This is a genomic window from Aequitasia blattaphilus, assembly GCF_024721305.1.
GTDB classification, from domain to species: Bacteria; Bacillota; Clostridia; order Lachnospirales; family Lachnospiraceae; genus Aequitasia; species Aequitasia blattaphila.
The window spans coordinates 1-57,671 of the sequence record NZ_JAMXOD010000010.1; the positions used below are offsets into that span (position 1 = coordinate 1).

The following is a 57,671-nucleotide window of genomic DNA, read 5'->3' on the forward strand; positions in this document are numbered from 1 at the left end:
ACAAACCGTAGGGCATACGGGGATAGCCTGCAGATACTTATTCCATTGGGAATATTGAACAGGAAGCCCCCACTTCAGAATGATAGCATTCAAGTGGTGGGAGCATGTCACGAACGACAAAGATTTGGTTCGTTTCACTTGGAATCGCCAGAGGTATACCTAATTTTTCCAGACCGTTGGTAAGATGAGAGGCCATTTGAAGAGCATTTTCTCCTAATTTATAATAAAGGTTATTGGTAAAAAGAGTTAAGAACTGAATTCCGAGGAGGCGTCCCTTTGCAAGGAGGCCTCCTTTTTGTTTGAGGATATGACGGAAATCTTCCTGAAGGAGAGGATTTCGAATCACTAATGCTTCTCCAAATAAGGCGCCAATCTTGGTGCCGCCAATATAAAAGCATCACAAATTTGGGCAAGGAAGGGAAGATCAAAGTCGCAAGATGGAGATGCCAAACCATAGCCCAGCCTTGCTCCGTCAATATAGAAAAGCAAGTGGTATTTTTTGCAGACTGCGGACAAGTCTAAAAGCTCCTTGCGGGAATACAGGGAACCCAGCTCAGTAGGCTCAGATAAATAAAGCATTTTTGGCTGTACAATATGTTCAATCTCCTTTCTATTTGGAGAGTATTATCTCATATATTGGTTAGCCTGTCTAAAAAATCCTGGTTTTTTTGTTTAGCCGTTCCATTGTGAAGAAAAAGGAAGTATTTTATACTAAAACAAGAAAACAAATGAGTGAGCGAAATAAAGGAGAATTGAAATGGCAAATTTATCACTAAAAGGAATTGATAAGAAATACCCAAATGGATTTCACGCAGTAAAGGATTTTAACCTTGAGATTGAAGACAAAGAATTTATTATCTTTGTTGGACCTTCCGGTTGTGGAAAATCAACAACCCTTCGTATGATTGCAGGTTTGGAAGATATTTCTGGAGGAACATTAGAGATTGACGGAAAAGTAGTAAATGATGTTGAACCAAAGGATAGAGATATTGCGATGGTATTCCAGAACTATGCGCTTTATCCTCATATGACCGTATATGATAACATGGCATTTGGTTTAAAGCTTCGTAAAGTGCCAAAAGCAGAAATTGACCAAAAGGTAAAAGAAGCAGCAAGAATCTTAGATTTGGAATCTTTGTTAGATCGTAAGCCGAAAGCGTTATCAGGTGGACAAAGACAGAGAGTTGCAATGGGTAGAGCAATTGTAAGAAATCCAAAAGTTTTCCTAATGGATGAGCCTCTATCAAATCTTGATGCAAAGCTTCGTGTACAGATGAGAATTGAGATTTCCAAGCTACATGAGAATTTGGGAGCTACTATGATTTATGTAACCCATGACCAGACAGAGGCAATGACATTAGGAACCAGAATTGTTGTTATGAAAGATGGTGTGGTACAGCAAGTGGATACACCTCAGAACCTATACAATCACCCACAGAACTTGTTTGTTGCAGGATTTATCGGATCTCCTCACATGAACTTCCAAGATGCGGTAGTAAGTGTAAAAGGTACCGACGTATTCTTGAAGATTGGAGAGAGTGAGCTTAAGCTTCCAGTTGCAAAGGCAAAGAAATTAATCGATGGAAACTACGATGGAAAAACTGTTGTATTGGGTATCCGTCCTGAAGATGTACATGATGAAGAAAGCTTTATCAACAGTTTCCCAGAGAGCGTTATTAAATCAGAAATTAAGGTTTACGAATTACTAGGTGCAGAGGTTTATCTATACTTTGATGTTGAAGGTGAGCAAATGACAGCAAGAGTGAATCCTCGTACGACTCTTCGCACAGGAGACACAGGTGTATTTGCACTTGATATGGAAAAAGTTCATGTTTTTGACAAGGAAAGTGAGTTGACTATCACAAACTAATCCTCTACAATTTAAGTTAGAAGTTCAGGTTGTTACAAAAGCCAGCTTTTGTAACAACCTTTTCCATTCTTGTTTATAAGGAGGATGATTATGGGTGATAAGGAAAAGCTGAAACGTTCCCTTCGAAATCTTGAAAAGATTACAGGTCTTTCCATGGAAATAGATTGGAATCAAGAATTAGATGTTGATTTCGCTGTTGCACAAATAGATGGAATGATAGGTGCTTATAAGGAAAAGTATAACACTTCTTATTTTCTGCAAAATCTTATAACAGGAAATCTTGAACAGGGAAATATTGTGGAAGGAGCCGCGAAGCTTCATATTTCATTAGAGGAAAAGCGGACTTTATTTTTAATTGAGATTGCAAGCAAAAACTATTCCATGACAGAAACTTTGCTAAAGCAGTTGTTTCATGATAAGAGGAATACATATCTGGTAAAAATTTCAAAGAATAGACTTGCGGTTCTTTATCCCATAAAGGAACAAGAAGATTTATTTGATCTTGGAAATACGATTGTGGATACCATTAATATGGAGCTCTATGTAAACGCAAAGCTTTCTTTTAGTCAGACATTTGATAGTTTGCTGGATTTAGAAGGAGCCTATAAGAAAGCACATATGACAATGGAAATCGGTAAGATATTCCAGTTCGGTAAGAACGTATTTCCTTACAATGATTTGGGAATTGGACAGATGATTCGGGAAGTTCCATATGATGTGTGCAGAAACTTTTTGTTGGAGGTATTTAAGGGTGAGATACCGGATTTCTTAGACGAAGAGTATTTGATTATGGTACATACCTTTTTTACCAACAACTTAAATATTGCAGAAACAGCAAGAGGACTTCATATGCATCGAAACACGTTGATTTATCGGATTGAGCAGCTGGAAAAAAAGACGGGAATGGATATCCGAAAGTTTGAAGATGCATTGGTATTTAAGGTGGCGCTGATGGTGGTTAATTATTTGAAGATAGAGAGGGTTTTAATATGAATGATGCATATTATGAACAACTGGTTCCTGCAAAGGCAAGGAACAAAGACAGACTGATATTTGTAGGATTATGGATAGTGGCAGCAGTGTGCTTACTGGGATCGATGTTCTCATCTATATTTTTACTGCTATTTCTGGCAGCAGTCATTGTAAACGTAATTCTATTTATGCCAAGAATGCAGCTAGAGTATGAGTATGTACTGGTAAATTCAGAACTGGAGATTGATGCTATCTATAAAAAATCGAATCGTAAGAAGCTGTTCTCGATGGACATCAAGGACGCAGAGATGATTCGGCCAGCGAAATCCTCAGCTGTAAATACCAGCCAGCTTACAAAGCTGGAAGACTTTTCTTCCAGAGAAGAGAATTTGAAAAAATTTATTGTTTTATCAAAGGATCAGACAGGAAGCAAGGGAATTATTCTTTCCCCTGATGAAAAATTATTGAAGCAGTTGAAGTCTTATGCAGGAGTAAGGTTTCAAGAGTTCTAGAGCATAATAGCGTTGCTGACTTTTGTTTATATGATAAGTCATTAGACGCAGAAAAACCACCCGATAAATGTCCTGACCGACAGGGTGGTTTTTCATAACTCGTTTAAAGGTCAATCGCAAACACGGTTGCTCTTTTTTTTTCTATTATACACGAAATTAGCATTGTGTGCAAATTCTATTTTCACATGGCATGTACCCGATAGAATACATCTTCACCTTCCGTATATTTTTCAAAGGTACCACTTACCTCAACAGGGGTTCCGTCCTGGGGATAAGAAGTATCGTCATTGTAGATAAATTCTAAGCCTTGCTGACAACAGGAAGTGGCATCCTGAATTACAACAAAATGATAAGTTGTATTCGTTTCATCAATATGGTTCGTATAATGAAGTCCTTCCATAACAATCGTTTTTCCCAGATAATCATCAGGATTTGAAACGATATTAAAGACCTCAGCATAAACCATAGTGCTATTCAAAACTGTTAAATCTATGACCTCGTTTTCAGAGGAATCTGTTGAGATTTCTTTTTCGATATCTGTAGGTTCTTCTGCCTTCTTACATCCGATTAAAGAAAAAAGGAAGAGAAAACAGAGAATTATTAGCGTCTTTTTCATCTTGCCACCTTCAAAAGCTTTCCAATAAATGAAAACAGAATAAAACCAGTAATATCAACGGCAACAATTGTAGAGCCAACAGGGGTGCCTCCAATAATAGAAATAAGAATACCGATGGTTGTGCACACGACGGAAAACAAGGCAGAGCATATGATTACCTGTTGAAAACTTTTAAAAATACGCATTGCAGAAAGTGCCGGGAAGATAATCAGTGCGGAAATTAACAGAGATCCCACTAAATTCATAGCCAGTACAATAATCATAGCAACAACAGTTGCAATAAGCATATTATAGGCACTGGTCTGTACTCCAGTAGCTTTTGCAAAATTTTCGTCGAAGGTGATACTAAAAAGCTTATTGTAGAAGAAGATAAACATCAAAATGACAATAATCGACATGATAATACAAACCCACACATCAGTAATAGTTAAAGTTAATATTGAAGTGGAACCGAAAAGAGTGGCACACACATCTCCGCCTAAATTGGATGAGGTATTAAAAATATTCATCAAGAGATAACCAAGTCCAAGAGAACCAACGGAGAGCATGGCAATCATAGCATCTCCCTTTATCTTTCGCTTTTCTCCAACGCCCATTAATAAAATAGCAAACAGAATGGTAATGGGGGCTACTAAAATCATATCGTTGGATACCTTCATAACCGTTGCAAGAGCAATGGCTCCGAATGCAACGTGAGATAGCCCATCTCCGATGAAAGAGAGTCTCTTTAATACTAAGGTGACACCTAAAAGAGAGGAGCATAGTGCAATCAATATTCCTACAACCAGTGCGTAACGCACAAAAGGATAAGAAAAATATTCTATTAAGGTCATGATACACCTCCTTGCATATGCACATAGAGCTTGCCAATATCACTTTCCAAATAATCCTTTGTTTCACCGAAAAATAGTGGTTGGCTGTTTCCGATATGGAGAATGTGGGAAGCGTATTGGGTAGCAGCAGTGATATCATGAGAAATCATAATAATAGTAAGACCCTCATTATTGAGTTTTTCGATTAAGGAGTACATATCCAAAGTGGCCTTTGGGTCGAGACCGGCAACAGGCTCGTCTAATATCAACAGCTTTCGTGTTGCACAAAGAGCTCTTGCAAGAAGAACTCGTTGTTGCTGGCCGCCAGATAAATCACGGTAAGAATGTTTTGCCAGATCGGGAATGTCCATTCGTTCCATACTTTTAAGAGCTAGTTTTTTTTCTTCTTTACGATAAAAAGGACGAAGTCCTAGACGGTTGACACAGCCAGATAATACGACCTCCCATACCGATGCAGGGAAATCTTTTTGTACAATGGTCTGTTGAGGCAGATAGCCAACTTCGTTTTGCTGGACACCGTCACCAAAATGAATCCTTCCGCTAATGGGTGGAATCAGGTGAAGCATGGTTTTCAGTAAGGTACTTTTACCAGAACCATTTTCACCTACAATACACAAATAATTACCGGACTTAACTTCAAAAGTTAAGTCCGATACAATTGTATCTCCATCATAGCCTAAAGCGATATTTTCGCAGCTAAGTAATGCCATTGTAATGCCTCCTTATTTCTGGTTAAGTGTCTCATTTAAAATATTTAAATTGTCTTCCATTATACCATAATAAGTAACACCTGATTCGGCGTCAGAGGAAGTAACCTTTTGCATGGAATCCAGAACCCTGACTTCCTGATTCTTTTCCTCCGTGTTTTCAATTATGGTTTTGGCAATGGACTGATCGGATGTTTCGATTACAAGCACCGTATGCAGTTTTAACTCATCAATCTTATTGGCTAAAAAAACAACGGTTTCGAAGCTGGCTTCGGTTTCGGCAGAGCAGCCTGAAAATGCTGCAAAGTAATCTAATCCATAGTCATCTACCAGATAACGGAAGGGGAAGCGGTCTCCAAATAGAAGGGTTTTGACTGTTCCATTATCCACAGTTTTTTGGTAGTTATTATTTAAGGAAGAAAGCTTTTCAACATAGGTTTCTGTATTTTGCTGATAAGCAGCTGCATTTTTTTGATCCAGCTTCTGTAAGGCTTCTGATATAGAATCACAAATTACTTTGGCATTCTTTAGAGAAAGCCAAACGTGTTCGTCCATTTCTGGCTCATGTTCTTCGCCCTCATGGATTTCCATCCCTTCTTTTGCCTCCTCTTCTTTTATGCTGTCACCCAGCACATCCATCATATTTATAACAACCATGTCTTTATTCTTGGCTGTAGCAAGAGCGTCCTCTACCCATTCATCGGATTCGCCTCCGACATAGATAAAGAGATCACAAGTGGATATTTTTACAATATCTTCCGTTGTAGGCTGGAAACTGTGAAGGTCTACTCCCTTATCTAATAAAAAGCTTAAATCTACATTGTCAGTGCAGTCGCCTAGAATCTCTTTGGCCCAGTCATACTGGGGAAATATAGTGGTAACAATTTTTAGTTTTTTTTCTTCTGTCTTTTCAGTTGTTTTTGTGCAGCCAATCAGTAGCATTCCTATTAATGAAACTACTATTAAGTAAGTAATTGATTTTTTCATGTTCTCCTCCATTTGAAATTAAATCGTTATCAAGAATTCATGAAAGCTTCAATTTGAAAGCTTGACTTTTAAGGAGACCAGAGTCATAAAAGGTAAGAACTCACGTAAGTTCCTCTTTGAAATGGAATTGAGTGAGAGCAGGAATAGAGCGGTACCAACGAATACCAAAGCTAAAAAGCTGGTTAATAGTGTGGAACAAAGAGCAATTTCCTGACACACTTCACAATGACTGGTATGACACTGAATTTCATGAGAGGTTTCACTACTAATATAAGAAGAAGATAGAATTAAGAATACAAATAGAAATACAACAGATGCCAAAGATGTAATTTTGTTTCTTTTCATAACAATTCTCCCTTCAATTTTATAAAATTGGTCGAATGATAGTATAGCATTCTTAAAGGGAAGTGTCAAAATAAGAGAGAGGCGCAAATGCACCTCTCTCTCTTGCAAAATCAATATTATTTTAACTAGCGTCGGCGTCAATAAGAGCTGCTTTTCCTGTTTCACCGGTACGTACTTTTACAACGTTTTGAACATCATATACGAAGATTTTACCATCTCCATACTCTCCAGTTTGAAGAACGGATTCAGCAGTTTCAATTACTAAAGAGGCAGGAACATTCCCAACTACAATTTCCAGTTTTACTTTTGGAAGAAGACGCATTTCCATTTCTGCACCTCGATAATAGTTTTTCTGGCCTTTTTGCTGACCACATCCCATTACTTTGGTAATGGTTACTCCGGTAATATTAATTGAGTTCAATGCAACCAGGAGCTCGTCTAATAGATTTGGACGAGTAACGATGGATATTTTAGTAATCTCATCCTCATTTTGGAGAGTCCTCTCAGACATAGCAACTACCTTTTTCTCAGGAGACGGTGTTACAGAACCACCGGCACCATCCTCTGTGATAAAGTCAGCATATGAGCTTACAAGATTATGCTCGTGATAATCCAAACCTTCTAGTTCTACTTCTTTCTCTACACGGAGTCCAATTGTTTTCTTGATTGCAACAAAGGCAATTGTCATTGTCACAGCTACCCAACCAATGACACATACAACTCCCAGTGCCTGAATACCAAGGAGAGAAGCACCACCACCGAGAAGAAGACCAGGAGTTGCAGTTCCGGTTCCATCAGAGAAAAGACCGACACAAATCGTACCAAAAGCACCACATGCTCCATGTACTGCAACAGCACCGACAGGATCATCGATTTTCAGGACACGGTCAATGAATTCAACAACCAGAACAACTAAGATACCGGAAAGGCCACCGATAATAGCGGCAGACAAAGGAGAAACGGTATCGCATCCAGCAGTGATTGCTACAAGACCGGCCAATGCTCCGTTTAAAGACATCGATACATCAGGCTTCTTATAACGCAACCAAGTAAAGAACATTGTGGTAAGAGCAGCAACTGCAGCACTTAAATTCGTGGTTACAAAAATTTTGCCGGCAAGAGAGATTGCCTCTCCTTCCATTGAAACGGTAGAACAGCCATTAAATCCAAACCAACAGAACCAAAGGATAAAGCATCCGAGGGCTGCAAGGGTTAGATTGTGACCAGGAATTGCTCGTGGAGTTCCATTTTTCCGATACTTTCCAATACGGGGTCCTAATATTTTGGCTCCTACCAAGGCGGCTACACCACCTACCATATGAACAGCTGTGGAACCAGCAAAATCATGAAATCCTAGCTGGGCAAGGAAACCACCACCCCAAATCCAGTGCCCTGAAATAGGATAGACAACAAGGCTGATAATAAAGCTGTAAATGCAATAAGAAGAAAACTTTGTTCTCTCTGCCATTGCACCTGATACAATGGTTGCAGCTGTTGCACAAAATACTGTTTGGAAAATAAAAAATGCATAAAAAGGAACACCTTCTGGCAGCATGCCAGTTCCATAAGTGGCCTCTGAGGCCATACCCTTTATACTACCAATAATTGGGTTGTCTGAACCAAACATCAGGCCGAAACCAACCAGCCAAAACACGGGGGTACCGAGACAAAAATCAATTAGATTTTTCATGATAATATTTCCGGCATTTTTTGCTCTTGTAAGCCCGGATTCAACCATAGCAAAGCCTGCCTGCATAAAGAAAACCATTGCGGCTCCAAGTAAAACCCATAACGTATTTACTGAACTAAAATCCATAAAAATTCCTCCTTTTACTCATTCGCTTTTAAGAATACAAAAAGCGCCAAACGAGATGTTCTCGTCGGCGCCTTTGCTTGTCTGCATTGTACGCTCAATTGCAAAAAGAAGTCAACAGAAAAATAGAAAATACAGAAAAATTTGGGAAATTAGTCATAAAAGAATGAAAAATAAAAAAAATATTGTTAAAAATTTATTTTCATAGCCTTAACTTTAGTAGGAGTCATTGTTATTTTAAAAATTTCTTGCTATAATTCGATTATGTGCTTTATTTAAAGAAGAAATGATTATGAGGTATAAAGATGATTCAGAGTGAATTGAGACAATTTTATGGAAATATAAATAAATCTGTTGTTGTAATACAGGATTATTCCAACCCTGTTATAGTATACGAGAATAAGAAAGCCTTGTTTTGGCTTAATCCATTTTGGAATATGGAGCAGGATTCCATAGATTTCTTTGAGTTCTTAGAAATGCCCCAAGATGAATATGATACATTTATAGAAATTCTCCAGAAAAGTGGAATGGTAGAAGATTTTCTTTCTAAAGTTACTGTGCAAGGGGAAAAGCAGGTACCAGTCGTAATTTCCGCTTCAGAAATTGAGCTGTCAGGCCAAAAGTATGGGGCACTTTTTTTTGATACGGTTCATGATAAGAAAAGCGAGGAAGAGAGTAATGCCAAAGCGTTGCTTACAATCTCCAGTCTTTCTTATAAGTCGGAAAATATTGAAGAAGCCATTGATAATGTTTTGGCTTTTTCCGGAAATTATGTGGATGTGGACCGGGCATACATATTTGAATCTGTCTCGGAAATATCAACATCAAATACGTATGAATGGTGTTCGGTGGGAACAAAGCCATCTATTTCCGAATTGAAAAATCTTCCAAAAGACGAATACAGTTATGAACAGATTGTTTGGGGAGGAATGGCAATTACCGATGATATCCGTACCATGTCTGAAGAGGACCGTGCAATTTTAGAACCTCAAGGGATTAAGGCGTTGGCTATTATTCCAATGTTCTCAGCAGGAAAACCATTGGGCTACGTAGGCTTTGATGATTGCCATAAGTACCGGAAATGGACACAGAGTGAAATTGACTTTCTAAATGAATTATCAAGTATGCTTGCCTCTATGCTGGTACAAAGAGACCTGCAAAAAAGCTTGATATTTAGCAGGGATATATTTGAAACTGTTACGGATAGCACAGATACCTTGATATATGTTTCCGATATTGATACCCATGAGCTTTTATTTGTTAACAGCAATATGGCATCTTCTGTAGGAATAGAAAAAGATAAGTTGATTGGAATGAAATGCTGGGAAGTTCTTCAAGCAGGAAGTAAGGGACCTTGCAGTTTTTGCCCTCTTAAGAAAATGTATGACGAAGAGGGAAATCAAATTAAAGACTATTACCGTTGGGAATTTAGAAATACGATTAACGGGAAATGGTATTTAATCCGAGATCAAATTATAAAGTGGACAGATGGAAGAGATGTGCATATTGAGACGGCTACAGAGATTACGAACCGTAAAGAGTATGAAAGCCATCTGGAATACATTGCATCTACGGATATTATGACGGGTGCTTATACAAGAGAATGGGGAAGAAAAATCCTGGAAAACATCTTGAGTGTGAAAGACAGAGCCCAGGAAAATTCTCTTATTTTCATTGACCTTGATGGATTAAAGACAATCAATGACCGCTATGGACATACAGACGGTGATTTTATGATTATTAAAACCTTGGAGATTATAAAAAGCAACATCAGAAAAAGCGATTTAATATGCAGATGGGGCGGAGACGAATTCATAATGATTATTCGTGGCGGAATTCAAGAATGTGAAATTGTTATGCAGAAGATTAAAGAGTCTCTAAAAGAATATAATGAAAAGCGTGAAATTCCATTTCATTTAGATTTTAGCTATGGAATTGAAGAAATTAACTCTGCTACCAATGTTACGATTGATGAGTTAATAAAAAATGCGGATCAAAAAATGTACGAGCAAAAAAACAAAAAACAGAAATAAAAAATGCTTTATCGGGGGATAGAATGAAAGATAGAATTAACGTTCTGGCAAAGGCAATAAAAGTGGAGAATATCCAGAAGCTACAAGATACATTTATTACACTTTTTCAGGTACCCATTACTCTTTTGGATGTAAAGGGCACCTCAATCACAGAGAATACCATCGAGGAAATTGTACCGAAAAAAGAAGTGCTTGAGCTGGTGAACCGTAATCAGAAAACTCTTTTAGAGGCGAGAAAAGAATTGCCGGAAAGAGGCATTGTAACGGAGACATTACCGCTTATTTTAAAAAATCATCTTTTAGGGAGCTGGGCCTTCGTATATCCTATGCATGATAATAAAAGAGAAGATTTTATACAGTATTTAAGGTCGGCAAATCAAGTATTGGAAGTGACCTTGGAAAACAATAAAAATATTTATGATATTTTCGATGATTTCATTAATCTAACCAACGCAAACATGGTTTTAACGGACTATGAAAGCGGTAAGATTATTATGTGCAATGATCAGTACAGAGAAAGTTTGCAAAACTATGAAAAGATATCCGTATCGGAGAACACTTCAATCTATGATTTTGAGATTGAGTTTATACCGAAAGAAATACGGGAGGCATTACGTGGGGAAGAGGAGCAGAACAAACAATCATATACATGGGAAATCTATGTAGAGAGATTGAGTAAATGGTTTGAGTTTGTCAGCAGGTCAATTAACTGGATGGACGGACGTCTTGCAATTCTCACGACCTTTGCTGACATTACAGAAAAGAAAAATGAAGAAGAGCGGATACACTACTTAGCATATAATGATAAAAGACTTGGAATACCAAATGGTATTAAGCTTTTTGAAGACATTCAAAATTTAGGAATCAATTCTCACTATATGATATGCTTTAACGTACAAGGCCTTCGTAAAGTAAATAACCTGTACGGCAGGGAGTCAGGGGATAAGCTGCTGAAAAACATTGTAACATGGATTTCTAAGGTTCTAAACTTCAGATATCCGATTTACCGTATTGAGAAGGACGACTTTGTTGTTTTTGCCGACAATTCATCAGAGCTTGAGACGATGAATGTAGCAAGATTTTTACATAACCGTTTTGAACAGCCCTGGGACATTGACTTAGACGAGGTTTTTCAGGAAATATTTGTAGGTGTTCATATGGGTGTAATCGAAGTGGATAATTCCATGGAAAGCTATGAACGTATGCAAAATGTAATTGATAAGGTGATGACTTATGCAAGAAAAGAAAATCGCCTGATTCTTTTTGATGAAAGAATTAATGAAGAGCTGAAAGAGCTTTTGAAATTTGAAGAAGATTTGAAATTTTGTGTCTTAAACAACATGAATGGATTTTCCTTGAACTTTCAACCGATTGTAGAGGCAGCGACAGGTCGTTGGATAGGATGTGAAGCCTTATGTCGTTGGAATCGCCCCGAATTTGGGCCGGTACGCCCAGACTTATTCATTCTTGAAGCGGAAAAGCTAGGTTTGATTAATATTCTGACAAAATGGGTGTTAACAGAAGCGATTCGAAATGTAAAAGAGTGGGAGTTGGATAAGTGTGAACGTTTTATGCTTGACGTAAACCTTTCACCGATTCAGCTTAGAGACAGGGAGCTGGTAGGCTTAATTCGGGAAGTATTGAATTACTATAATTATCCGGCAGAAAAGCTGAGTCTTGAAATTACGGAAAGTGCAGAGGTTCATTTTGATGAGAAGACGTTAAAACAACTGGATTATATACGGGAAACGGGAATTTCTCTTTCTCTGGATGATTTTGGAATTGGATATGCAACATTTTCAAATTTACGGGTTCTTCCAGTTGATGTGTTGAAAACAGACCGGTCTTTCATGATGGGAATTGAGGAAGATGAATATCTGCAATACATGATGAAGGTTATGGTCGAGTTTGCACATGCAGCGGATATAGAAGTCATTGCAGAAGGTGTAGAGACGGAGGAGCAGCTAAATATTCTAAAAGAAAATGGGGTTGGTATGATTCAGGGATATTATTTTTCCAGACCATTGCCTACGGATCTCATGGAAGAGAATTTACATAAGTTTCAATAAAAAAAGTGGTTGTCGCATTAGCTAAAATAAATTTAGTTAGGCGACAGCCTCTTTTATAGTTTTCGTGAAATCATATCTGGGTTTGTAGAATACTTTATTGCATTTTCTTTTGTAATAATGCCTGACTGATAAAGCTTTAGCAGGCTATTATCCATAGATATTAAATCACCACTTGTGGAAGAATAAATCAACCCATCGATTTGTGGAATCTTATTTTCCCGAATCATATTTCGAATAGCAGGTGTTACGGTCATTACTTCAAAGGCAGGAATCATACGGTTATCAACAGTAGGAACCAATTGCTGGGTAATGACACCTTGAAGTACCATGGAAAGTTGAACTGCAATTTGCCTTTGCTGACTGGATGGAAATACATCGATGATACGATCGATTGTATTTGCACTCCCAAGAGTATGTAAGGTGGAGAAAATCAGATGACCTGTTTCGGCAGCAGTCATAGCCACTTGTATGGTTTCATAATCTCGCATTTCTCCAAGAAGAATAACATCAGGACTTTGACGAAGAGAAGCACGAAGAGCGGTTACATAGCTCTCTGTATCATCATGGATTTCCCTTTGACTTACAATACTTTTATTGTGACGATGCAGATATTCCAAAGGATCTTCAAGGGTAATGATGTGTTTCTCTTTTGTCTTATTGATATCATCAATCATACATGCTAATGTGGTGGATTTCCCACTTCCAGCAGGTCCAGTCACAAGAACAAGCCCTTTGGAAAACTGATCCATTTTCATAACAAAATCCGGTATTGCAAGGTCAGATGGACTGGGCAGTGAAAAGGAAATTGCCCGAATGACAGCAGATACGGCACCTCTTTGTTTATAAGTGTTTACGCGAAAACGAGACAGACCGCGAATTGCAAAGGAGAAGTCATCATCTCCTTTGCCGTAGAGTCTTGAGCTGTCGCGATTACCTGCGGCATCATAAATCTGGTGAATCAATTCCTTTGTATCCTCAGAGGATAAGAAGTCCTCTCCTAATTTGCGTAGGGTATTATTTACTCGAATCGAAGGAGGAAGTCCTGCGACAATAAATAAATCACTGGCCTCCTGACGAATCATTTCTTCAAATAATGTCTGTACATTCATTGTGTTGTTATCCTCCTATAGCAGGTCATAAGTATCATCCCCGGCCCATTCTTCTGTTGGGGTCTCTTCCCAGCTGGTTATTTTGCAGATTTGATTTTTAATCGTAATGGAAACAGATAAATCATTTTCAGGGTTTATTTTTTGGGTGAAGCTTACATAAATAGTTTCGGAATCTGTTTCAAGTAATAAGTCCTCTATTGAAGAAAGTTGAGTCACCGTTTCTTTGAAAGAGTTATTTTTTGCAATATTATTAATGTTTTTTAATTGTTCGTTCACCTTCATGCTAGCCGTATAATAGGCTTGATTGTGTTGGGCTACTTTTTTACTTAAGGTATGATCCCTGGAAGCGGTAGCCAGAGAAAGAGTCGAAAGTATGACGAGACACAATACAATAAAAATCATGAGCAAAGATACGGTTCCAATATTGGTGATAGGTCCATTTTTCTTTCGCATAGGTCATTTCCTTTCACATGGTAAGAGGGTTTGTGGAGACTGTCACTTCATAGAGCGGTGATACGGAGTCTTCCCTCGTAAATACAATTGTGAATAAGCCTTCCTGTTTTTGGTCTTCACGGATGAGCACTCGGTAGTAATAATCCTCTTTATCACAGAGGTTGTGCTCTTCATCAAAGTATATCATATAGTTCTCTTTTTCTTGGACAAGAGTCTCATAATAAGGAGAAAGAGCCTCTGAAACATTGGAATTTTCAGAGAGCAAATCTGCAATAGAGGAGACTTGTGTGACTGCATAATCCAAAGCCTGACTTGTTTGACTAATGGTATAGGCCTTTACAAAGAGCTGTATACAAATAGCAGATGAAAGAGCAAAAAAAGTAAAGGATATTATAATCTCCATCAAAAGAATCAGGGATCGAGAGGTATAGGTTTTTTTCATCGCTCGCTCCTTTCTGATACAATCAGAGAGGATTTTACACCTCTTTTATCCGTTGCAGTAAATTGAAATAAAGAGGAGCTGAGTTTTTTGATTTCAAAATTCTCCATCTGAATAATATTTGTTCCATCATCTAAACTAAAATCAGTACCATCTACAAGGAATAATTCTTTCATATAGTCTTCGTGATAGTAGATATAGGTTACTGTTTGAGGTGTCGTGTCCTTGTGCTCAATGGTGAGACAGGAGATTCCGTCGATTTCTTGTACGGATACAGCACCAGAAGAATCATTGTGACGGATTTTTGTTTGTATGTAAGACAATGAAGTTCTGCTGGTATCCCGGGATTGAATTTTTGTGTTTGTTCTTTGGTAAAAATCAGATGAAATCAAAAGAATTACGACACAAGAAGCTACAAAACCAAAAAGTAAAGCCAAAGGAAATATAAAATCAATAACGTGACGATTAAATTTTCTGCTCATATTACTCTACCTCCTTGGTCAATACTGTGATTTTAGGTAGAATATTTTGAGCCATCACCTGATAGTGGACAACAAAACGGCTCTCATCATAGGTGATGTTATATTGATCTTTCAGGTATTGGAGATCCTGTGGATAAGAACCCTCAATCGCGTAACACTGTGTGGTGGCACGAGAAATAGCCTGATAAAGTGTATCCAGTTCTTCTGTTGAACTACGAGAAGAAGCAGAGCTAATCAGGTAAATAAATCCTCCTGTAATCATTATAAATAGAAGGAGAGAGATTATGAGATTGCGATACGAATTTGTGGTCTTTTCTGAAACAAATCTCTGGGTCATTTTAAGCCTTTCCTTATCTTAAATACTGGATAGAATCCCTAAAAGCGGTAACATAACAGAAAGTAAAATCACGCCTACAATTAGAGAGAGAACAATAACAAGGCTTGGTTCAATTGCAGCGATTAAGCCGGTAAGCTTTACATCGACTTCGTCATTGTACTTTTCTGCCACATCATTCATGGTGTCATCTAAAGAACCGGTTTTTGATGCGATGGATGTCATTTTTGCATACAGGCCGGTGAATATATGGGAGCTGAGAAGGGCTTTTGAGAGCTCTTCTCCGTTTTTTACACGTTGGATACAGTCTGCTATTTTCTTTGAAAAATCAGGATTTTCCATCAGTTTTTCTGTCATCTCAAGAGATTCCTCCGGGCTTAATCCACTGCTTAAAGTTAAATACATACCACTTGCAAAACGTCCTGCAGCAATTTGATTTGAGATGTTTTTGAAAAAGGGAAGCTTGCGGGTGAGAGTACGAATCGACTGTTGTCCTTTTTGGGTTTTTGCAAAATAAAGAATCACTAAAACGAGGAGGATAACAATGCCAATTAGTACAAAGCCGTAACGATTAATCCCAAGGCCTAAATCTAGAAAAGCCTTGGATATACCGGTTAGTTCACTGCCCAACTGTTTGAAAACCTGATTGAATATGGGCATTACTTTTGTAATTAACAATAGAATTACTACAGTGAGCATCACGACCATAATCAAGGGATAAGTAATTGCGTGGCGAATCGATAATGTGAGAGAGGCTTCACGCTCATAATGCTTGCCAAGTGCTCCAAATACACTGTCAAGGGTACCGGTCATTTCACCGATTTCAACCATTTGCAACATATAATGAGGAAAAGCTTTCGTACTCTTTAGAGCTGTATAAAGGCTGCCGCTTTCTTCTAAATTTTTTTGAATGTGTAAGAGAAGAGGCTTCTCAGAGGGATGGGCACTTTCTTCTAATAAAAGAGATATTCCCTCAATGCTGGAAATTCCAGCACCTAAGATCATACTCATCTGAGAACAAAATGCGGATAACTCCATATTTGATAATGGGACAAGCTGTTGCTTCATAATAGCTCCTTTCGCTAGTAGATATATTCCGTATTGTAATTACTACTGTCACCGATATATTTTTTTAAGCTTTCGTTCTTACTGTTGGCGGCAAAGGTAGGATCCATCATGGTCCAAGACTGACCATCAAATTCAATGATTTTATCGATCCATCCTACATCTGTTATATAGGTGCTAATCCATGCATGGTAAACGGTACTGGCATATCCTGTTTCTAATTTTGTGGGAATACCTTGTGTACGTAGCATTGCTGCCATAAGGGCGGCATAGTCAAAACAGATCCCTTTTTTTGTTGTTAATGTATCATCAAGATTTGGTAAGTATCCATAGACTACAGATTCAGCCTTCTGTTTATCATAGTCAATATTTTTAATGATGTAATGGTAAACGGCAGCAACTGCATCCAAATCATTTTTTGCACTGGAAACTTCCTTTTTTGCAACCTCGACTGCTTGTGTTTCCGCGGTGAAGTTTACATACTGGCTTGGATAGAGAAAGGGGAGAAACTCGTCTGCAAGGGTAACTTCAATGTCTTGTACGAAAGATATTGCATAGGTTTTCCCTTCAATGTTTTCCAAGAGCTTTAATTTATAGGCACCATTTCCGTCAGGTAAGGGAAAGGCTTCATATACGTTTTTATTTTGTATTGCATAAGTATAGACAAGACCAGAGGGGGTTTCAACCTGCATTCTTACCGTATCATTGTCACCTCTGTACTCTAACATAAAGTAGCCCTGATCGGTGTGAGAGACATCAAAGGTGAGAATGTCGTTGCCGTAAACAACTTCTCCGCTGGCGCTGGTTTGTAGTACCTTTGGTGTGGAATCACGTAAGGCTGCATTTTCATCAGGTGCTTTTTCTTTTGTTGCTTTTGTTTCCTTTGCAACACTTTCTTCTTCGCCACAACCAGAAAAAAAGGCACAACAAAACACAATCAATAGAACGGATATTATTGATTTTATATGCATCACTGTACCTCCTTATTAGTTCCCCATTTTGCTTATCTTGTATAATTCAAGTAAATCAATTATAATATCTCATGTTATATGAAGTCAAGGTTTACTAAAAGGAGATACAATGTTTCGAACTATAAAAAAAGTAGGAATTTTTCTTTTGGCTGCGTCTTTCTTTGTGATGCCCGTAAATGCTCAGGTATTAGATGGAGAAACGGAAGAAGGAACTTTAGAAGAATTGATGGAGAAGGGAAAAAAGATTCCCATAGAAACAAACGAGCTGAAAGAGTGGCCTAAGGCTCCAGAGACAAATGGACGAGCAGCAATTGTAATGGAAGCGGGAACAGGGGCGATTCTATATGCCAAAAATATCAATGAACAACTTTATCCAGCTAGTATTACAAAGGTATTGACGGCACTGGTGGCCTTTGAAAACAGTTCTTTAACGGATGAGGTTGAAGTTTCAGCGGATAGTGTGTCTTGTGTAGAAGCAGGCTATGCCCACATTGGATTAAAAGAAGGCAATAAGATTACGGTAGAACAAGCTCTTTATGCAACTCTTCTGGCATCGGCAAACGAGGCGGCTTATAGTGTTGCAGAGTCCATAGGAAAAGAAAAGGGCTATGATTATGAATGGTTTATTGAGCAGATGAATGGAAAGTGCAAGGAAATTGGAGCCAATGACAGTAACTTTGTTAATCCTAACGGCATCCAGGATCCAGAGCATTACACAACGGCAAAAGATATGGCGTTAATAGGAAGAGAGCTATTTGCCTACCCAGAGTTTTTTAAAATCTGCCAGACCTTGAATTATAAGATTCCGGCGTCTGATACTGTAGAGGAGCATGTTTTTCAACAAATGGATGCCATGCTAATCCCGGAGGCAGAACAGTATTATGATAAAGTGATTGCTGGAAAAACAGGCTATACGGATAGCTCCAGAAGTACTCTTGTGACGATGGCAACAGACGGAGAAATGGATTTGGTATGTGTGGTTCTTCATACCTACGGAGTAAATAGTCAGAGTGATACGAAAAATATATTGGAGTATGTGTTTTCAAACTTTGAGAAAGTGGAGACTTCAGAATTTGACCAAAGTAAGGACTATGATGCACTTCTAGAGGAAGACAAAGGCTATGTGGTAGTTCCGAAGAATTTTGATGTCTCGAAGTTGAACAGCACAATCATTCAGGACAAAGAGAACCCGGGGCAAGCAAGTGTAAGCTACACCTACAAAGATAATCCAGTAGGTTCAGTAGGCGTTTCTCTCAGCAAGGAGTATACGAAGCGTCAGAGACATTTGGAAGAGAGTGGACAAGAGAAAAGTGATATTGTAACACTTCTCAAGGAGAAGAAAAAAGCATTGCCAATTCCTTATATGATTGCAGGAGGAGTAATCGTTCTTGGTCTTATTTTGTATTTTGGGATTTTAAATAAAAGGAAGAGGCAAAGGAAAAGGCTGAGACGCAGAAGGCGTAGGTAAAACTTGACGAAACGGGATTTTGTTACTATAATTGGAGTAATATGAAAAGACGATGACGAAGACAGTAGATTGGTATGGAAAGTTTAAGCGAGTCAGGGGTGGTGGAAGCCTGATATCAGTAAATACCAATTGAAAATCACTTCTGAAGTTGCAGTGGATGAAATAATAGTAAGCACTGACGGAGCTTCACCGTTATAAGAAGGACATATGATAGTGTGTTAGGTGGTAATAATCGGAAGTTTGCTTTCGTCCTAAATGGACGGAAGCTTTTTTTACATTATAGGAGGAAGTTTAGATGTATAAGAAAGTATCAACAGACTTGAATTTTGTTGAAAGAGAAAAAGAAGTTGAAAAGTTCTGGAAAGACAATGAGATTTTTGAAAAAAGTGTGGAAGAGCGAAAGGGAAATAAGACATATATGTTTTATGACGGTCCTCCTACTGCCAATGGAAAACCTCATATTGGGCATGTGCTGACAAGAGTTATTAAAGATATGATTCCAAGATACCGCACGATGAAGGGATATGAAGTTCCACGAAAGGCAGGATGGGATACGCATGGATTACCAGTTGAGTTAGAAGTGGAAAAAGAACTTGGCTTAGACGGTAAGGAACAGATTGAGGAATTTGGACTGGAACCTTTTATCAAGAAATGTAAAGAAAGCGTTTGGCGTTATAAAGGTATGTGGGAAGACTTCTCAGCTACCGTAGGATTCTGGGCGGATATGGAAAACCCATACGTTACTTATGACAATAATTTTATTGAATCAGAGTGGTGGGCGCTCAAGAAAATATGGGAAAAAGAACTCCTTTATAAAGGTTTTAAGATTGTGCCATACTGTCCAAGATGTGGGACACCTCTTTCTACCCAGGAAGTGGCTCAGGGATATAAAGATGTGAAAGAAAAATCAGCGATTGTCCGCTTTAAGTTAAAAGAGGAAGATGCTTATGTGTTAGTTTGGACTACAACACCATGGACGCTGCCATCGAATCTGGGACTTTGCGTGAATCCGGAAGAAAACTATGTGAAGGTAAAGGCAATAGATGGATATACTTATTACGTAGCAGAGGCACTTTGTGACAGTGTGCTATCCATCCTTGTAAAGAAGGATGAATGTCAGAAACCTTATGAAGTTTTAGAAACTTATGTTGGAAAAGACTTGGAGCACAAAGAGTATGAGCCACTTTACATGGCTGCAAAAGAGGAAGCAGATAAACAGAAGAAAAAAGCTTTCTTTATTACCTGTGATACGTATGTTACTTTGACGGATGGTACGGGTATCGTACATATTGCACCTGCATTTGGTGAAGATGATGCCAAGGTAGGAAAGAAATATGATCTTCCATTTGTTCAGTTGGTAAATGGAAAGGGAGAAATGAGTGAGAATGCACCTTTTGCAGGAATGTTTGTAAAAAAGGCAGATCCTCATATTTTAGAAGACTTAAAAAATAGAGGTCTTCTATTCGATGCACCGAAGTTTGAGCATAGTTATCCTCACTGTTGGAGATGTGATACACCTTTGATTTATTACGCAAGAGAATCATGGTTTATTAAAATGACAGCAGTAAAGGAGGATTTAATCGCAAACAATAACACGATTAATTGGATACCGGAAAGCATAGGAAAGGGCAGATTTGGTGACTGGATTGAAAATGTTCAAGACTGGGGAATCAGTCGTGACCGTTATTGGGGAACACCTTTAAATATATGGGAATGTTCTTGCGGACACAGACATGCGGTAGGGAGCATTGAAGAACTAAAGGCTATGTCGGACAATTGTCCGGAAGACATTGAACTTCACAGACCTTATATTGACGATGTGAAAATCAAGTGTCCCGAATGTGCAGGTGAAATGACAAGAGTAAAAGAGGTAATTGACTGTTGGTTTGATAGTGGAGCTATGCCGTTTGCACAGTATCACTATCCATTTGAAAATCAGGAGTTGTTTAAATCTCAGTTTCCAGCAGATTTTATTTCGGAAGCAGTGGATCAGACAAGAGGATGGTTTTACTCACTTCTTGCAATTTCAACACTTTTGTTTAATGAAGCACCTTATAAAAATGTAATTGTTCTTGGTCATGTTCAGGATGAAAAAGGACAAAAAATGAGTAAGTCAAAAGGGAATGCAGTGGATCCTTTTGAGGCTCTTGAAACTTATGGGGCAGATGCAATTCGTTGGTATTTCTACGTAAACAGTGCACCATGGCTTCCAAACAAATTCCATGGCAAGGCAGTAATGGAAGGACAGCGGAAATTTATGGGTACTCTTTGGAACACCTATGCGTTCTTTGTACTATATGCTAATATTGATGAATTTAATGCCAAGGATCATACCATGGATTTAGACAGCTTAACGGTTATGGACAAATGGCTGTTGTCAAAGCTTAATTCTCTTGTAAAAGATGTAGATGATGATCTTGCAAACTATAAAATACCAGAGGCAGCAAGAGCTTTACAGTCTTTTGTAGATGATATGAGTAACTGGTATGTAAGAAGAAGCAGAGAAAGATTTTGGGCAAAGGGAATGGAGCAGGACAAGATCAATGCTTATATGACTCTTTACACAGCTTTGGTTACGGTTTCAAAAGTGGCAGCTCCGATGATTCCTTTTATGACAGAAGAAATTTACCAAAACTTAGTAAGAAGCCTGGATCAGGATGCGCCGGAAAGTATACATTTGGTTGAATATCCAAAATATGATGCATCTCTCGTAGATCAGGATTTGGAAAGCAATATGGACGAGGTATTAAAACTGGTTGTAATGGGACGTGCTTGCCGAAACACTGCGAACATCAAGAATCGCCAGCCAATCAGCCTTCTATACTATAAGACAAAAGAAGTACTTCCTTCTTTTTATGAGGACATTATTAAGGAAGAGCTGAATGTAAAAAAGGTTGAATTTGCTGAAAACGTTGGGGAATTTACTTCTTATAGCTTTAAACCACAGCTTAAAACAGTGGGTCCAAAGTATGGAAAGCTATTAAATGGAATTCGCGAAGCATTGAATACAATTGATGGAAGTCAGGCGATGAAGGATTTAGAAGAGTCTGAAGCAATCCGCTTTGAGGTTAATGGACAAGAGGTAGTACTGACAAAAGAGGATCTTCTAATTGAGAATGCACAGGCAGAAGGATACGTATCGGAAACAGATAATAATATGGCGGTTGTACTAAATACAACTTTAACAGAAGAACTTTTGGAAGAAGGTTTTGTAAGGGAGATTATCAGTAAAATACAAACCATGAGGAAAGAAGCCGGTTTTGAGGTTATGGATAAGATTTCATTAACTTACGAAGCAGAGGAGAAGGTCATAAAGATATTTGAAAGAAATATTGAAGAAATCAAGTCGGAAACCTTGTCTGTAAATGCAAACCAAGAGCCTGGAACAGGTTATACTAAGAAATGGAAAATAAATGGGGAAGAAGTGGAACTGGGAGTAGAAAGGCAATAATTAATAGGAGGACACTGAAATGTTTGATACGAGATTTGACAAAAAGAAGTTCCAAACTGAAATTCAAGAGAACCTTAAGAATTTATTCCGTAAGTCGGTAGAAGATGCTTCTTCACAGGAATTGTTCCAAGCTGTTTCATTTGCTGTAAAAGAAGTGATTATGGATGACTGGATGAAAACCAAAAAGACGGAGAAAAAAGAAGAGTCGAAGGTTGTTGTTTACTTGTCAATGGAGTTTTTGGTAGGACGCGCTCTTGGTAATAATCTGATTAATATGAAGAACTACAAAATGGTGGAAGAAGCATTGGATGAACTGGGGGTAGACTTAAACGCTCTTGAGGATGAAGAAAGAGATCCTGCTTTGGGGAATGGTGGTTTGGGAAGACTTGCAGCCTGTTTTCTAGATTCTCTTGCCACTTTAGGATATCCGGCATATGGATGTGGAATTCGTTATCGATATGGGATGTTTCGACAGAAGATAGAAGAGGGCTATCAAAAGGAAATTCCAGATGATTGGTTAATGAATGGTTATCCTTTCGAGCTTCGAAGACCAGAGTATACACAAGAGGTTCGTTTTGGAGGAAATATACGTGTTGAGCATGATGAGTTCAATAATGCTAAGTTTATACAGGAAAACTACCAGTCAGTAAATGCAGTGCTTTATGAAATTCCGATTATTGGATACAATAATCATATGGTAAATTCTCTGTGTGTATGGGATGCAGAGCCGATTGTTAATTTCCGTTTGGATTCTTTTGACAGCGGAGATTATTACAAGGCAGTTGAGCAAGAAAATGTAGCGAGAAATATTGTCGATGTACTTTATCCAAATGATAACCACTATGCAGGAAAGGAATTGCGGCTCAAGCAGCAATACTTCTTTATTTCTGCCAGTTTACAGTCTGCATTGAAAGCTTTAAAGGAAAGAGGATATGCTGTAAAAGAGATGGATAAAAAGATTATCTTCCAGATGAATGACACCCATCCTACGGTTGCGGTTGCAGAGCTGATGCGGCTGTTGGTAGATGAAGAAGGGTTAAGCTGGGAAGAGGCTTGGGGTATTACAAGCAAATGCTGTGCCTATACGAACCACACCATCATGTCAGAAGCTTTAGAAAAATGGCCAATTGATCTTTTCTCCAGATTGCTTCCAAGAATCTATCAAATCATTCAGGAAATAGATAGGAGATTTGTAGAACAGATTCATCAAAGATATCCAGGGAATGAAGAAAAAGTTCGTAGAATGAGTATTCTTTGTGATGGACAGGTGCGGATGGCTCATTTAGCGATTGCTGCGGCGTTTTCTGTCAATGGAGTGGCACGACTCCACACAGAGATATTAAAGCATCAGGAGCTGAAGGATTTTTACGAAATGATGCCGGAGAAGTTTAATAATAAAACCAATGGTGTCACTCAAAGAAGATTTTTGCTTCATGCTAATCCAGAGCTTTCAAATTGGATTACAGATAAGCTTGGAACAGAAGATTTTGCAACAAATCTGGAGCTTTTAGAGAACTTAAAGCCTTTGGCGGATAATGATAATGCCCTAAGTGAATTCATGGGAATTAAAAGGAAAAACAAGGAACGTCTTGCAGCTTATATTAAAAAGCATAATAATATAGAGGTAGATGTAGATTCTATTTTCGATGTTCAGGTAAAGCGGCTCCATGAATATAAGAGACAACTTCTCAACATTTTACATGTTATGTATGTATATAATCAGATGAAGGAACATCCAGAGAAGAGCTATTACAAAAGAACGTATATATTTGGAGCAAAGGCATCAGCAGGATATACGAGAGCAAAAGAGATTATTAAGCTAATTAATTCTGTGGCGGAGGTTGTAAATAATGACCGTAGTATCAACGGAAAGCTTAAAGTAGTATTTATTGAAGACTACAGGGTGTCTAATGCTGAGATTATTTTTGCAGCAGCAGATGTAAGTGAGCAGATTTCAACAGCATCAAAGGAAGCATCTGGAACAGGAAATATGAAGTTTATGATGAATGGTGCAGTTACATTAGGTACCATGGATGGTGCAAATGTTGAAATTGTAGAAGAGGTCGGAAGAGAAAATGCTTTTATTTTCGGTCTTAGCTCAGAGGAAGTTATTCACTTTGAGAAAAATGGTGGATACAATCCTTGGGATATCTACAATCAGGATCAAGACATTCGAAAGGTATTAGATCAGTTAGTTGATGGAACGTATGGCAACGGAGATAAGGAACTTTATCGAAATATATATGATTCACTTTTATCTCCAAAAGATGGAAGCATGGCAGATATGTATTTTATATTAAAAGATTTTGCATCTTACCGCGATGCCCAGGAACAGGTGGACGCAGCATATCGTGATCAGAAGAGATGGGCTAAAATGGCACTTCTTAATACGGCAAGCTGTGGGAAGTTTTCATCCGATAGAACAATTGAAGAATATGTAGCAGACATATGGCATTCTAAAAAGATAAAGGTAGGTGAAGAGTAATGTATCAAACAGAAACGGATCAAGTTCTCATAACAGTTTTATTGATTTACTTAGGAGTTATTTTCTTTGCTTTAATTATAGGATTGGCATCCTATCTTTTCAAATCCATCGGGATGTATACGATGGGAAAAAGAAAAGGAATACAAAATGCCTGGCTTGCATTTATTCCCTATGGAAGAACGTATTTCTTAGGTGAGTTATCAGGGCCAATTCATCTGAAGAGAAAGACGATTACAAATCCAGGTATTTGGCTGATATTAGTACCTATTATTTCTTCGGTGATTTCCAGCATTTTTATGGGGCTGTTCTATGCATCCTTTTTTGCAAAGATGATTGGAATGACATCTGCGCTGTCCAACCATGCAAGTGAGGAGGCGGTTCTTCGCAGCTTATTTGGAGGTCCGGGAGGATTCTTTATGATTATGGCATTGATACTTTTTGTTTTAGCCAGTATCTTTTTGACGGCAGTACAAAATGTACTTATTGTACTGATAAATAAGCAGATTTATGCCCAGTATACGGAAGATAATATGGCCATTGTTCATACGATTTTGGGATTATTTATTCCGCTATACACATCCATATATTTCTTCGTTATCAGAAATAATGAACCGATTTTTATACAAAAGGGTGGAGAAGGATATTAATGAATTATATCTATGTACTAGAGTGTAAGGATGGTTCCTACTACACTGGATGGACGACAGATGTGCAGAAACGTCTAAAGGCTCATCAAGAGGGTTCAGGTGCGAAATATACGAGAGGACGGGGACCTTTAAAACTGGTTTATCAAGAATCCTTTGAAACAAAAGAGGAAGCGATGAAGCGGGAATATGAGATTAAGCAAATGAGTCGAAGAGACAAAGAGAAATTAATAAATGGGTAAAGTAAAAAAAGAACTACGCAAGCATAAGACAGCCTGCGTAGTTCTTTTTTTAGATTAAAGGAGAAAGCTCTCCAGTATCTATGTCCATCAGGTAGCCTTGGATACAGATATCCTTTGGCATGAGGGGGTGGTTTTTAAGCAGTTTTACAGTTTGAATTACTTCTTCTTCCACATTAGAAAAGCCGGAAAACCAGTGCTCAAATGCGGGACATTGACCGGCGAATTCTTGACATGAGCTTGGAGAAATACCACGAGAATAGAGTTTGTCAATTAAGGAAGCAGAACTTATTTTACTGACACCGCAATCCGTATGACCAATAACATCCAGATAGGATATGTCAAACTCAAGAATGGCAACCAAGAGGCTTCGAATGGTAGTATCATACTCGTCTAAAAGGGTCCCACCAGCGTTGCGGATAATTTTAGCATCGCCATCTTTAATACCTAAAGCAGCAGTTAAAAGATGAGTTAATCGTGTATCCATACAAGTGAGAATCGCTGTTCTTCTAGCAGGTTTACTGGAAGCGAAATAAGAAGTATGTAGTTGATTTTTCACGAAATAACGGTTGTATTCCAACATGTTTTTTTGCATTTTAATCCTCCTTTTTTCTTGTGGACTTATTGTAACAAGGGAAAATTAATGGAGAATGGAACTTTCATTAACAATTATTAAGGTAAGAAAATGCCCTATGTAAGGTTTGTCAAATACAATAATGGAAAGATGAAGGAGGAGGTAATCATTATGAAGATACAAAAACCGGCTATGGCAGGAACTTTGGAATCCAGTGACTGTCAGGTAACAGTCGAAAAAGGGCAAGGAACAGTCGAGCTGGAGCTAAGTAGTAGTGTAATCAATCAGTATGGAGAGCAAATAAGGAGAGTTATACAAGAAACTCTTACAAAGCTTGAAGTAGAGGATGTCAAAATAGTAGTAGTTGATAAGGGGGCATTGGACTGCACCATCAGAGCGAGAGTAGAGTGTGCAGTCTACCGGGCAAATGAGGAAACAGGACCATGGAGGGAATTGGCATGAATCAAAATAAAAAGAGATTAAGAAGAACAATGATGTTTTTAAATGCTCAAAAGCCGGGTCTTATAAAAGATGCTTATATTTATCAACCAGATTCCATTATGTTTGATCTTGAGGATGCAGTAGCAGAGAATCAAAAGGATGCTGCAAGATACTCACTCTATCATGGACTTAAGACCATCGACTATCGAGGATGTGAGAAGATTGTTCGAATTAATGGACTAGATACGCCTTATTGGCGAGAAGATGTAAGATGTGCTGTGGCCGGTGGATGTGATGGGATTAGAGTACCAAAGACAGAGAGTGCAAGTCAGATCAAGCTGGTAGAAGGAGAAATTGTGAAAGCTGAAAGGGCTTATGAAGTAGAGGCGGGCAAGGTTCTGATTATGGCAGCAGTAGAGTCTGCAAGAGGAGTTATGAAGGCCATGGATGTATGCGAGGCTTCAGAAAGAATGTTTGGAATTGCTCTTTCAGGAGGTGATTATACGAGAGACTTGCAAACACATATCACCGGAACAGGCGTGGAGCTGATGGGAGCTAGACAGCAATTGATTATTGCGGCTCGAGCAGCAAAAGTGCAGTGCTTTGACACCGTTTATACGGATTTAGATAATATGGAGGGGTTCCGTAAAGAGGTGGAGACCATTCATCTTATGGGATTTGATGGAAAATCGATTGTGAATCCACGGCAGATAAGAGTGGTTCATGATATTTTTACTCCATCTCCCAAGGATATTTCTTTCTCAGAAAAAGTGGTACGGGAAATCGATGAAAAGAAAGAGAAAGGCATTGGAGTTTTCACAGTAGACGGAAAGATGATAGACATTGCTTTCTATGACGGAGCAAAGAGAATTTTGGATATGGCGAAAGCCTCAGGAGTTTACTAGGAGGGATGAAAATGTTGAATGCAGTTGGAAGAGACATACCGGAAGAAGTGGTGAAAAATACCAATAAGGAAATTTTTAAGGGGGTACATTATTATGATGGGTACACATATGAAAAAAAAGGACCGAAAACGAAGTGTGTTAACCGCTCCGGTGGAGATAAGCTGGTTGATAGTATTCGTGACGTATTGTTTAAATGTGGGATCAAAGATGGTATGACACTCAGTTTTCATCATCATTTTCGAGATGGTGACTATATCGTAAATATGGTGATGAAGGAAGTTCATACACTAGGGATTAAGGATATCACAATTTGTGCAAGTTCTTTGGGAAAGGCTCATGATCTATTGTGTGACTATATTGAAGATGGAACAATTACGGATATTCAATCCTCAGGAGTAAGAGGAAGGGTCGGACAGGCAATTTCAAGAGGGAAATTAAAGGGATATGCTATTATGCGTTCCCACGGAGGCCGAGTTCGGGCGATAGAATCTGGAGAAGTAAAAATTGATATTGCATTTATCGGAGCACCGACTTGTGATGATTATGGAAACTGCCGGGGGATTGGAGGCGTATCAAACTGTGGAGTTCTTTCTTATTCTATGGTAGATGCAGATTATGCAGATAAAGTTGTGGCAATTACAGATTGTTTGGTGCCTTTTCCGAATTTTCCGGCACATATATCTATGACGAAAGTGGATTATGTTGTGGAAGTGGATGAAATCGGTAATCCAGAAAAAATAGCAACCGGTGCAGCAAAACCAACGACGGACATGCGAAAGCTGATGATGGCTGATTACTGTACTCAATTTGTAATTAATACGCCTTATTTTAAAGACGGATTTTCCTACCAGACTGGTGTAGGAGGGGCGTCTATTGCTTCTACCATATCCTTAGCTAAGGTGATGAAAGAAAGAGATATCCGTATGGGATTTGGTGTTGGAGGTCTGACGAAACCAATGTGTGATTTGTTGATTAATGGTCAAGTGGACTGCCTGCTAGATACTCAGGATTTTGATTTGGATGCGGTAAAATCCGTTGAAAATATGAAGCATTTTCGTATTTCTGCATCAGAATATGCAAATCCTTTTAATAAAGGTGCAATTGTCAATAAATTAGATTTTGTGATTTTAGCGACTTTGGAAGTGGATGTCAACTTTAATTGTAATGTTGTTGTTGGATCGGATGGTGTAATTACTGGAGCACAAGGAGGTCATCCGGATACTGCAGCAGGTGCGAAGTGTACCGTGGTTTTGACTCCATTATTACAGGGAAGAACTCCGGCAGTATGCAATGAGGTTACTACAGTAACGACTCCAGGGGAATCGATTGATGTGGTCATTACAGAATATGGAATTGCTATTAATCCTGCAAGGCAAGACTTGATAGATTGTATGAAGGATGTAAAGCTTCCCTTTATGACGATAGAGGAATTGCGGGATATTGCTTATTCTATTGCTGGGGAGCCACAAAAGGTTGCCTTTGATGAACGAGTAGTAGGAATTATAGAAGGTCGAGATGGAACAATTATGGATGTGGTTCGTCAGGTGAAAATATGATAGAGACAATTCGAGAAGTAACAATGACAGAGGTAATGGCTTTTCGTGAAGAAAAGGCAGCAATTTGGAAGTTATTATCTAAAGAATATGAGAAGGAAACAATTATTAGTTTTGGACTTAATATTCCAGGGTCAATAAAGGTGACGGAGCAAATAATACAGGCCTTTGTTTATGGGATGAAATATATCGAAGCTGTCTTTCATGATATGGAAGTGGTGATTTATCGTAAAAAAGAGCAAAGGAGCTTTGCTGGATATAGTGTATCTTATGCATTGGCAGGAAGTAATGCCAGAGAATTAAAGAAGAAAATGGTGGAAATTGAGGAGAATCATCCTTTGGGAAGAATTTTTGACATTGATGTAATGGGAAAAGAAGGAAGCATTTCACGAAGAGAGGTGGGCGGGCTTCCCAGAAAATGTTTGCTCTGTGAGGAGGAAGCGAAGATCTGTAGTCGAAGCGTAGCTCATTCTCAGGAGGCGGTGCGTCAGAAAATGGAGAAGATGATTCATCAATATATAAGAAAAGGAGTGTGACAAAATGAAGGCACTTAGTTCTCAAACTATTCATGGAGCATGTAACAGAGTTGGAATACTTGCGTGGAAGTCTTTGTTAGAAGAGGTGTATACAACACTAAAACCAGGATTGGTTGACTGCTATTCGAACGGAGCCCATAAGGATATGAATGTGGCATTGTTTGAGCTAAGTGCACGAGTGATTTATCCTTACTTTTCAAGAATGACTTATGTGGGAAGGGTTATGGAAGGTAGTTATGAAGAAGTTTTCAAAGTAGTTAGAGAATGGGGAGTAGCGGCAGAAAGGGCAATGTTTAAAGGAACAAAAGGTGTCAATACTCATAAAGGTTTGATTTTTTCTATGGGCATTTTTTGTGCTGCATATGGTTTGTGCCGAAAGCATCATCATCAGATAAATTTGGACAACTTAATACAAGAGCAAACAGAGCTGGTAAGGACTACTCTTATGAAGGAGATTGGCGATATTGTAAAACTTAAGAGAGGACTTGGAGCCCGAGGAGAGGCTCTGAGCGGATACGCTTCTCTGCAAAAACTTGGCCTGCCCAAGCTGCAGCAAGGAATTCGAGAAGGTAGAAATTTTAATCAAGTCAAGATAGAAACACTTTTTTCTCTCATGACCCAAGTGGAAGATGCTAATGTTTTATCTCGTACAAATCCTGAGACTTTAAAAGAAATGCAGGAAATAGCGATTCACTTTATAGAGAATGGTGGGATGGGACAAGACAACGCATTTTTGAAATTGAAAAGATTGGATTCTTATTTTATTGGAAAAAATATTAGTCCGGGTGGATGTGCTGATTTGTTGGCACTAACAATCTTTATCAATAGTTTGTTAGGAGATGACGGACATGGAATACAATAAGATTACAGGAGAACCCTTCACAGAGGATAGGCGAGAAATGCTGATTTCATTTCTTAAAGAAAATCAAATTGATTATGACAGTGGTATTCAGTATAGTGTATTGCTCCTAAATGAGGATGACCAGGTGCTTGGTACGGGATCAATAGAGGACAACGTTCTCAAATGCTTTGCAATCAGCCAGGAAGCAAGAGGGATGGGTCTTATGGGAGTGCTTATCTCGGAGCTGACCCAATATGCTTATGAAAGAGGGCGCACCAATTTATTTGTTTATACCAAACCGGAAAATAGTGAGCTGTTTGAACAGTTGGGATTCTATTCTATTTTGGAAACAAAAGAGGTGCTTTTGATGGAAAATAGCCGAAGTAATTTCCAGGAGTTTAAGGGAAAGCTTGGAGGCTATAGTCAAAGGCCTTTCGCAGGTGCAGTGGTTATGAACTGTGATCCATTTACCTGGGGGCATAGATATTTGGTGGAGGAGGGGCTTAAGCACTGTGAGTTTCTTCACATTTTTGTCTTGGGAGATCATCGAAGCTTTTTTACGCCTAAACAACGATACGAAATGGTGCAAAAGGGAGTTAAGAATTTTGAACCAGTTAAGGTGCACATGGGTAATAATTACATGGTCTCTGCAGCAACTTTCCCAACATATTTTCGTAAAAATAAAGATCAAGCGTTACGAGCTAATTGCCGGCTTGATCTTCATCTGTTTGGTCAGGAAATAGCACCGGTGTTAGGCATAAAAAAGCGTCTAATAGGTACTGAGCCAAACTGTAAAATTACGAATCAGTACAATGCTGAAATGAAAAAAATATTGCCCCAATATGGTATTGAAGTAGTCGAAATACCGAGGAAACAGTGGAAAGATGAGGTGATTAGTGCTTCTCGGGTACGCACCTATTACCAAGAAGGGCAATGGGATAAAATAAAAAGCCTAGTGCCAAAGTCGACACTAGACCATCTTTTAAGCCTTAGGGAATAAAGCGATATCCTATACCACGAACGGTAACAATGTGGGTGGGTTTTTTGCTGTCATCTTCAATTTTACCTCGTAGGCGATTGATATAGACCATGATAGCATTATCATCTACGGCTACATCCGTTCCCCAAATTTGTTCGTAAATCATATCTTTTGTGAATATTTGATTTGGATGGTGGAGAAACATTGAGAATAAAGCACTTTCCTTATAGGAAAGGATAATTTCTTCACCATTCTTATAAAAACGCATCGTCGTGGTATCAAGAGTAAATTCACCTCTTTCAATCACCGTCTTTTGTTCTTCCTCCAGCTGCTTATTTCGTCGTAAGATTGCTTTTACCTTTGCACCGACAACTACGGGACGAAAAGGTTTTGTAATATAATCATCTGCACCCAATGAAAGCCCATACAAGGAGTCAAAATCTTCATTTCTTCCACTAATTACCATGACAGGGGTGGTTATTCCCTGAGCACGCATATGCTGGATTATCTCAAAGCCTTCCATATCACCCAGAGAAATATCAAGGAGTACAATATCGAAGGTGTGGTTTTTAAGCATGGTGAGAGCGGTAGCTCCATTTTCAGCAAGGGTACAGCTTAAATCATTGCTTTGCATTACTTTTTCTAATAACTTTCGGATCGCTGGATCATCGTCAACGATTAATACTCTATTTGCCATGTTCTTCTCCACAAGTTCTGTTAGTTGTTATATAATTATTATTATAAGGGGAGCTACGTATCAAGTCAATAAAGGGCAGGGTGTAATATGAAAAAAAAGAAAAGCCGTCGTGCGTTCATAAAAGTAGGAATTCTTTCCGGTGCAGCTTTGATTTTTGCGATTTTTATCTATATGGGTTATAGTATCTGGACGGATTATAAGAATCAAATTATTCAAGGACAAAAAGATCAGATGCTTTTGACTGCAAAATCCATTGCTGATGGAATGGAGGCAAATCTCACATCTTATGAGTATGATTTGGATTATTTATGTGAAATACAGAAGAATGATTTTTCCACTAAAGAAGCGTGGGAAGGTATAGCTTCGTATGTTAAGGTGCATAAGATGTTTGTTTATGATGTTCTTTTAGAAGATATTAAAGAAAACCAAATGCGAAGTGTTTCCGGCTTTACTATTAAGGAGGTCTTTTCAGATTCTCCTATTAATCATGAGACATCCATTCAATTTGTTGCCCTAACAAATGAGGAGAAATACATTGCAATCCGGCGTAAATTATCGGAAGTAGAATATTTGTCCATTCTTTTAGATGGAAAGAAGTACTACCAATCTATAATGGCTAATGTTCAAATGGGAAGCAATGGTTATGTGGTGATTAAGGACAGTGATGGGGTTATTCTTATGTATCCTACGGATGACCAGTTGGGGATTAATGTAATTGAAGGGAGAATGGAATTATATCCCCAGGCAGATTACACAAGCTTAAAAAGCATGATTGAGAAGCAAAAGGAGGGAAAGCAAGGTGTCAGCGAGTATTATTCCTACTGGTGGGAAAAATTAAAGAATCAGGATGAAAAGTCTGCACGGGTGAAGAAAATTAGTGCTTATGTACCAGCGTACTTAGGGGAATCTTTTTTGATTGTTAGTACGGTTATTGATTATGATGATATTTATGTGCCTATTGCTGAGGGATATATGAAGCTTTTTTTACTCTTTATTGCTGTATTGGTAATTATTCTATTTGTATTAATCTATAGTGGGCGGTTACTCATTCAGAGACAGAAGGATACCGAAAAGATAGAATATTTAACGGATTTAAATCATATTCTGGAAGAGATGCAAAAGAGTGAGGAAAATATTTCCCATAGCCAGCGTCTGCAGATTATGGGAACGATGACGGGAGGGATTGCCCATGAGTTTAACAACTTATTGACTCCTATTCTGGGCTATGCGGATTTGCTTCTATTAGAGTTGGAACATCAGCCAGAAGAGCATGAACAGGTGCAAGAAATTCAAGAGGCAGCATTAAAAGCGAAGGATATTATTCAACAACTTTCTTCCATGAGCCGTAAAAATATAGAAACTGTATTCAACAAGCTATCGGTTCTTGAGGTAATGCAGCGTTCACTGAAAATGGTACAGTCAATTTGTCCGGATAATATTAAGGTTGTTACGAAGATTTCAGATGAGGAGGTCTATGTTTTAGGAAACAGAACACAAATCAGTCAAGTACTTTTAAATATTACATTAAATGCAGTTCAAGCAATGGGGGCAGAGCCAGGAACCATCTGTATACACTGTGATAAGATTAAATGGATAGAATCTGATGAGTTGCCATCTTCTGAATTAGAGTTTGAGAAAGAGTATGTAAAAATAGAGATAGAAGATACTGGGCCGGGGATGAGTGAGGATATTATAAAACAAATTTTCACGCCCTTTTTTACCACGAAAAAAGGAGGAGCTGGAACGGGTCTTGGGCTTGCTTTGGTGGATCAGATTATTCGTTCTCATAAAGGTAGTGTGGTAGTCAATAGTGAAATTGGTTGTGGCAGTACTTTTACCATCTATTTACCAGTGGTGTCAGAAATGTATATAGAAGAATCTCGTATTCAGCGGCGTAACAGTGGGGAATATGTTTTAGTTGTAGATGACAATCAAAAAGTGCTATCAATGTTAACGAAAAATCTTGCCAAGGTGGGAATTACTGTATTAGGGGCAGATACATATCAGAAAGCCAGCGAAATGCTTACGGATCAAATTGGAATTGTTATTTTGGATCAAAGTATTTCTGGACAAAGTGCCATTCCAGTTGCAATGTCATTAAAGGCTCGGTTTCCGAACTTGATTCGATTAGTTGCGGTAGATGTAGTAGATCGAGAGATTCTCGAAGCAAAAAAACGAGAAATCATAGATGATTACCTTGAAAAACCTTTATCTGATATTGAGATTCTTAGAAAGGCCAGAACGGCGGCACAAAAACGCTAGTGATACAGTAAATCTTAACAGGTGTTAATCCAATTCTTAATATGAAATAAGAGTAGGAGTTCAATACTGTAAGGTTGAGCATTTATACTTCTATTATAAAATCAATTATTATAGGAGGAAAGATTATGAGTGAAGTAATGCTTGCAGTGTTAGGGTTTGCTGCCATAATAATGGTGATTACCTTGTTGCTGAGAAATGTAACGATTCCATCGATTGCTTTTATCGGTGTAGGTTTGCTGACTTCGGTGGTTTTAGTGGTTACAAGAACCTTTAGCATCAATGAAATGGGAGAATTTGTAAAAGAGGGAGTAGCAGATGTTCATGGTACGGCAGCACTATTTATTTTTTCAGTATTATTCTTTGGAATTATGAATGATGTAGGAATGTTTGATCGTATTATCAATGCGCTGGTTAAAAAAGTAGGAGATAATGTTATTGGCGTAACCTTGATGACTTGCTTGATTGCAATGATAGGACATTTAGATGGAGGTGGAGCTTCCACATTTTTAATTACGATTCCAGCAATGCTGCCAATTTATAAGAAGCTGAAAATGCGTCCCACAACACTTCTATTGATTTGTGTAACTGCTATGGGTGTAATGAATTTACTTCCTTGGGGTGGACCAACAATGCGTGCCGCTACTGTCTTAGGAATCGAGGCAAATGCTTTGTGGATGAAACTTATTCCTATGCAGATTGCAGGTATAGTTATTGCAATTGGAACAGCATTATTCTGGGGATATGTAGAGAAGAAGCGTGGAGCAGGTATTAATAGTACATTAGAAATTGAAGATTACTCCGAGCTTGAAGAAACTTCAAAAGAGGAAAGTGAAGAATTGGCAAGGCCTAAGTTATTTGTTTTTAATGTAATTCTTACTCTCTGTGTAATTGTTTCTTTGATTGCACTTTCAGATTTGCCAGCGTATTTCATTTTTATGGTCGGTTGTGCCATAGCGTTATTGGTTAATTATTCTGGTTCTAAATTACAGAACAAACGAATTAAGGCTCATGCAAGTTCAGCTCTGATGATGGCTTCAACGATTTTAGCAGCAGGAGTATTTTTAGGAGTATTAGAAAGTTCTGGTATTATGAACAACATGGCAACTGCAATTGCAGGCTTAATGCCGGCAGCAATGGGAAGATTTTTACCAATCATCATAGGTGTTCTATCGGTTCCGCTGTCGATGATGTTTTGTACGGATGCATATTTCTTTGGTTTATTGCCAGTGTTGATTACGGTGGGTAATGCTTTCGGTGTAAATCCAGTACACACAGCAATTGCAATGGTTGTTTGTCGCAACTGTGCAACCTTTATCAGTCCTGTTGTACCAGCAACATATTTAGGAATTGGATTGGCTGGAGTGGATATTAAGGCTCATATTAAAAGATGTTTCGGCTGGATGTGGAACGTTAGTGTCGCATGTCTGATTGTAGGAATTTTTACAGGTGTGATAAAATTTTAGATATAAAAGGGAACTGCCTGCTCGGCAGTTCCTTTTTATAGGATGTAAGAGTAGATAAAGATAAAATGGCAGATACTTCCCCCCATTACAAACAGGTGGAAGATTTCATGACTCCCGAAGTATTTATGCCTTCCATTGAAAATAGGAAGCTTTAAAGCGTAAATGATACCTCCTATTGTATAAATAATACCTCCGATTAATAACCACATAAAAGCGGCAGTACTTAAAGTATTCAATAATTTTGTGAAAGCCAGAACACAGGTCCAGCCCATGGCAATATAAAGAACACTGGATATCCATTTTGGACAGTAAATCCAAAGTGCCTTCAGGACAATACCAAAGATGGCAATTCCCCATACGATACTTAGTAAGATAATTCCGGTTCGGCCTTTTAATACCAGAAGACATACAGGGGTATAGGTTCCAGCAATTAGAATGCTGATCATCATGTGATCAAATTTTTTTAAAATACGGTTTATACGTTCAGAGCGGTTGAAAGTATGATAAGTTGTACTTGCGAAATAAAGCAAGATTAAGCTGATAGCGTATATTGTAACAGCAACAAGTGATATTGGATCCGGATTATGGTATGCTTTTATAATAAGGGGGATTGCCGCAAATATTGCCATAAGCATTCCGATAAAATGTGTAATTGCACTACCTGGATCTTTGATTTTTTCTTTGATTATTTTTGACATAAGCACCTCCATCACGACATGTAGTTTTGAAAACTACATGAAGCATATACAAATACTACAACTCTTGTGTGGAAATGTCAATAGGGGAATCACATAAATGTGATTCCCCTAAAAAATATCTGCAGCTAAGGCAAATTTTGATTTTAGTAGTTTACAACAGCTCTTTCGAAGTAGGCTTGTGGATGTGCACATACAGGACAGACATCTGGAGCATCTTCTGCATTATGAATGTATCCGCAGTTTCCACATTTCCATCCCAAAGGAGCATCTCCCTTAAAGGTAGTACCATTGTTATAAGCTTCTAGCAATTTACGATAGCGTTTTTCATGTGTTGCTTCAACAGCAGCAACTCCATCAAATTTCTTTGCTAAGTCTTCAAAGCCTTCTTCTCTGGCTTCTTCTGCCATTCTCTTATACATGTCAGTCCATTCATAGTTCTCACCAGCAGCAGCATCTTCCAGGTTTGCTGCAACATCACCGATACCGTGATATTCTTTAAACCACATTTTCGCATGTTCTTTTTCATTGATTGCAGTTTCCATAAAGATATTCTGCATTTGTACAAACCCTGCTTTTTTTGCAGCAGATGCGTAATAGTCATACTTATTACGAGCCATTGATTCCCCTGCAAATGCTTCCATTAAGTTTTTCTCGGTTTTTGTTCCATCATATTTTGACATTGATATTACCTCCTTATCGTAATTGTTAATGTTGTTACCTTGTTTAGCTGAAATATCTTTTTAATAGACCTTCAAAAGCTTTACCGTGTCTTGCTTCGTCTTTAGCCATTTCGTGAACCGTATCATGAATTGCATCCAGATTTTGTTCTTTTGCTCTTTTTGCAAGATCAAATTTACCAGCAGTTGCTCCATTTTCAGCATCTACACGCATTTCCAGATTTTTCTTAGTACTGTCTGTTACAACTTCTCCTAAGAGCTCTGCGAATTTTGCTGCATGTTCTGCTTCCTCATAAGCAGCCTTTTCCCAATAAAGACCAATTTCAGGATAGCCTTCTCTATGTGCGACTCTTGACATTGCCAGATACATACCAACCTCTGTGCATTCCCCTTCAAAATTAGCTCTTAGATCCATTAAAATATCTTCACTGACCCCTTTTGCAATTCCAACGATGTGCTCAGCAGCCCATTCTTTTTCCCCAGATTGTTCCTTGAATTTTTCGGCAGGAGCTTTACATTGTGGACACTGCTCTGGTGGTGTTTCACCTTCATATACATAACCACAAACTCCACATACCCATTTTTTCATTTTATAGTACCTCCTCAATATATTTTATAAAATAGTAATAGTTACTATTATTATAATCAAGATTATCATGGATTTTCAGATTTGTCAACTCTCAAACAATCTTCACAAACTCCATAAAAGACAACTGCATGTGTATTTATTTCACCACTATAGGATTTAGAAGCTTTTTTATCTAATTCATCAAAATCCTTTTGTGTCAACATCAAGTCATCTACTTTTCCACATTTTGTACAGATAACGTGATAATGGGGAACGCTGACCTTGTCAAAACGTACGCCTCCGTTTTCTGTAGTGATTTTTATGATTTCTCCCATGTCAGCAAGTAGATTTAAATTCCTATAGACAGTTCCTAAACTAATATTGGGAAATTGTTTTCTCATATGTAAATACACAGTATCTGCGGTGGGATGTTCTTCGGTTTGCATTAGGTACTCTTTTATATATGCACGTTGTTTACTATATTTTAACTTCTGCATGCAAAAACCACCTTTCAAAATAGTAATAATTATCGTTAAAATCATCATAGTACAGGAGCTATTTAAAGTCAATTCAACTGATTGAAGTTTTCGTTATTGTTTATGAATCTTTATTTTTATTTTACAAAGGATTGAATTATACAAAGTGACAAAAAAAAAATAGTACTTGCCAAGTTTTGAGAAAGTAGTTATCCAAGTTATCCACATTAAAAAATGCGAAAAACGTGGAAAAAAGAGGATTTATGACTTTTTATCCACATTATCCACACAAAAAAGGATGATTTTGGGGGATTACTTACCTCAAAAAAAGAACGAACGTTTTGTTGAGTTTTGATAAAAACACGCCTTTTTATAAAAAAATATGAATCGGCATTGACATTTAAAGTGTCACACATAAAGAAAAAATGAGAGGAATAGTGTGAAAATAAATAGTCGTATTTACTTTAGCAGTTTTTAGTTCTATAATAAGAGGACAAGTAAAAAGGAGGCATAGTTATGGCGAATATTACAAAAGATATGACGATTGGTGAGCTATTAAGTATAAATGCAGGTGTTGCGCCAATTTTGATGGAAGTGGGAATGCATTGTTTGGGATGCCCTTCAGCACAGGGAGAAACCTTGGAAGAGGCGGCAATGGTTCACGGAATGGATGCAGACTTATTAGTCGCTAAAATTAATGCATTTGTTGATGCAAAATAATGGTTACAAATTAAAAGATACCAGAGGGTTCATTCTCTGGTATCTTTATTTCTAGTATTCAATTATAATGATGCAAGTTTTTGTATTGCATCTGCTGAAATAATAATTTCACAGTGTTCTTCCAAATATGCAAGAGTAGCACTGGAGGCCTTTTCATTAGAACCGTATTCTGAAAGCATATTGCATATGCGGTTAAAAGCATTTGTTGTCATTTCAGACTGGGTAATTGCAAGGATATACATATCCTCTTTCCCATCCTTATATAAGGTATTGGATCCACTATACATACTATTTAAGAGGTTAGCCACCTCAATGACTTGATCCATTGTAGTGAAAGAAAATAAGTGCAAACCTGCATTAACCGCTGTACCTGTTTTGGCGGGGACTGGGTTTTGTGCAGTTTTATCCTTAACCTTTCCAATATAATCCATATAATTATCAGCTCCCTCGAGTTTATCTACTGTGTCTAGGTCTGATTCAACTTCGACTTTTGGTTGTGGTGAAAATCGTGAAAATCTAGCGTCTAGTTCTTCGGGATTTTCTACTTTTGTAATAATCAATACGATGGAGTCTGCTGCAGGGATTGCCTCTATCATAAGAGGAATATCTTCTGCTTCAAAGCCAAACTCGAATGCTGCTTGTTGCATCATATCTTGGAAAAGTGATTTTGCTTTTTCGGTTCCATAGGCCAGTTCGCTAAGTTGTAGTTGCCTAGAGGCCAAATCGGCTCTGGTCAATGTGCAGCGAATCTGATGGTCATTAATTTTTTCAATCTTCATAATATCACTTCCTTTTCCATATTATAGCATACAGATGTTCCCATATTCAATTAAATATGTATAAAGATAATAATAGAGGGATAAAATGTGCTTGCTATATCTTCATTTGTTTATTATAATGAGACAAAGAGACTGAACTGAATTGCAAATTGTCTAATAAAGAAATCATAAGGTTTGTTCAAGCCAATTTCCCGGAAATTAATCAGAAGAAAGTAAATAAGTTTAGTGTGTTGCACTTGTATCACAAAAATAAGTATTACATACGCGTTTGCTATTCAAGTTTTGGTCGGAAAGGAGGATCTATTGAGAAGTGATGCCAACGATCTGGATGAGTTTCTTAAAGAGCTTATAGGATATGAAAGGCAGGGGGTATACATTTATATGGAGGATACACCAACAAGTGCCTTTGATGTTGTTGAAGCACATATGGTCAAAGAAAAAGGCAGCTATATGAGAGAGTACATCTTAGATGAAAGTGGCAAAATTTTGGAATTGTATTTTCATTATGTAGGAAAATGCGAACACGAAGTATAGGAAGCTGTAAGTACCCTCTAAATACCTATAAAATGTCGAAAACTGTGTAAATAATTAATGACGGGGTTTTAATTTATTGCTATAATGGGTAAGGTAGGAGGTGGCAAATGGAAGAAAGACGAAAAAGGCCGGTACAATCCAGTAGAAGAAAAAGAACAAGGAAGCCACAGAACAAGAGAAGAAGAGAGCGTAGTCTTGCATTTAAGGCGATTTTTTCGGGTCTTGGAATTATTGGAATTTTTATTGCGGCATTCTTATGGAATCGATACAGTCCTTCAGAAGATGAAGTGAATTTAAATGAATATTATGGGATTGAAAATGAAGGACAAGTAGCATTGGTAATCAATAATGAAGTGGTGGAGTCCAAAGGGAAGATTGAAGAAGGAAAAACCTATATTCAATATGAGACTTTAAGGGATAAAATTAATAGTAGATTTTACTGGGATCCAAATGAGAATTTACTTCTCTATACCTTACCCAATGATATTGTAACAGTGCCTGTTGGCAGTAAAGATTATACGGTCTCTAAGGAGAAAAATTCAGAAGATTATACGATATTGAAAACAGAAGGAAGTACGGCATATATTGCTCTTGATTTTATCAAGAAATACACCAATATGGCGTATGAGATTTATAAGGATCCAGACCGGGCAGTGATTGAAACAGACTGGTCAAATCAAATGGCAAAGGCTAAAAAGGATACGCAGATTCGTTATCAGGCAGGAATAAAAAGTCCTGTACTTTCTCAGGTAAAAAAATCATCTAAAGTAGTTCTGATTGAGGAGGAAGGTGATTGGGAGAAGGTAAAGACTGAAGATGGGTTTATCGGGTATATCAAACAAAGCCAGCTTTCCAAGGGAGAGGATCAGGCAGCTCCGGAGGGTTACCTGGAACCGGAATATACAAGTATCAGTAAGGATTATACCATCAACATGGCATGGCACAATGTAACCAATGAGGTTGCAAATGGAAATGTACTGGAAACAATTGCCAGCACAAAGGGACTTAATACCATATCCCCAACATGGTTTCATGTAGGAGATGTATCAGGAACACTGCAGTCCATAGCATCCAGCCAGTATGTGAACTATTGCCATCAATCCGGTATAGAAGTGTGGGCTGCTATTCGAGATTTTGATGGAGGAATCAACTCTTATGAAGAAAGCTTTGAGCTTTTACGCTACACATCTAGAAGAGAGAACTTGATTAGTCAATTAATCGGTGCGGCACTTCAAAGTGGAATTGATGGAATCAATCTGGATTTCGAAAAGATTAGTGAAGAATGCGGAGAGCATTATATCCAATTTGTTCGGGAACTTTCTGTAAGATGCCGACAAAATGGACTGGTTTTTTCAATCGATAATTATGTGCCGAAGGGATTTAATGCTCATTATAATAGAAAAGAGCAGGGAGTTTTTGCGGACTATGTTGTGATTATGGGGTATGATGAACATTGGGGAGGCTCTCCAGAAGCTGGAAGTGTGGCCTCGTACTCTTTTGTAAAAGATGGAATTGAAGAAACAATGAAAGAGGTACCCGCAGAAAAAATCATCAGTGGTATGCCCTTCTTTACAAGGCTTTGGTCGGAGACACCAAAAACAGCAGAGGAAATATCGGCTGGAAAGGGAACAGATGGGGAGAACTATTCTGTGAATGTAACCAGTGAAGCATTAGGTATGGTTGCTGCGCAAAGTGTTCTGACACAAAATGGAATTGAAGCAGCCTGGGATGATGAGATGAAGCAATACTATGCTAGCTGGACAATCGAAAATACAACGTATAGAATCTGGATGGAAAACGAAGCTTCATTAGAAGAAAAGCTTAAGCTAATGAAGGAAAATAATTTGGCAGGTTGTGCTTTTTGGGCGCTTGGCCAAGAGGATTCTAATATATGGAATCTCGTAGTTAAATATGTAAATTAATAAAGAGAAGCATCTCCAATGATTGCGGTAAAATCAAAGGAGATGTTTTCTATTGTGCAAGAATAGAAGGGGTAGTATAATAGAATTTATGAAAACAAAAGTCTTGCAAATAAATGAAAATGAGATCGGCCAGGAGGCTGAGATAAAGAAAATAGAAGAAGCCGGAGAAATATTAAGATCCGGCGGTCTTGTTGCGTTTCCCACCGAAACGGTTTATGGATTGGGGGGAGATGCGCTTCACAAAGAAGGGGCAAAGAAAATTTATAAAGCGAAGGGGCGACCTTCGGATAACCCCTTGATTATTCATATTATCAGGCTTGAGGATTTGAGTCGGATTGTAACGGGAGTGACTCCGATTATTGAAAAGCTATTAGACAGGTTCTGGCCGGGACCCTTGACAATTATTCTGAAGAAAACAGAAGAGGTGCCCTATGAGACTAGTGGGGGATTAGATACAGTAGCGATTCGTATGCCTGATCATAAGATTGCAAGAGCAATTATAGATTCTGGTGGAGGGTTTATTGCGGCACCCAGTGCAAATACGTCGGGGAAGCCAAGTCCTACGAGTGCAGCTCATGTAGTGGATGATTTATCAGGAAGAATTGATATGGTGGTAGATGGTGGAGAGGTAGAGATTGGTGTAGAGTCTACTATATTGGATTTGACAGTGGAGCCACCGATGATTCTTAGACCTGGTGCAATAACAAAAGAAATGCTTGAAGAAATTCTTCCAAAAGTAGTAGATGATCCAGGATTTCAAAAGGAGAATGAAAGACAATCTCCGAAAGCACCAGGAATGAAGTATCGTCATTATGCCCCAAAGGCAACTCTTTATATTGTGAGTGGAAAAAGTGATGAGGCGGTTGATAAAATCAATCAACTTGCAGCGGCAGACACAAAAAGGGGATTGAAGGTTGGAATCATTGGGACCAAAGAGAATATGGAGCAGTATTCGGAAGGTGTTATAAAGTGTATTGGCAGTCGTAAAAGTGGTATTGACATTGCCAGACATTTATATAAAGTATTAAGAGAGTTTGATACAGAAGAAGTAGATGTGATTTACAGTGAGTCATTTGAGGAGTCGGGGATAGGGAAAGCAATTATGAACCGTCTTTTAAAAGCAGCGAGTCATCAAATTATTAATTCATAAGAGGAGGAAGACAGTAATGTCAAAGGTACATGTTATGGATCATCCATTGATTCAGCACAAAATTACTTATATTAGAAGAAAGGAAACCGGATCAAAGGATTTTCGAAATATGGTGGGAGAAATTGCGGCGCTGATGTGCTACGAAGCAACGAGGGACCTGAAGCTAAAGGATGTGGAAATAGAAACACCGATGGGCAAGATGGTTGGAAAAGAGTTAAGTGGTAAGAAGCTGGCAATTGTTCCGATTTTAAGAGCGGGGCTTGGAATGGTGGATGGAATGCTGAATATGATTCCAGCGGCAAAGGTTGGTCATATTGGGTTATACCGTGATCCGGAAACCCTAAAGCCAGTTGAATATTACTGTAAGCTTCCGGCAGACAGCAGCGAAAGAGAAGTATTTGTTGTGGATCCAATGCTTGCAACTGGGGGATCCAGTGTGGCAGCGATTCAGATGCTAAAAGATAAGGGAGTGACAAACATTCGTTTTATGTGTGTTATCGCAGCACCAGAAGGGGTGGCACTTATGCAAAAGGAACATCCAGATGTAGATATTTATATTGGGGCATTAGATGAAAAGCTTAATGATCATGCATATATTGTTCCAGGACTTGGAGATGCAGGAGATCGTATCTTTGGAACGAAGTAAGAGTGGGAGCGGCCTATGACAAGTAAAAGAAAAGACTATTTAAGCTGGGACGAATATTTTATGAGTGTAGCTTTTTTATCCGGTATGCGTTCCAAGGATCCAAACACCCAAGTAGGGTGTTGCATTGTAGACCAGGAAAACAAGATTTTATCTATGGGATATAACGGTCTCCCTAAAGGATGCTCTGACGATGAATTTCCTTGGGTGAGAGAAGGTGAAGATCCTCTGGAGACCAAATATGTGTATACGGTGCATAGTGAGCTGAATGCAATTTTAAATTACAAAGGAGGCAGTTTGGACGATAGCAAGATATATGTATCTTTGTTCCCTTGTAATGAATGTGCAAAAGCGATTATTCAATCTGGTATCAAGGAAGTGATTTATGGTGATAATAAGTATGAAGACTCTACAGCAGTCAAGGCTTCTATGCGAATGTTTGATGCGGCAGGAGTACGCTATCATCCTTATCACTGGACTGGAAGGGAAATAAAATTCAAGATATAGGGAAAAATTAATAGTCTATAGTCAGAATATCTTGAATTGGAATTTTTTCCCCGGATTCTAAAATCAGGAGTTTTTCAAAATCATCAATCTTTTTAATGATATTTGAGGTGGTAATGTACTTACCACCTTTTTTTGTGCCATCCGGCTGAAAATAAGTGATGGAAATCTCAGGACGTTTGGAAAGCATCTCAATGAGCTGGCCAAGTTTTTGGTCCAATGAGGAGAGTTCATGTTCATCCAGTTGAATACGCCGGATCGTGATTCTTGCTGTGTCTTTTATGGCTTCTTCATATCCAGTCAGTGCTGCAAATGGGGAAAACTGTGCTGCACGGTTTTCAATGGGCATGGGTGGATGAGAAGTGGAAATGGGGCGAGGCAAGTGAAGAATATCATGATATGATCCAGTCATGCTTTGTGTCCTCCAATCTGATTGTTTCGTTCCTTGGTTGTTGCACCCTCTTCGAGATTCATCCCTTTTAAGAGTGCATTTTTACCATACTTTTTCGTAATCTCTAAGACAGCCTTTTGTCTCTTCTTTTCTTTTTCAAGCTCGGCTTCTTCTTTCTTCCGTTTGGACTGAATGGCTTCATAATCTGTAAATAAATCCAGTTGTTCAAATGCATCTTCCCTTGAGACAGAGGACTCGGTTATCACATGATTCGCAGCCATATTTACTCGTCGGACTAATAAGCTTTTATCAACGATACGGTCAAATAGTTCCGATACAGCAGTCAGAATTTGTTTGGTTGAAGAAGTATGTTTTTCAAGATTCACTGTTCCGTGAGCGTGTTTTGGAATTTGTCGTCCATAATGGTCTGTGGTAATGGGGCCATGGTATTTCTTCCTTCGGACAGGGTCTTTAAGATTGTCGATATCATAGCCAACGGTTAAGACAATCTGATTCGTTACCAGTCCTTTATCCACCAAATCTAACACTAATAAATCCACCATTTCCCGCACGATTAAGCGGGCTTTCTCAAAGGGATAGGGCTCATGTAATACTTGTCCGGAGCCCATGCTATTTGTATCTGGTTTGTATGCTTTAACATCTGAAATTCTACAGGGTTCATAACCCCATGCATGATCAATGAGAAGCTCGGCATTTACTCCGAAGAGTTTATATAATAACTCTTCATTGTGAAAAGCACCGGGATTTCCAATCGAACAACGAGCAATATCCCCCATCGTAAAGAGTCCGTTTGCCTCTAATTTTTTTGCATATCCTCTTCCCACACGCCAAAAGTCTGTGAGAGGGCGATGAGACCAAAGGGAACGACGGTAGGACATTTCATCCAATTCAGCAATTCGGACACCATTTTCATCCGGTTCTATGTGTTTTGCCTCAATATCCATAGCAATTTTGCTAAGATAGAGATTCGTGCCAATTCCTGCAGTGGCAGTAATACCAGTTGAGCTTAAGACATCAAGGACAATTTTCATAGCGAGTTCACGGGGGGTAAGTCCGTAAGTATGTAAGTAGTCGGTGACATCCATAAAGACTTCATCAATGGAGTAGACATGGATATCCTCTGGAGCAATATAGTTCAAATAAATATTGTAAATTTTGGTACTACATTCTATATAGTGAGACATTTGAGGAGGAGCAGTGATGAATTCAAAAGAGAATTCTTTGGCTTTTTGAGTCACCTCAAATAGCCTTGCTCTTCCGGAGATGCCAAAAGCTTTTAGCGAGGGGGAGACGGCAAGACATATTGTTTTTTGGGTACGGCTTGGGTCAGCGACTACAAGGTTCGTAGTCATTGGATCAAGGCCACGTTCTATACATTCAACTGAGGCGTAAAATGATTTAAGATCAATTGCGATATAAGTTCGATTTTCCATGCTTTAACGGTCTCCTTTCTTTGTTATAGTATACACTATTACCATAAAAAAGAACAGGAGTTCGAAAGCAAAAGCACTTATATCACATTTTTATGCGTTATAAGTGCTTTTGCTTATTCGTTGAGAGCTTCATTAGGAGCTGTTTTAGGTAAAACTTGATTCAGTATAATTGCAGCAATGGTAGCAAGTACGGTTGGAGATTTCCCAAACACCGTTGTGACCCATGTGGGGAATTCACCAAAGCAGCCGACTACTTGCGTAACACCCATCCCCAAAGCAACGGAAAGCCCAACAATAGAGGTGTTCCGATAACTGAGCTCTTCTTGTGTAATTAGTTTGATACCGGTCATTGCGATGGAAGCGAATACAGAAATTGTTGCCCCTCCCAATACACAAGAAGGAATTGTCGTTAGTGCAGCAGAGAATTTAGGAACAAGCCCAGCAATCAAAATCAGTCCGCCTGCTAACCCAAAGACGCCTCGATTAATGACCTTCGTAGTTGCAACGATCCCTACATTTTGGCTATAGGTAGCAGTAGGCAATCCGCCAAAGAACGGGGAGATAATATTACATAGGCCGTATCCGACAACGCCGTTTTGAAGCTCTTTTCCAGTAGGCTGTCGGTCCATTCCTCCGCTGGTTGTTGCGGAAAAGTCTCCAATCGCTTGGATAGAGTTGATAGCAAATAAGAGCCCTAGTGCGATACAAGAAGAGGGTTCAAATGTGATACCAAAGTGCATAAATTGGGGAAGTTGAAAGAGACCTGCGGCAGCAATCCCAGAGAAATCAATCATTCCCATACAGAGGGCAATCACATAACCTACACCCATACCGATAAGGATAGAGGCAAGTTTTAAAAAACCTTTCCCAAAATGATTCAAAGTGGTAACCACGGCAAGGGTAATTAGACCGATCAGCCAGTTTTGCCACGAGCCAAAGGGAACTGCTGTATCGGAACCGCCGGCTATATAGCGTACCGCAGTGGGATAAAGTGACAAGCCGATTGTAAATACTACTGTACCAGCAATTAAAGGTGGAAATAATATTTGTATTTTTTGCATAAAAAGTCCAACAATGACTGCAATAACTCCTCCGACAATCATGGCACCAAAAATGGAGGAAATGCTGCTGCCTTCTGCAATGGCCTGCATGCTGGGAAGATAAGCAAAGCTGATTCCCATAATCATAGGAAGCCCAGACCCAAGTCGGAAACCATTTTTCTTTCCAATAGGAAATAATTGAAGGAAGGTGGTTAAGGCAGACATTGTCATACCAGCCTGTATTAATATGATGCGGTCGCCATCTGATAAACCAGCAACAGAAGCAATGATAATAGAAGGTGTGACACATCCTACAATCATTGCAATAACATGCTGAAGGGCAAGAGGAAATGCTTCACCAAATTTCGGGGTACCGTTTAACTCAAATACAGATGCGTATTGTTTTTGTTTGTTCATGGTAAAGATCCTCCTCTTTATTTTCGGATGTGTGTTCCGGTATCGCCCTTAATCCCCTCACGGGCTTTTTCCAACAAGGTAATAATCGCTTCACGACCATCTTTTGATTCTACAAATTGAATGGCAGCTTCAACCTTCGGGAGCATGGAGCCAGGGGCAAATTGGTCTTCACCGATATATTTTTTTGCCTCCGAGACAGACATATGGTCAATCCATGCCTGGTTTGGTTTTCCGAAATTAACGGCAACCTTTTCAACAGCTGTTAAGATGATCAGGCAATCAGCATTTAGCTCTTGCGCCAATAGACAGGCGGCAAAATCTTTGTCAATCACAGCGCTGGCACCTTTTAAATATTTGCCCTTGGAAATAACTGGAATACCACCACCGCCACAAGCAATAACGAGTTGTCCATCATCTACTAAAGAACGTATAGCCCGCAATTCTATAATTTCAACTGGTTTTGGAGATGCAACGACCCGGCGATATCCTCTGCCGGAGTCCTCAATCATATCATAACCGTATTTTTCTGCAGCATTATCAGCCTCTTCCTTAGTCATAAAATGTCCAATAGGTTTGGTAGGAGTTTTAAATGCGGGAGAGTTGGCATCTACTCTCATCTGGGTAATCATAGTTGTAACAGGGATGTTTTCTATGCCTCTAATTTCCATTTCTTCTCGTAATGCATTCTGTAAATCATAGCCAATATAGGCTTGGCTCATGGCAACACATACAGAAAGAGGAGTATTGGGATGAGAGGGATCTTCACGGGTAAGAGCTCCCATGGCATTGTTAATCATACCTACTTGTGGACCATTTCCGTGTACGATAATCACCTCGCAATTTTCTTCTAAAAGATCAACGATTGCTTTAGCAGTTGTTTTTACTGCCTGCATTTGCTCTGGAAGGTTGTTTCCAAGAGCGTTACCACCTAAGGCAAGAACGATACGTTTTTTCTTTCCCATAAATTAGTCCTCCTTTATAAAAGCAATAGCTTCAACTTCGCAGAGGACACCTTTGGGAAGGGTTTTGACTGCGACACAGGAGCGTGCAGGGTTGCCGGTAAAATACTTTCCATAGATTTCGTTAAATGAGGCGAAATCATTCATATCTGTTAGAAAGCAGGTGGTCTTAATGACATTTTGCAAGGATATACCTTGACTTTCTAGAACTGCTTTCATGTTTAATAGAACCTGCTCTGCCTGTTTTTCAATGGAGTCACCTACAATCTCCCCTGTTTCGGGAGAAAGTGGGATTTGTCCGGAGGTGAATAGAAAATTTCCGCAAATGATTGCCTGAGAATAAGGTCCAATGGCAGCAGGTGCTTTCTGGGTATTTACATATTTCAACATATAGTACCTCCTTTTTGAGGGTTATTCGAAAATTCGTGAAATGCCTTTTTCTTCCAGCTTTTTCAAGATTTCAGTTGGATTTTCAAATTTAGCTAAGAAAATCATTGCAGCAATAATGTATGGTTTATAGCTTGCTTCCTTATAAAGTGGATCACGGTAGCGATCAAATACGGAAGCATCTACTTCGCCTTCTTTGCAGCTTAAGCCAGTAATGTCAGCAGGGAGACAGTGCATGTAAAGTGCTTTTCCGTCTTTTGTGGTTTTCATCAATTCTTCTGTACAAGTCCAATCTTTATGCTCTGCATTTTGTTTTAAAAGCTCTTTTTCCAGAGCGTCAATGCCTGCACTATCGCCTTGCGCATATAAATCAGTTCGTTTTTCCATAGCAGCAAAAGGAGCCCAGCTTTTTGGATATACAATATCTGCATCCTTAAAGGCCTCAGCCATGTCGTTTGTTTTGGTGAAGGAACCACCAGTTTTCTTTGCATTTTCTTTTGCCACTTCTTCTACTTCTTCAAAAATTTCATAACCTTCAGGATGAGCCAAGACTACATCCATACCAAAACGAGTCATCAGACCAACGATTCCTTGAGGAACGGAAAGGGGTTTTCCGTAAGAAGGAGAGTAGGCCCATGTCATAGCCAGTTTTTTGCCTTTTAGATTTTCAACACCACCAAATTCATGAATGATATGAAGCATATCGGCCATTGCTTGTGTGGGGTGGTCAATATCGCATTGCAGATTCACTAAAGTGGGTTTTTGTTCTAAGATTCCGTTATTTTTTCCTTCTGTTACAGCGTCTACAACTTCGTGCATGTACTTGTTTCCTTTTCCAATGTACATATCATCACGGATGCCGATTACATCTGCCATAAAGGAAATCATATTCGCTGTTTCACGAACAGTTTCGCCATGAGCAATTTGAGATTTTCCTTCGTCTAAATCCTGCACCTCTAACCCAAGAAGGTTACAGGCAGAAGCAAAGGAAAAACGTGTACGGGTAGAGTTATCACGGAAGAGGGAAATTCCAAGACCGCTTTCAAATACCTTTGTTGAAATATTCTGTTCCCGCATATAGCGAAGAGCATCTGCAACCAAGAAAACGGCTTCAATGGAGTCATCAGACTTTTCCCATGTGAGAAAGAAATCCTTGTTGTACATTTCTTTAAAGTTTAATGCATTTAATTTGTCAATATAGGTTTGTAAAGTTTTCATATAAATTAATCCTCCTGAATAATATTTGTGTTTGTATTCTTACAGGTTATATCATTATTAAATAAGTAAGATAGATACTATTTGAAATATAAGGTTGGAACGCAGGCATATACAGCGGCACATTGTACTAAATCTGCTTTCCAGGTTTTTTCGTTTGGAGCATGTGCCTCTTCTTCTTTACCAGGGCCAAGTCCAATACAAGGAATTCCTTCACGACCCATAATGGAGACGCCATTTGTTGAGAAGGTCCATTTATCAATCTCAGGATTTCCATAAACGCTGTCAAATGCTTCTGCTACTGCCTGACAAGCGGGGTGATCTTCCGGAATAACCCATGTGGGGAAGTAGCATTCTGTTTCATATACGAGACCGGTATAAGAGGGACGGTCGTATTTATACATGCTTACTTTGGCACCGTATTTTTTTGCGGCAGGAAGCTGACGAATTTCTTCCAGGCAGCTTTCCCATGTTTCACCAGCGGTCATGCGGCGATCCAAAGAAACAGAGCAGGAGTCGGCAACGGCACAACGACTTGGTGATGAGAAGAAAATCTCAGAGGTTGTAACGGTTCCGCGACCTAAGAAATTGGCTTCTCTCCACTGAGAATTATATTTTTGGTCGAGCATTTTCACGAGACCTTTTATCTCCGTGTTATCATTGGCGTCATTTTCATTTAATGCCTGTACTTGAAGAAGAATTTCTGCCATCTTATAAATGGCATTTTCTCCACGTTCTGGTGCAGAACCGTGGCAGGAAATACCATCTACATCAACGCGGATTTCCATACGTCCACGGTGTCCACGGTAGATTTTATTGTTTGTGGGTTCGGTAATAACAACAAATTCTGGGCGGACTTTATCTTCGTTGATGATGTATTGCCAGCAGAGACCATCACAGTCTTCCTCCTGAACGGTACCGGTAACCATGATTTTGCAATCTTCCGGAATTAATCCGAAGTCCTTCATGATTTTAGCACCATAAACAGAAGACACCAGACCACCACATTGATCGGAGACACCGCGGCCTCCTATTTCTGTGTCGTTTTCATATCCTTCATAAGGGTCAAACTTCCAGTTGGCAGGGTTTCCAATGCCAACAGTATCGATGTGGGCATCGTAGGCAATGATGCGGCTGCCGGTTCCCATATAGCCGATTACGTTTCCTTGTGGATCAATTAGTACTTCATCAAAGTTTAGCTTTTTCATTTCCGCAGCAATGGTGTCGATGTGAGCCTTCTCATCACAGCTTTCACCAGGGTTGCGGACAATTGCACGTAGAAATGCAGTCATATCTTTTTCATAACCTTCAGCAGCTTGTTTTATTTTTTCAAAATTCATAACGAATTCCTCCTTAAATTTTATAGTGAATTTACACCATCCCATACAACGGAACGGTAGCGATTTGGATCCGTGTCACCTTCGGTTGAGAAGAGCAGTACACTGGAATTTTTATTAAGTTCTAGTTTTTCACGTAAATCTTTATATTTATCATCTGTCATAATTGTATAAAGAAGCCCCATGGTCACGGCACCTGATTCGCCGGCTGTAACAGGAATATCCCCTTTTATAGGTGCTGCAAGTGCACGCATCCCTTTTGCAGTGACCCAATCTGGGCAGGCAACGAAGGTATTTACATGGTTGCGAAGGATGTCCCAGGCAATGGTACTAGGTTCTCCACAAGCCAGTCCGTTCATTAGCGTCAGCATATCTCCACCAACCATGCGAACATCACCATCGCCGGCAAGAGCACCTTCATAAAGACAAGCAGCTACCAGAGCTTCTACAACGATTACTTTTGGTTCATTTTCAGGATAGCGGTTTGCGAAATAACCTTGTACAGCACCTGCCAGTGAGCCAACACCGGCTTGAACGAATACATGGGTTGGACGGTCGCATCCATGTTGAGAAAGCTGTTGATCTGCTTCATAGGCCATGGTTCCATAGCCCTGCATAATCCAAGTTGGAATTTCTTCATAGCCATCCCATGCAGTATCTTGGATAATGACGCCGTTTTCTGTATTTTCAGCCGCGGCAGCTGCCTTACGTACACAATCATCGTAGTTTAGATTTTCAATCGTAGCTTCTGCATTTTCCCGCAACACGTGATCCAAACGTGTTTGGGTGGTGCCAATAGGCATGTAGACTACACATTTTTGCCCCAGTTTATTTGCGGCCCATGCAACGCCTCGGCCGTGATTTCCGTCTGTGGCGGTGAAAAAAGTACCTTGCCCGAATTCTTCACGAAGTGCATCAGATGTTAGCACATTGTAAGGAAGTTCTGAGATATTCTTTCCAAGTTTTCCGGCTATATATTTGGCAATCGCGTAAGAACCACCCAGTACTTTAAAGGCATTTAGTCCGAAACGATAAGATTCGTCTTTCACAAAAAGTTGTTTCAACCCTAGGTGTTTTGCCATTTGCTTGAGGTTTGCCAAAGGTGTTTCACTGTACTGCGGGAAACTCTCATGGAAGGCTTTTACTTCCTGGGCATGTTCAATTGATAGCAGAGATAAATTTTTATCATCTGTTTTGGGCAGTGTATTTACGGTCCATTTGATATTATTCACCTGTAAATCCTCCTTATATTTTTGTAGTGTATAGAATTCTGGCCAATCAATTCTTAAGTTCATCATAGCACAGGAGATTTATTTTGCAATAGAAAATCTAAAAAAAATTTAGATGATATGAAAAAAAATAAGAAAAATAGGTCGAAACACTTGATTTTTGATATACATAAGGTTAATATGTGTATATCAATAGTGAATATTCATAAAAACATCGGCAAAACGTCGAAGAAAATGTGCAAAATATTCAAATGAAGTCAAGTAAAGATTACAAGGAAAGGAAGGTAAAGCAACATGTTAGTAATTGGGAATGGCAGAATGATTACCAGAGATTTAGAGAATCCATTCGTAGAGGATGGAGCCGTTGCTGTTGAAGGCAATACAATTTTAAAAACGGGAGTGACAAAAGAGATAAAAGAGTTGTATCCGGAAGCAGAATTTATTGATGCAAAAGGTGGAGTAATTATGCCGGCATTTATTAATACTCACGAGCATATCTATAGCTCCTTTGCCAGAGGATTGTCCATTAATGGATATAATCCAAAAGGATTTTTGGATATATTAGATGGGATGTGGTGGACATTAGACCGACATCTTACATTAGAGCAAATTAAATTGAGTGCCATGGCAACATATGTTGATTCAATTAAGAATGGGGTAACGACAGTTTTTGATCATCATGCAAGTTTCGGTGCAATTACCGATTCCTTGTTTAAAATTGAAGAAGCGGCTAAAGCGGCTGGAATTCGGTCCTGCCTATGCTATGAGGTGTCAGATCGGGATGGAAAAGAGAAGGCAAAAGAAGGAATTATGGAGAATGCTGCATTTATCCGACATGCACGAAAGGATGATCGTGACATGATTGCGGGAATGATGGGAATGCATGCATCTTTTACAATTTCAGATGAGACCATGGAATTGTGCGCAGAGCACAAACCCTCAGAAGTAGGTTATCATATTCATGTAGCGGAAGGAATTGAAGATTTACACCAATGTCTTCATGTACATGGAAAAAGGATTATTGATCGATTGATGGATTGTAATGTATTAGGTGAAAAGACGATTGCTGCACACTGCATTTATGTGAACAAGCACGAAATTGAGCTGCTGAAGAACACCAATACTATGGTGGTGCATAATCCAGAATCAAATATGGGAAATGCTTGTGGATGCCCGCCAACCATGGAAATTGTAAAAGCAGGAGTGCTGACAGGTTTAGGAACAGATGGATACACTCATGATATGCTGGAAAGCTACAAGGTGGCAAATATACTCCACAAGCATCACTTGTGTGATGCTAATGCAGCGTGGGGAGAAGTACCACAAATGCTATTTGAGGGAAATGCAAAGATTGCGAACCGTTATTTCAAAAAAACCTTGGGAATACTGAAAGAAGGGGCAGCAGCCGACATTATTGTAACGGACTATAATCCATTGACACCAATGACAAAAGACAATGTGAACGGTCATATTCTGTTTGGTATGACGGGACGCAGTGTGGTTACAACGATTGGGAATGGACAGGTATTGATGAAGGATCGTGAATTAATGCAAATAGATGAGGAAAAGGTGCTGGCAGATTGTCGCCAGGCAGCAGCAGAATTAGCCACATCTATCAATAAAAGATAGAGGGAAGAGGAGGATGAAACATGAGTGATAGAATGACGCCAATGCCGATTTCACAGTTGGTTGAATGGGCAGTAGAAGAAAAGAAAAAATATGGTACTGTATTCGGTGTTTATCGACCATATAAGGCAGAAGGAAGCTACAACCGAACAATTTTTGGGAGGAATTTAGAGACACCAATTGGGCCAGCAGCAGGGCCTCATACTCAACTGGCTCAGAATATCATAGCTGCATATTATGCAGGCTGCCGTTTCTTTGAGTTAAAGACGGTACAGATTATGGATGGAGATGAGTTGTCGGCCTGTGTAAGTAAGCCATGTATCAATGCAGATGACGAGTGCTACAACGTGGAGTGGTCAACAGAGCTTTACGTACCTCAAGCGATGGAGGAATATATTAAGGCATGGTTTGTATTAAGTATAATAGCAAAGGAATATGAGTTGGGGGCTTCTGATGGATTCCAGTTTAATATGAGTGTTGGATATGACTTGGCAGGGATTCAGTCTGAGAAGGTAAATACTTTTATTGATAGTATGATAGAAGCCAAAGACACAAAAATTTTCCAAGAATGCAAAAGATATTTAAAAGAGAATATCAATTTATTTACCAGTATTACGGAAGAAGACATTGAGGGGATTTCTTCCCGAATATGTAATTCTGTGACACTTTCTACTTTGCACGGTTGTCCGCCTCAGGAAATAGAGAAAATTGCAAATCATCTGATTGATGAAAAGGGATTACATACGTTTATCAAGTGCAATCCTACACTTTTAGGTTATGAATACGCAAGAAAGACTATGGATGAAATGGGGTACGGGTATGTTGCTTTTGGAGAATTTCATTTCTTGGACGATCTTCAATATAAGGATGCTATACCCATGCTTCACCGATTAATGGAAAAAAGTAAGGAAAAAGGTGTTGAATTTGGCGTGAAAATAACCAATACTTTTCCAGTAGATATTAAGCAAAATGAGCTTCCGGGAGACGAAATGTATATGTCTGGAAAGTCTTTATATCCATTGTCAATGTCTGTTGCAGCAAGACTAACAAAGGACTTTGATGGAAAGCTTCGTATTTCGTATTCCGGAGGTGCTGAAGCTCACAATATTGAAGGAATCATAGATGCTGGAATATGGCCGGTTACTGTGGCAACGACTCTGCTCAAACCAGGTGGCTATCAGCGCGGGCTGCAATTAGCGGAAAAGGTACAAGGTATAAACTTAACATTTGATAAGGTTTCGGTAGAAAAAACGGAAAAACTTGTTGAGGAAGCGAAAAAGGATCCGCATCATGTGAAAGCAGTAAAACCATTACCGATAAGAAAAGTAAAGGAACAAGTTCCACTTATTGACTGCTTTATGGCACCTTGCCGTGAAGGCTGCCCGATTAACCAGGATATTACCAGATATATTGAGCTTACAAGGCAAGGGCAGTATGAAGAAGCATTGAAGGTGATTATGGAAAAGAACCCACTTCCCTTTACCACTGGAACAATTTGCCCTCATAAGTGTATGAGTAAATGTACCCGTAATTTCTATGAGGAACCGGTACAGATACGTGGGGTGAAATTAATTGCAGCGGAAAAGGGTTACGAAGCTGTCTTAAAGAATCTGCCGATACCGGAATATTCTGCCGGAAAGAAGGCTGCAATCGTAGGTGGTGGACCGGCTGGACTTGCAGCAGCTTATTTTTTGGCGAAAGGCGGAGTGAAGGTAACAATTTATGAGAAACGTGGCAGTCTTGGAGGTGTAGTGGGGCATGTTATACCAGAATTCAGAATTGCTCATGCTTCGTTGGAAAAGGATATTGCCTTGATTATAGCCTTAGGAGTAGAAGTAAAAGTAAATACGGAGATTAAAAATATTCAGGAATTAAAGGATGCTGGATATGACACTGTAATTTTGGCAATTGGCTCCGGTACAGTTGGAAAACTTGAGCTTGAAGGGGGAGAAACCCGCAATGCGCTTCGGTTTCTGGAACAATTTAAAAAGCAATCGTCTGAGCTGGAAGTAGGCAAATCGGTTGTGGTAGTTGGCGGCGGAAATACAGCAATGGACACTGCCCGTGCAGCAAAAAGAATCAAGGGTGTTGAAAAGGTATCTGTGGTATACCGACGAACAAGACGGTATATGCCGGCAGATGAAGAAGAATTAGTGATGGCATTGAAAGATGGCGTAGAATTTCATGAATTGTTAATACCCAAAAAGCGAGAAGGTGGAAATCTTTTCTGTACTGTGATGGAGCTTAGCGGATTTGATGCATACGGCAGAAGAGATGTAAAGGCAACTGATAAAGAGGTTATTGTGCCAGCAGATACAGTCATTGCGGCTGTGGGAGAACAGATATCCAGTGAATTCCTTGAATCAAACGGAATAAAGTTGGATGCAAAGAAGCGTGCCTTAGTGAATGAAGAGACTCTTGAAAGCAGTGTTGGTGGAGTTTATGTGATTGGAGATGGACTTTTAGGTCCTTCTACAGTAGTATCAGGAATTCGTGATGCCAGAAAGGCGACAGATGCCATTTTAAAGGTAAGAGACACAGGAGAGTCAACGGAATCGTTAGAGCTGAATCAATATTATGAAAAAAGAGGAATTTTGGAGCAACACACAAGAGAAGACGAAGTAGATAATCGTTGTTTGGGATGTGCAAGTGTCTGTGAAAACTGTGCAGAAGTCTGTCCAAACCGGGCCAATATTGCAATTCAGGTGCCCGGGCTTCTGAAACATCAGATTGTTCATGTGGATTCTATGTGTAATGAGTGTGGAAACTGTAGAAGCTTCTGCCCTTATGACAGTGC

The 57,671-nt window shown here is 39.0% G+C and carries 56 protein-coding genes (1 of these 56 running past the window's edge); 26 read left to right on the forward strand and 30 right to left on the reverse strand.

What is annotated here, in order from left to right; translation table 11 throughout:
• Positions 1–37: 37 nt before the first annotated feature.
• Together NHH15_RS08000 and NHH15_RS08005 are read right to left on the reverse strand one after the other, a co-directional pair.
• Positions 38–346, reverse strand: a complete 309-nt coding sequence (locus tag NHH15_RS08000) for a PLP-dependent aminotransferase family protein (RefSeq protein WP_262066133.1) — start codon at positions 344–346, stop codon at positions 38–40.
• Complete coding sequence (locus tag NHH15_RS08005; protein WP_262066134.1) at positions 346–579, reverse strand: hypothetical protein; 234 nt, start codon at positions 577–579, stop codon at positions 346–348. Before NHH15_RS08005 ends, NHH15_RS08000 begins: the two co-directional genes overlap by 1 nt.
• 178 nt (positions 580–757) lie before the next feature.
• Here NHH15_RS08005 and NHH15_RS08010 point away from each other — a divergent pair, with 178 nt between their 5' ends.
• The 3 genes from NHH15_RS08010 to NHH15_RS08020 all read left to right on the forward strand — a co-directional run bounded on the left by NHH15_RS08010 (position 758) and on the right by NHH15_RS08020 (position 3,354).
• Positions 758–1,870, forward strand: coding sequence for an ABC transporter ATP-binding protein (locus NHH15_RS08010; protein ID WP_262066135.1), 1,113 nt, complete (start codon positions 758–760; stop codon positions 1,868–1,870).
• 90 nt (positions 1,871–1,960) lie between these two features.
• Positions 1,961–2,863 carry a PucR family transcriptional regulator gene (locus NHH15_RS08015; RefSeq protein WP_262066136.1) on the forward strand — a complete coding sequence of 301 codons (903 nt, stop codon included), beginning with the start codon at positions 1,961–1,963 and terminating at the stop codon, positions 2,861–2,863.
• Positions 2,860–3,354 (forward strand): DUF6106 family protein, encoded by a 495-nt coding sequence (locus tag NHH15_RS08020; protein WP_262066137.1) that lies wholly within the window; start codon positions 2,860–2,862, stop codon positions 3,352–3,354. The genes NHH15_RS08015 and NHH15_RS08020 overlap by 4 nt, the downstream gene beginning before the upstream one ends.
• A gap of 181 nt (positions 3,355–3,535) precedes the next feature.
• Here NHH15_RS08020 and NHH15_RS08025 read toward each other — a convergent pair whose 3' ends face one another.
• The 6 genes from NHH15_RS08025 to NHH15_RS08050 all read right to left on the reverse strand — a co-directional run bounded on the left by NHH15_RS08025 (position 3,536) and on the right by NHH15_RS08050 (position 8,658).
• Positions 3,536–3,970, reverse strand: coding sequence for a hypothetical protein (locus NHH15_RS08025; RefSeq protein WP_262066138.1), 435 nt, complete (start codon positions 3,968–3,970; stop codon positions 3,536–3,538).
• Entirely contained in the window at positions 3,967–4,803 is an 837-nt protein-coding gene (locus NHH15_RS08030) for a metal ABC transporter permease (protein WP_262066139.1), read from the reverse strand. Before NHH15_RS08030 ends, NHH15_RS08025 begins: the two co-directional genes overlap by 4 nt.
• A complete protein-coding gene (locus NHH15_RS08035) occupies positions 4,800–5,513 on the reverse strand; it encodes a metal ABC transporter ATP-binding protein (RefSeq protein ID WP_262066140.1) in 714 nt (237 codons plus the stop codon). Before NHH15_RS08035 ends, NHH15_RS08030 begins: the two co-directional genes overlap by 4 nt.
• Before the next feature lie 12 nt (positions 5,514–5,525).
• Positions 5,526–6,497, reverse strand: a complete 972-nt coding sequence (locus tag NHH15_RS08040) for a metal ABC transporter substrate-binding protein (protein ID WP_262066141.1) — start codon at positions 6,495–6,497, stop codon at positions 5,526–5,528.
• A gap of 48 nt (positions 6,498–6,545) precedes the next feature.
• Positions 6,546–6,842, reverse strand: a complete 297-nt coding sequence (locus tag NHH15_RS08045; protein ID WP_262066142.1) for a hypothetical protein — start codon at positions 6,840–6,842, stop codon at positions 6,546–6,548.
• A gap of 121 nt (positions 6,843–6,963) precedes the next feature.
• Positions 6,964–8,658 (reverse strand): ammonium transporter, encoded by a 1,695-nt coding sequence (locus NHH15_RS08050; protein ID WP_262066143.1) that lies wholly within the window; start codon positions 8,656–8,658, stop codon positions 6,964–6,966.
• A 302-nt stretch (positions 8,659–8,960) separates the two neighbouring features.
• Between NHH15_RS08050 and NHH15_RS08055 the strand changes: the two genes are divergently transcribed.
• Together NHH15_RS08055 and NHH15_RS08060 are read left to right on the forward strand one after the other, a co-directional pair.
• On the forward strand, positions 8,961–10,688 hold the full coding sequence (locus NHH15_RS08055; RefSeq protein WP_262066144.1) for a diguanylate cyclase: 1,728 nt from the start codon (positions 8,961–8,963) through the stop codon (positions 10,686–10,688).
• A 23-nt stretch (positions 10,689–10,711) separates the two neighbouring features.
• On the forward strand, positions 10,712–12,757 hold the full coding sequence (locus tag NHH15_RS08060; protein WP_262066145.1) for a putative bifunctional diguanylate cyclase/phosphodiesterase: 2,046 nt from the start codon (positions 10,712–10,714) through the stop codon (positions 12,755–12,757).
• Between the two features lie 53 nt (positions 12,758–12,810).
• Here NHH15_RS08060 and NHH15_RS08065 read toward each other — a convergent pair whose 3' ends face one another.
• Genes NHH15_RS08065 through NHH15_RS08095 form a run of 7 tightly spaced genes read right to left on the reverse strand, consistent with a single transcriptional unit; the run spans position 12,811 to position 17,610 of the window.
• The gene (locus tag NHH15_RS08065; RefSeq protein ID WP_262066146.1) at positions 12,811–13,866 is read right to left on the reverse strand and encodes a type IV pilus twitching motility protein PilT; all 1,056 of its coding nucleotides are present in this window, start codon (positions 13,864–13,866) and stop codon (positions 12,811–12,813) included.
• Positions 13,867–13,881: 15 nt separating this feature from the next.
• On the reverse strand, positions 13,882–14,319 hold the full coding sequence (locus tag NHH15_RS08070) for a hypothetical protein (protein WP_262066147.1): 438 nt from the start codon (positions 14,317–14,319) through the stop codon (positions 13,882–13,884).
• A 13-nt stretch (positions 14,320–14,332) separates the two neighbouring features.
• A complete protein-coding gene (locus NHH15_RS08075) occupies positions 14,333–14,761 on the reverse strand; it encodes a hypothetical protein (protein WP_262066148.1) in 429 nt (142 codons plus the stop codon).
• Positions 14,758–15,240 carry a DUF4860 domain-containing protein gene (locus NHH15_RS08080; protein ID WP_262066149.1) on the reverse strand — a complete coding sequence of 161 codons (483 nt, stop codon included), beginning with the start codon at positions 15,238–15,240 and terminating at the stop codon, positions 14,758–14,760. The genes NHH15_RS08075 and NHH15_RS08080 overlap by 4 nt, the downstream gene beginning before the upstream one ends.
• Before the next feature lies 1 nt (position 15,241).
• Complete coding sequence (locus tag NHH15_RS08085) at positions 15,242–15,577, reverse strand: hypothetical protein (RefSeq protein ID WP_262066150.1); 336 nt, start codon at positions 15,575–15,577, stop codon at positions 15,242–15,244.
• A gap of 18 nt (positions 15,578–15,595) precedes the next feature.
• Entirely contained in the window at positions 15,596–16,642 is a 1,047-nt protein-coding gene (locus NHH15_RS08090) for a type II secretion system F family protein (protein ID WP_262066151.1), read from the reverse strand.
• Between the two features lie 14 nt (positions 16,643–16,656).
• Positions 16,657–17,610, reverse strand: a complete 954-nt coding sequence (locus NHH15_RS08095) for a transglutaminase-like domain-containing protein (protein WP_262066152.1) — start codon at positions 17,608–17,610, stop codon at positions 16,657–16,659.
• 109 nt (positions 17,611–17,719) lie between these two features.
• Between NHH15_RS08095 and NHH15_RS08100 the strand changes: the two genes are divergently transcribed.
• From NHH15_RS08100 to NHH15_RS08120, 5 genes are all read left to right on the forward strand, one after another.
• Positions 17,720–19,078, forward strand: coding sequence for a D-alanyl-D-alanine carboxypeptidase family protein (locus tag NHH15_RS08100; RefSeq protein ID WP_262066153.1), 1,359 nt, complete (start codon positions 17,720–17,722; stop codon positions 19,076–19,078).
• Positions 19,079–19,373: 295 nt separating this feature from the next.
• A complete protein-coding gene (ileS, locus tag NHH15_RS08105; protein WP_262066154.1) occupies positions 19,374–22,529 on the forward strand; it encodes an isoleucine--tRNA ligase in 3,156 nt (1,051 codons plus the stop codon).
• A 19-nt stretch (positions 22,530–22,548) separates the two neighbouring features.
• Entirely contained in the window at positions 22,549–25,014 is a 2,466-nt protein-coding gene (locus NHH15_RS08110) for a glycogen/starch/alpha-glucan phosphorylase (RefSeq protein WP_262066155.1), read from the forward strand.
• Positions 25,014–25,661: a hypothetical protein gene (locus NHH15_RS08115; protein WP_262066156.1), complete on the forward strand. Its 648-nt coding sequence runs from the start codon at positions 25,014–25,016 to the stop codon at positions 25,659–25,661. The genes NHH15_RS08110 and NHH15_RS08115 overlap by 1 nt, the downstream gene beginning before the upstream one ends.
• The gene (locus NHH15_RS08120; protein WP_262066157.1) at positions 25,661–25,900 is read left to right on the forward strand and encodes a GIY-YIG nuclease family protein; all 240 of its coding nucleotides are present in this window, start codon (positions 25,661–25,663) and stop codon (positions 25,898–25,900) included. The genes NHH15_RS08115 and NHH15_RS08120 overlap by 1 nt, the downstream gene beginning before the upstream one ends.
• Before the next feature lie 49 nt (positions 25,901–25,949).
• On the opposite strand, the gene NHH15_RS08125 is transcribed toward NHH15_RS08120, so the two are convergent.
• Positions 25,950–26,492, reverse strand: coding sequence for a beta-class carbonic anhydrase (locus tag NHH15_RS08125; protein ID WP_262066158.1), 543 nt, complete (start codon positions 26,490–26,492; stop codon positions 25,950–25,952).
• Between the two features lie 150 nt (positions 26,493–26,642).
• Here NHH15_RS08125 and citD point away from each other — a divergent pair, with 150 nt between their 5' ends.
• From citD to citC, 6 genes are read left to right on the forward strand one after another with little or no spacing between them, the layout of a single operon-like run.
• Positions 26,643–26,933, forward strand: a complete 291-nt coding sequence (gene citD / locus NHH15_RS08130; RefSeq protein ID WP_262066159.1) for a citrate lyase acyl carrier protein — start codon at positions 26,643–26,645, stop codon at positions 26,931–26,933.
• Positions 26,930–27,817: an aldolase/citrate lyase family protein gene (locus NHH15_RS08135; RefSeq protein ID WP_262066160.1), complete on the forward strand. Its 888-nt coding sequence runs from the start codon at positions 26,930–26,932 to the stop codon at positions 27,815–27,817. The genes citD and NHH15_RS08135 overlap by 4 nt, the downstream gene beginning before the upstream one ends.
• 11 nt (positions 27,818–27,828) lie before the next feature.
• Positions 27,829–29,373, forward strand: a complete 1,545-nt coding sequence (gene citF / locus NHH15_RS08140) for a citrate lyase subunit alpha (protein WP_262066243.1) — start codon at positions 27,829–27,831, stop codon at positions 29,371–29,373.
• A complete protein-coding gene (citX, locus tag NHH15_RS08145) occupies positions 29,370–29,906 on the forward strand; it encodes a citrate lyase holo-[acyl-carrier protein] synthase (protein WP_262066161.1) in 537 nt (178 codons plus the stop codon). Before citF ends, citX begins: the two co-directional genes overlap by 4 nt.
• A 4-nt stretch (positions 29,907–29,910) precedes the next feature.
• Positions 29,911–30,768, forward strand: coding sequence for a triphosphoribosyl-dephospho-CoA synthase (locus NHH15_RS08150; protein WP_262066162.1), 858 nt, complete (start codon positions 29,911–29,913; stop codon positions 30,766–30,768).
• Positions 30,755–31,747, forward strand: coding sequence for a [citrate (pro-3S)-lyase] ligase (citC, locus tag NHH15_RS08155; RefSeq protein WP_262066163.1), 993 nt, complete (start codon positions 30,755–30,757; stop codon positions 31,745–31,747). The genes NHH15_RS08150 and citC overlap by 14 nt, the downstream gene beginning before the upstream one ends.
• Here citC and NHH15_RS08160 read toward each other — a convergent pair.
• Complete coding sequence (locus NHH15_RS08160; RefSeq protein ID WP_262066164.1) at positions 31,737–32,423, reverse strand: response regulator transcription factor; 687 nt, start codon at positions 32,421–32,423, stop codon at positions 31,737–31,739. The genes citC and NHH15_RS08160 overlap by 11 nt on opposite strands.
• An 87-nt stretch (positions 32,424–32,510) precedes the next feature.
• Between NHH15_RS08160 and NHH15_RS08165 the strand changes: the two genes are divergently transcribed.
• The gene (locus tag NHH15_RS08165) at positions 32,511–34,685 is read left to right on the forward strand and encodes an ATP-binding protein (RefSeq protein ID WP_262066165.1); all 2,175 of its coding nucleotides are present in this window, start codon (positions 32,511–32,513) and stop codon (positions 34,683–34,685) included.
• 74 nt (positions 34,686–34,759) lie between these two features.
• Positions 34,760–36,148 (forward strand): CitMHS family transporter, encoded by a 1,389-nt coding sequence (locus NHH15_RS08170; RefSeq protein ID WP_276008780.1) that lies wholly within the window; start codon positions 34,760–34,762, stop codon positions 36,146–36,148.
• Positions 36,149–36,183: 35 nt separating this feature from the next.
• Here the strand turns inward: NHH15_RS08170 and trhA are convergent, their stop codons facing one another.
• The 4 genes from trhA to NHH15_RS08190 form a co-directional block, all read right to left on the reverse strand.
• Complete coding sequence (gene trhA, locus NHH15_RS08175; protein WP_262066166.1) at positions 36,184–36,846, reverse strand: PAQR family membrane homeostasis protein TrhA; 663 nt, start codon at positions 36,844–36,846, stop codon at positions 36,184–36,186.
• A gap of 143 nt (positions 36,847–36,989) precedes the next feature.
• On the reverse strand, positions 36,990–37,526 hold the full coding sequence (gene rbr, locus NHH15_RS08180) for a rubrerythrin (protein WP_262066167.1): 537 nt from the start codon (positions 37,524–37,526) through the stop codon (positions 36,990–36,992).
• A 43-nt stretch (positions 37,527–37,569) separates the two neighbouring features.
• Entirely contained in the window at positions 37,570–38,112 is a 543-nt protein-coding gene (locus tag NHH15_RS08185; RefSeq protein WP_262066168.1) for an NADH peroxidase, read from the reverse strand.
• Positions 38,113–38,177: 65 nt separating this feature from the next.
• On the reverse strand, positions 38,178–38,588 hold the full coding sequence (locus NHH15_RS08190; RefSeq protein ID WP_262066169.1) for a Fur family transcriptional regulator: 411 nt from the start codon (positions 38,586–38,588) through the stop codon (positions 38,178–38,180).
• 495 nt (positions 38,589–39,083) lie between these two features.
• On the opposite strand from NHH15_RS08190, the gene NHH15_RS08195 reads away from it, so the two are divergent.
• Entirely contained in the window at positions 39,084–39,287 is a 204-nt protein-coding gene (locus NHH15_RS08195) for a DUF1858 domain-containing protein (protein WP_262066170.1), read from the forward strand.
• A gap of 62 nt (positions 39,288–39,349) precedes the next feature.
• On the opposite strand, the gene NHH15_RS08200 is transcribed toward NHH15_RS08195, so the two are convergent.
• Positions 39,350–40,066: an adaptor protein MecA gene (locus tag NHH15_RS08200; RefSeq protein ID WP_262066171.1), complete on the reverse strand. Its 717-nt coding sequence runs from the start codon at positions 40,064–40,066 to the stop codon at positions 39,350–39,352.
• Positions 40,067–40,369: 303 nt separating this feature from the next.
• Here NHH15_RS08200 and NHH15_RS08205 point away from each other — a divergent pair, with 303 nt between their 5' ends.
• The 5 genes from NHH15_RS08205 (at position 40,370) to NHH15_RS08225 (ending at position 44,822) form a co-directional block, all read left to right on the forward strand.
• Complete coding sequence (locus NHH15_RS08205; protein ID WP_262066172.1) at positions 40,370–40,600, forward strand: hypothetical protein; 231 nt, start codon at positions 40,370–40,372, stop codon at positions 40,598–40,600.
• A gap of 107 nt (positions 40,601–40,707) precedes the next feature.
• Positions 40,708–42,522: a glycosyl hydrolase family 18 protein gene (locus NHH15_RS08210; protein WP_262066173.1), complete on the forward strand. Its 1,815-nt coding sequence runs from the start codon at positions 40,708–40,710 to the stop codon at positions 42,520–42,522.
• A gap of 88 nt (positions 42,523–42,610) precedes the next feature.
• A complete protein-coding gene (locus tag NHH15_RS08215) occupies positions 42,611–43,672 on the forward strand; it encodes an L-threonylcarbamoyladenylate synthase (protein ID WP_262066174.1) in 1,062 nt (353 codons plus the stop codon).
• A gap of 16 nt (positions 43,673–43,688) precedes the next feature.
• Entirely contained in the window at positions 43,689–44,318 is a 630-nt protein-coding gene (gene upp / locus NHH15_RS08220; protein ID WP_262066175.1) for a uracil phosphoribosyltransferase, read from the forward strand.
• Between the two features lie 15 nt (positions 44,319–44,333).
• Complete coding sequence (locus tag NHH15_RS08225) at positions 44,334–44,822, forward strand: deoxycytidylate deaminase (protein ID WP_262066176.1); 489 nt, start codon at positions 44,334–44,336, stop codon at positions 44,820–44,822.
• Positions 44,823–44,829: 7 nt separating this feature from the next.
• Here NHH15_RS08225 and NHH15_RS08230 read toward each other — a convergent pair whose 3' ends face one another.
• From NHH15_RS08230 to dpaL, 8 genes are all read right to left on the reverse strand, one after another.
• On the reverse strand, positions 44,830–45,231 hold the full coding sequence (locus tag NHH15_RS08230) for a hypothetical protein (RefSeq protein ID WP_262066177.1): 402 nt from the start codon (positions 45,229–45,231) through the stop codon (positions 44,830–44,832).
• A complete protein-coding gene (locus NHH15_RS08235; protein ID WP_262066178.1) occupies positions 45,228–46,664 on the reverse strand; it encodes a Y-family DNA polymerase in 1,437 nt (478 codons plus the stop codon). Before NHH15_RS08235 ends, NHH15_RS08230 begins: the two co-directional genes overlap by 4 nt.
• 113 nt (positions 46,665–46,777) lie before the next feature.
• Positions 46,778–48,121: a uracil-xanthine permease family protein gene (locus NHH15_RS08240; RefSeq protein ID WP_262066179.1), complete on the reverse strand. Its 1,344-nt coding sequence runs from the start codon at positions 48,119–48,121 to the stop codon at positions 46,778–46,780.
• A 17-nt stretch (positions 48,122–48,138) separates the two neighbouring features.
• Positions 48,139–49,083 carry a carbamate kinase gene (arcC, locus tag NHH15_RS08245; protein WP_262066180.1) on the reverse strand — a complete coding sequence of 315 codons (945 nt, stop codon included), beginning with the start codon at positions 49,081–49,083 and terminating at the stop codon, positions 48,139–48,141.
• A gap of 3 nt (positions 49,084–49,086) precedes the next feature.
• Positions 49,087–49,470, reverse strand: a complete 384-nt coding sequence (locus NHH15_RS08250) for a RidA family protein (protein WP_262066181.1) — start codon at positions 49,468–49,470, stop codon at positions 49,087–49,089.
• 21 nt (positions 49,471–49,491) lie between these two features.
• Positions 49,492–50,685 carry a knotted carbamoyltransferase YgeW gene (gene ygeW / locus NHH15_RS08255; protein ID WP_262066182.1) on the reverse strand — a complete coding sequence of 398 codons (1,194 nt, stop codon included), beginning with the start codon at positions 50,683–50,685 and terminating at the stop codon, positions 49,492–49,494.
• Positions 50,686–50,762: 77 nt separating this feature from the next.
• Positions 50,763–52,022 carry a YgeY family selenium metabolism-linked hydrolase gene (locus NHH15_RS08260; protein ID WP_262066183.1) on the reverse strand — a complete coding sequence of 420 codons (1,260 nt, stop codon included), beginning with the start codon at positions 52,020–52,022 and terminating at the stop codon, positions 50,763–50,765.
• A gap of 20 nt (positions 52,023–52,042) precedes the next feature.
• Positions 52,043–53,251: a diaminopropionate ammonia-lyase gene (gene dpaL, locus NHH15_RS08265; protein ID WP_262066184.1), complete on the reverse strand. Its 1,209-nt coding sequence runs from the start codon at positions 53,249–53,251 to the stop codon at positions 52,043–52,045.
• A gap of 291 nt (positions 53,252–53,542) precedes the next feature.
• On the opposite strand from dpaL, the gene ssnA reads away from it, so the two are divergent.
• Positions 53,543–54,877: a putative aminohydrolase SsnA gene (gene ssnA, locus NHH15_RS08270; protein WP_262066185.1), complete on the forward strand. Its 1,335-nt coding sequence runs from the start codon at positions 53,543–53,545 to the stop codon at positions 54,875–54,877.
• 20 nt (positions 54,878–54,897) lie between these two features.
• Positions 54,898–57,671 carry the 5' portion of a putative selenate reductase subunit YgfK gene (gene ygfK, locus NHH15_RS08275; protein ID WP_262066186.1) on the forward strand. The gene runs 223 nt beyond the window's last position, so the window shows 2,774 of its 2,997 coding nt (coding positions 1–2,774); its start codon is at positions 54,898–54,900; the stop codon falls past the right edge of the window.

Bases quoted from the DNA above. Each gene is read 5' to 3' on its own strand.
- NHH15_RS08005 (WP_262066134.1), bottom strand. From the start codon at position 579: ATGCTTTATTTATCTGAGCCTACTGAGCTGGGTTCCCTGTATTCCCGC.
- NHH15_RS08010 (WP_262066135.1), top strand. From the start codon at position 758: ATGGCAAATTTATCACTAAAAGGAATTGATAAGAAATACCCAAATGGA.
- NHH15_RS08015 (WP_262066136.1), top strand. From the start codon at position 1,961: ATGGGTGATAAGGAAAAGCTGAAACGTTCCCTTCGAAATCTTGAAAAG.
- NHH15_RS08020 (WP_262066137.1), top strand. From the start codon at position 2,860: ATGAATGATGCATATTATGAACAACTGGTTCCTGCAAAGGCAAGGAAC.
- NHH15_RS08025 (WP_262066138.1), bottom strand. From the start codon at position 3,970: ATGAAAAAGACGCTAATAATTCTCTGTTTTCTCTTCCTTTTTTCTTTA.
- NHH15_RS08030 (WP_262066139.1), bottom strand. From the start codon at position 4,803: ATGACCTTAATAGAATATTTTTCTTATCCTTTTGTGCGTTACGCACTG.
- NHH15_RS08035 (WP_262066140.1), bottom strand. From the start codon at position 5,513: ATGGCATTACTTAGCTGCGAAAATATCGCTTTAGGCTATGATGGAGAT.
- NHH15_RS08040 (WP_262066141.1), bottom strand. From the start codon at position 6,497: ATGAAAAAATCAATTACTTACTTAATAGTAGTTTCATTAATAGGAATG.
- NHH15_RS08045 (WP_262066142.1), bottom strand. From the start codon at position 6,842: ATGAAAAGAAACAAAATTACATCTTTGGCATCTGTTGTATTTCTATTT.
- NHH15_RS08050 (WP_262066143.1), bottom strand. From the start codon at position 8,658: ATGGATTTTAGTTCAGTAAATACGTTATGGGTTTTACTTGGAGCCGCA.
- NHH15_RS08055 (WP_262066144.1), top strand. From the start codon at position 8,961: ATGATTCAGAGTGAATTGAGACAATTTTATGGAAATATAAATAAATCT.
- NHH15_RS08060 (WP_262066145.1), top strand. From the start codon at position 10,712: ATGAAAGATAGAATTAACGTTCTGGCAAAGGCAATAAAAGTGGAGAAT.
- NHH15_RS08065 (WP_262066146.1), bottom strand. From the start codon at position 13,866: ATGAATGTACAGACATTATTTGAAGAAATGATTCGTCAGGAGGCCAGT.
- NHH15_RS08070 (WP_262066147.1), bottom strand. From the start codon at position 14,319: ATGCGAAAGAAAAATGGACCTATCACCAATATTGGAACCGTATCTTTG.
- NHH15_RS08075 (WP_262066148.1), bottom strand. From the start codon at position 14,761: ATGAAAAAAACCTATACCTCTCGATCCCTGATTCTTTTGATGGAGATT.
- NHH15_RS08080 (WP_262066149.1), bottom strand. From the start codon at position 15,240: ATGAGCAGAAAATTTAATCGTCACGTTATTGATTTTATATTTCCTTTG.
- NHH15_RS08085 (WP_262066150.1), bottom strand. From the start codon at position 15,577: ATGACCCAGAGATTTGTTTCAGAAAAGACCACAAATTCGTATCGCAAT.
- NHH15_RS08090 (WP_262066151.1), bottom strand. From the start codon at position 16,642: ATGAAGCAACAGCTTGTCCCATTATCAAATATGGAGTTATCCGCATTT.
- NHH15_RS08095 (WP_262066152.1), bottom strand. From the start codon at position 17,610: ATGCATATAAAATCAATAATATCCGTTCTATTGATTGTGTTTTGTTGT.
- NHH15_RS08100 (WP_262066153.1), top strand. From the start codon at position 17,720: ATGTTTCGAACTATAAAAAAAGTAGGAATTTTTCTTTTGGCTGCGTCT.
- ileS (WP_262066154.1), top strand. From the start codon at position 19,374: ATGTATAAGAAAGTATCAACAGACTTGAATTTTGTTGAAAGAGAAAAA.
- NHH15_RS08110 (WP_262066155.1), top strand. From the start codon at position 22,549: ATGTTTGATACGAGATTTGACAAAAAGAAGTTCCAAACTGAAATTCAA.
- NHH15_RS08115 (WP_262066156.1), top strand. From the start codon at position 25,014: ATGTATCAAACAGAAACGGATCAAGTTCTCATAACAGTTTTATTGATT.
- NHH15_RS08120 (WP_262066157.1), top strand. From the start codon at position 25,661: ATGAATTATATCTATGTACTAGAGTGTAAGGATGGTTCCTACTACACT.
- NHH15_RS08125 (WP_262066158.1), bottom strand. From the start codon at position 26,492: ATGCAAAAAAACATGTTGGAATACAACCGTTATTTCGTGAAAAATCAA.
- citD (WP_262066159.1), top strand. From the start codon at position 26,643: ATGAAGATACAAAAACCGGCTATGGCAGGAACTTTGGAATCCAGTGAC.
- NHH15_RS08135 (WP_262066160.1), top strand. From the start codon at position 26,930: ATGAATCAAAATAAAAAGAGATTAAGAAGAACAATGATGTTTTTAAAT.
- citF (WP_262066243.1), top strand. From the start codon at position 27,829: ATGTTGAATGCAGTTGGAAGAGACATACCGGAAGAAGTGGTGAAAAAT.
- citX (WP_262066161.1), top strand. From the start codon at position 29,370: ATGATAGAGACAATTCGAGAAGTAACAATGACAGAGGTAATGGCTTTT.
- NHH15_RS08150 (WP_262066162.1), top strand. From the start codon at position 29,911: ATGAAGGCACTTAGTTCTCAAACTATTCATGGAGCATGTAACAGAGTT.
- citC (WP_262066163.1), top strand. From the start codon at position 30,755: ATGGAATACAATAAGATTACAGGAGAACCCTTCACAGAGGATAGGCGA.
- NHH15_RS08160 (WP_262066164.1), bottom strand. From the start codon at position 32,423: ATGGCAAATAGAGTATTAATCGTTGACGATGATCCAGCGATCCGAAAG.
- NHH15_RS08165 (WP_262066165.1), top strand. From the start codon at position 32,511: ATGAAAAAAAAGAAAAGCCGTCGTGCGTTCATAAAAGTAGGAATTCTT.
- trhA (WP_262066166.1), bottom strand. From the start codon at position 36,846: ATGTCAAAAATAATCAAAGAAAAAATCAAAGATCCAGGTAGTGCAATT.
- rbr (WP_262066167.1), bottom strand. From the start codon at position 37,526: ATGTCAAAATATGATGGAACAAAAACCGAGAAAAACTTAATGGAAGCA.
- NHH15_RS08185 (WP_262066168.1), bottom strand. From the start codon at position 38,112: ATGAAAAAATGGGTATGTGGAGTTTGTGGTTATGTATATGAAGGTGAA.
- NHH15_RS08190 (WP_262066169.1), bottom strand. From the start codon at position 38,588: ATGCAGAAGTTAAAATATAGTAAACAACGTGCATATATAAAAGAGTAC.
- NHH15_RS08195 (WP_262066170.1), top strand. From the start codon at position 39,084: ATGGCGAATATTACAAAAGATATGACGATTGGTGAGCTATTAAGTATA.
- NHH15_RS08200 (WP_262066171.1), bottom strand. From the start codon at position 40,066: ATGAAGATTGAAAAAATTAATGACCATCAGATTCGCTGCACATTGACC.
- NHH15_RS08210 (WP_262066173.1), top strand. From the start codon at position 40,708: ATGGAAGAAAGACGAAAAAGGCCGGTACAATCCAGTAGAAGAAAAAGA.
- NHH15_RS08215 (WP_262066174.1), top strand. From the start codon at position 42,611: ATGAAAACAAAAGTCTTGCAAATAAATGAAAATGAGATCGGCCAGGAG.
- upp (WP_262066175.1), top strand. From the start codon at position 43,689: ATGTCAAAGGTACATGTTATGGATCATCCATTGATTCAGCACAAAATT.
- NHH15_RS08225 (WP_262066176.1), top strand. From the start codon at position 44,334: ATGACAAGTAAAAGAAAAGACTATTTAAGCTGGGACGAATATTTTATG.
- NHH15_RS08230 (WP_262066177.1), bottom strand. From the start codon at position 45,231: ATGACTGGATCATATCATGATATTCTTCACTTGCCTCGCCCCATTTCC.
- NHH15_RS08235 (WP_262066178.1), bottom strand. From the start codon at position 46,664: ATGGAAAATCGAACTTATATCGCAATTGATCTTAAATCATTTTACGCC.
- NHH15_RS08240 (WP_262066179.1), bottom strand. From the start codon at position 48,121: ATGAACAAACAAAAACAATACGCATCTGTATTTGAGTTAAACGGTACC.
- arcC (WP_262066180.1), bottom strand. From the start codon at position 49,083: ATGGGAAAGAAAAAACGTATCGTTCTTGCCTTAGGTGGTAACGCTCTT.
- NHH15_RS08250 (WP_262066181.1), bottom strand. From the start codon at position 49,470: ATGTTGAAATATGTAAATACCCAGAAAGCACCTGCTGCCATTGGACCT.
- ygeW (WP_262066182.1), bottom strand. From the start codon at position 50,685: ATGAAAACTTTACAAACCTATATTGACAAATTAAATGCATTAAACTTT.
- NHH15_RS08260 (WP_262066183.1), bottom strand. From the start codon at position 52,022: ATGAATTTTGAAAAAATAAAACAAGCTGCTGAAGGTTATGAAAAAGAT.
- ssnA (WP_262066185.1), top strand. From the start codon at position 53,543: ATGTTAGTAATTGGGAATGGCAGAATGATTACCAGAGATTTAGAGAAT.